This is a genomic window from Ensifer sp. Root423 (assembly GCF_001426275.1).
Taxonomy (GTDB): domain Bacteria; phylum Pseudomonadota; class Alphaproteobacteria; order Rhizobiales; family Rhizobiaceae; genus Ensifer; species Ensifer adhaerens.
The window spans coordinates 1-55,067 of the sequence record NZ_LMEG01000013.1 but is presented as its reverse complement, the minus strand read 5'-3'; the positions used below and the strand labels follow the sequence as shown (position 1 = coordinate 55,067).

The following is a 55,067-nucleotide window of genomic DNA, read 5'->3' as shown; positions in this document are numbered from 1 at the left end:
GCCTTTCCGAAATGCCCGGCTTCGTTTCCTTCCATCTGCTGCGCGGCGACAGCGTGCCGGAGGAGGGCTACACGCTCTTCGTCTCGAACTCGGTCTGGAAGGACAAGGATTCGTTTTCAGCCTGGACCAAGTCGGAGAATTTTCGCGCGGCCCACAAGAACGCCGGCGAGAACAGGGCGATGTATCTCGGTCCGCCGAAGTTCGAGGGTTTTTCGGCCGTTGAAGGCGCCTGATCCGCGCGCCGGCGCGGACATATGATCCTGATTTTGCGTGTTATTCGCCTCCCGGATGGACCTCTCCGGGAGGCGGATTGTTTTGGGGTCAGGCCGTCTTCTTCGGCAGGAAGGCGCCGAGCGAAACGGCGAGCCACCCCGCCATAATCGTCGTGCCGCCGAGCGGAGCGGACATCGGGAAGAGACCGTGGCCTGCAACATGGCGCATGGCGAGATCGGCCGAAAACAGCGCCGTGCCAGCCGCGATCAGGAGCGCGGCAACGGCCGCCGTTCGAAAGTGCGGCCAGGCGGCGTAGAGCGCCACCAACGCCGGGGCGTGGGCGAGGCACATCGCCGAAATGCCGGCAAGCAGCCTCGGGTCGTCGCCATGCGAAGCGGCGGCCGCGCTGACGACGCCGGTCAGGCCCATCAAACCGGCAACAAATAGCGTCGTGGCGCGAAATCCGCTGTGCGACATGGTCATTCCTTGTTCTGCATGTGAAGGGCGAGGCGGGTGATCGGGTCGAGGATGATCTGCCGGAGCTTCGGATGGTCGATCGTTTCCTCAAGCGCGCGGGTAAAGCAAAGCAGCCACTCGTCCCGTTCCTCAGGCCCGATCTCGGCGACGAAATGGCGACGGCGCAGCATCGGATGGCCGCGCTTTTCGACATAGATGGGCGGCCCGCCGAGCCAGCCGGTCAGGTACTCGTAAAACTTCTCTTCGCTTCCGGAAAGATCGGGCGGATGCACGGCACGGCAGCGCGCCGCTTCTGGCAACGTGTCCATCAGCTCATAGAAACGGCGCGTCAGGGCGCGGACCGTCGGGTCACCGCCGATGGCTTCGTAGAGGGTCGTGGTTTCCGGTTCCGCCATGCTCTGCGTCCTTCGTTCGTTCGGTCCTAGCGCGCCGCGACCGGGCGGACAACGGTTTTCAGAACGCGGAATTTGCGGCGTTTCATCGCGGTCAAACAACACTTCTCTTGACAAACCGTCCAGACGGTATCTTTATGGGTGCATGACCGAAGCTCATCGTCGCAAGAAACAGCCGGAACAGGTGCGCCAGCAATTGCTGGAGGTTGCCGCACGCCTTTCGCACGAGCAGGGCGTGGCTGGCATCACGCTCGATGCCGTGTCGCAGGCAGCCGGGGTCAGCAAGGGCGGGCTGCTGCACCATTTCCCGAACAAGCTCGCGCTGCTCGACGGGCTGTTCGACGACCTGGTGACACGGTTCGATCGCGAGATCGAGGCGGCGATGGCGCGCGATCCGGTGGCGAAGGGGCGCTTCACCCGCGCCTATATCGATGTCTGCTTCGCGCTCGATCCGGCAACAGACGTGCCGGGCTGGCGCATGCTGACCATCGCGCTGATTGCCGAGCCGCATCTGAAGAGCCGTTGGCGCGACTGGGTCGGCCGGCGATCGGCGGAGTTTGCGGAGACGGACGGTTCGACCGGCTGCGTGCTTGCGCGTTTCGCCTGCGACGGCGTCTGGCTCGCGGATCTGATGCAGAGCCACGACCTCGATGCGGAGGCGCGGGTCGGTCTGGTTGAAAATCTCAAGGCGCTTTCGGCGCAATAGATAACTTCATCGTTTTATCGAAACACTGGAGTGATCTAAGTCTTTGAAATCACGCAGTTCCGGACGGAAAACCGCTTTGCACTTTTCCTGGAACTGCTCTGGTCCGGAATGGAGTCCCCGATGAACCCCGCCATGCTCTATACCGTCCTGGTTGCAGCCATCGTCTTCGAAGTGCTCGGCACCTCGGCGATGCAGGCCGCACAGCATTTCACCCGGCTGGGGCCGACGGTGATGATGGTGGTCTGCTATGCGATCGCCTTCTTCTTCCTGTCCTACACGCTGCGCTTCATCCCCGTCGGCATCGCCTATGCGGTGTGGAGCGGGCTCGGCATCGTGCTCATTTCGCTCGTCGGTTACTTCGCCTTCGGGCAGAAGCTCGATCTGGCGGCGATCCTCGGACTGGGGCTGATCATAGCAGGCGTGGTGGTCCTCAATCTCTTTTCCAAGTCGACCTTCCACTGAAGCGGTCGGCAGCGCCTGTCCTCAAGCGCCCTGCGGTGGCGCGGTCGATTCCCTGAGGATCAGTTCCACCGGCCAGAGTTCGTGAACCTCTTCGGTCGGCCGGCCTGAGAGAAGCTGCAGCACGAGGTCGGCCGAGCGCGCGCCCGCCGCCCGCATCGAAGAGCGTGTCGCCGAGAGCGACGGAACCATGTTGTCGGCCGTGAGGTAAGGGAAAACGTCGTCATGGGCGATGACCGAGACCTCGCGGCCGATCTCCAGGCCCATGGACCGTGCTGCCCGGTAGATGCCGAGCGCTGTCATCATCGAGCCGGCAACGAAGGCGGTCGGGCGAGGCGTCTGCTCCAGGAACGAGCGCGCGAAGCGAAAGCCGAGTTCGTCGGTAAAGTTGCCATGGGCGACGAGGCGCGGATCGAAGGCGATGCCGCGCGCCTGCAGCGCGTCGCGGTACCCCTTGTCGCGGTGAAGCGAGAAAGTGCGGCCCTGCCGGCCGTTGATCATGGCGATGCGGCGATGGCCGAGATCGATGAGATGCGAGGTCGCGCGGCGGATCGCGCCTTCGTTGTCGATGTCGAGCCAGGCGTGCGGCACGTCGATATCGGAGCGCCCGTGCACGAGGAAGGGCATGCCGAGCTTGTGGAGGAGGGCGATGCGCTCGTCGTTCGGTTCGGGCGAGTGTACGATCACGGCGTCGACGCGGCCGCTGACGGCGAGCCGGCTATAGAGCTGGATTTCGCCCGTGGGGTTCTTGTCGTCCATTGGGCTGACGAGAATGTCGATATCCTCGGTGCCGAGCCGTTCGGCCAGGCCACCCATGAACTCGGAAAAATGGAACTCGCCGGAGCGGCCCATGACCACGCCGATCGCGCCGGCCCGACCGGTGGCGAGCCGCACCGCATTGATGTTCGGACGATAGCCAAGGCGGGTTGCCTCTTCGGCCACGCGCTTGCGCGTCTTTTCGCTGACTTCGGGATAACCGCTCAGCGCCCGGCTGACCGTCGTCGGCGAAAGCCCCAGTTGTTGTGCGAACTCCCTCAGCTTCATTCGAAATGCGTTTCCTCAAGCCTAGCCCGGTCCCAGAAATATACACCTTCGCTGCCCGTAACAATCGGTTTGTCGGGGACGCTAGGTTCTACAGGCCGGGTATGTATTTTACCAAACCGTTTTAAATTAATACAGTTCCCCTTTGATTTTATGGGGTTCTGTGAGGGGCGGTCGATTTTTTTCTCCCATTGCTATTTTGTTGAAAAATAACGATTATTTGTAATAATCCACGCCAAATGGACTTTTCTAAGTGTGTGGATTGACAGTTTTTCCGTCTTCTGCCAACTTTTTCTTATCCAAACCGCTTTCGAATTTGCCGAGGAGCTTTCGTGCGGTGGGAGGGGGAACAGGAGGAGTCGACCCAATGACAACCACGCTCAATGTGCTGAGTTTTTGTGCCGCAATCGTTGCAGCCGGGACGGCTGGCGCCGCCGAGCTTTCGCTCGCCGCCAACACGACCGGGAAGAACGTCCATTTCATTCGCGAACAGCTGGACATTTTCGAGAAGCAGACCGGGCACAAGGTGAGCCTGGTCACCATGCCGCCATCGAGCAGCGAGCAGTTCAGCCAGTACCGGCTGTGGCTTGCCGCCGGAAACAAGGATGTCGACGTCTACCAGACCGATGTCGTCTGGGCGCCGCAACTGGCCGACCAGTTCGTCGATCTGACGGAGGCGGCAAAGGACGTTGTTGGCCAGCACTTCCCGTCGATCATCGCTTCGCAGACGGTGAACGGTCGCCTCGTGGCCTTGCCGGTTTTCACCGATGCACCGGCACTGTTCTATCGCAAGGACCTGCTCGAAAAATACGGCAAGACGCCGCCGAAGACCTGGGACGAGCTGGCTGCGACCGCCAAGGAAATCCAGGAGAAGGAGCGGGCCGCCGGCCAAGCCGATCTCTGGGGCTATGTCTTCCAGGGCAATGCCTATGAGGGCCTGACCTGCAACGCACTCGAATGGGTCAAGTCGTCGGGCGGTGGCCAGATCGTCGAGCCCGACGGCACGATCTCGATCAACAACGAGAAGGCGGCCGCCGCAATCGACCGGATCAAGGGATGGGTCGGCACGATCTCGCCGCAGGGCGTGCTTGCCTATCAGGAGGAGGAATCGCGCGGGGTCTGGCAGACCGGCAATTCCGTCTTCATGCGCAACTGGCCCTATGCCTATGCGCTCGGCAATGGCGATGACAGCGCTGTGAAGGGCAAGTTTGCCGTCGCGCCGCTGCCGACGGCCACCGATGGTGACCAGCCGTCTTCGACGCTCGGCGGCTGGAACGTCGCCGTCTCCAAATATTCCGACGACCAGGAGGCGGCGATTGCGCTCGCCAAGTTCCTGTCGTCCGCCGAGGTGCAGAAGCGCCGGGCGATCGAGCTTTCGAACCTGCCGACGGTTGCCGCACTCTACGACGATGCGGAGGTCGCCAAGGCCCAGCCGTTCATGCCGGCCTGGAAACCGATCTTCGAAAGCGCGGTGCCGCGCCCGTCGGCCGTCACCAAGGTCAAATACAACGAGGTTTCCGCCAAGTTCTGGAACGCGGTGCACAACTCGCTTTCCGGCAACGGCACGGCAGCGGAAAATCTTGAACTGCTCGAAGTCGAACTCACCGAGATGAAGGGCGACAACTGGTGATCCTCCCGGGGGCGAGGGGAGTGCTTGTCAAGCCTCCCTTCGCTCCACCGAGCCACCGCCTTTTCTCTCCGATCAACCGCTCGGCCGTGCGCCGAATGGCAAGGGTGAGTACAGACATGACCGACATTTCCGTCGCAGACCCGCCTTCCGCCCTTGGGCAGCAGGCCCGGATCCGCTCCGATCTCAACGCCGAGCGCATCCGCTCCGCCTGGATCTTTCTCGCACCGACGCTTCTGGTGCTGGCACTCGTCGCCGGCTGGCCGCTCATTCGCACAGTCTATTTCAGCTTCACCAATGCGTCGCTGACCAACCTCGAAGGCGCCGAGTTCGTCGGCTTCAAGAACTACCTTTCCTGGATCACGCTGAAGAGCGGGCGCACCGTCTATAACGGCCTGCTTGCCGATCCGGCCTGGTGGAACGCCGTCTGGAACACGCTGAAGTTCTCGGCCGTTTCCGTCACCATCGAGACGGTGCTCGGCCTGATCGTCGCGCTGGTCCTGAATGCGAATTTCCCGGGCCGCGGGCTGGTGCGCGCCGCAATCCTGATTCCCTGGGCGATCCCGACGATCGTGTCCGCCAAGATGTGGGCCTGGATGCTCAACGATCAGTTCGGCATCCTGAACGATCTTCTGCTCGGCCTCGGCCTCATCAGCCAGAAGGTCGCCTGGACCGCCAATCCGGAGACCGCGATGGTCGCCGTTTTGATCGTCGACGTCTGGAAGACGACGCCGTTCATGGCGCTCCTGATGCTGGCCGGCCTGCAGATGGTACCGTCGGATATCTATGAGGCGGCCAAGATCGATGGCGTGCATCCGCTCAAGGTCTTCTGGCGGTTGACGTTGCCCTTGATCCGGCCGGCGCTGATGGTGGCGGTGATCTTCCGCATGCTCGATGCGCTGCGCATCTTCGATCTCATCTATGTGCTGACGCCCAACAACGCGAAGACCAAGACGATGTCGGTGCTCGCGCGCGAAAACCTGTTTGACTTCGACAAGTTCGCCTATGGCGCCGCGGCCTCGACGATGCTGTTCCTGATCATCGCGGCGATCACCGTCGCCTACATGTGGTTCGGCCGCGTCAATCTCGAAGGAGAGCGCTGATGGTTGCCACCCTTGCCAAGCGCACGGCGTTCTACGCCCTCGTTGCCGCCATCATCATCATGGCCGTCTTCCCGTTCTACTATGCGGTGCTGACGAGCTTTAAATCCGGGACGGCGCTGTTCCGGGTCGACTACTGGCCGACCGAGATCTCCTTCGACAACTACGCGGGCATCGTCACCAGCAGCGGCTTCCTGCGCAATCTCGCCAATTCGCTGCTGGTCGCAACGATCGTCGTTGCCGTGTCGTTGCTCCTGGCCGTCACCGCTGCCTATGCGTTGGCGCGAGTGCGGTTCCGCGGTCGCGGGCTCCTGCTTCTGACGATCCTGTCGGTGTCGATGTTTCCGCAGATCGCGGTGCTTGCCGGCCTCTTTGAACTCATCCGCTCGGTCGGCATCTTCAACACGCCCCTGGCGCTGATCTTTTCCTACATGATCTTCACCTTGCCGTTCACGGTCTGGGTGCTCACCACCTTCATGCGCGATCTGCCGGTGGAGATCGAGGAAGCGGCGATCGTCGATGGCGCCACACCCTGGGTGATCATCACCCGCGTGTTCATGCCGCTGATGTGGCCGGCGCTGGTGACGACGGGGCTGCTCGCGTTCATCGCCGCCTGGAACGAGTTCCTGTTCGCGCTGACCTTCACCTCATCGGACAGCCAGCGCACGGTGCCGGTCGCGATCGCGCTGCTCTCGGGAAACAGCCAGTACGAAATTCCGTGGGGCAACATCATGGCCGCATCGATCATCGTCACCGTGCCACTGGTTGTTCTCGTGCTGATCTTTCAGCGGCGGATCATCTCCGGGCTCACCGCCGGCGGCGTCAAAGGATAAGGGGAGAAAATATGGCAGAGCTCCAATTGCGCAACATCCGCAAGTCCTTCGGCGCCTTCGAGGTGATCAAGGGCGTCAGCATGGATATCCGGGCCGGCGAATTCATGGTCTTTGTCGGGCCCTCCGGCTGCGGCAAGTCCACGCTGCTGCGGCTGATCGCCGGGCTCGAAGACATCTCATCGGGCACGCTGTCCTTCGACGGCCAGGTGGTCAACCAGTTGACGCCGTCGAAGCGCGGCATCGCGATGGTGTTCCAGTCCTATGCGCTTTACCCGCATATGACGGTATTCGAGAACATGTCCTTCGGCATGCAGCTTGCCGGCAAGGACAAGGAGCAGTGCAAGAAGCGCGTCGAGGCGGCAGCCGAGATGCTGCAGCTGACGCCCTATCTGCAGCGGCTGCCGCGGCAGCTCTCCGGCGGCCAGCGCCAGCGCGTGGCGATCGGCCGGGCTATCGTGCGCGATCCCAAGGTCTTTCTCTTCGACGAGCCGCTCTCCAATCTCGATGCGGCGCTGCGCGTTGCGACCCGCATCGAGATCGCCAAGCTGCATCGCAGCATGCACAAGACGACGATGATCTATGTCACCCACGACCAGGTCGAGGCGATGACACTGGCCGATCGCATTTGCGTGCTACGGGATGGCCGGGTCGAACAGATCGGCACGCCGCTCGAACTCTATGAAAGCCCGAACTCCGTCTTCGTCGCCGGCTTTATCGGTTCGCCGAAGATGAACTTTCTGTCCGGCGCACTGGCTGCGCCCTACGATGCCCATACGATCGGCATCCGAGCGGAGCATCTGGAGATCAAGGCGAGTGGGGGTCAATGGTCGGGAACGGTGGTGCATTCCGAAATGCTGGGGTCCGACAGCTACATTTATCTCGAAATCGGCGCTGGCGAACCGGTCATCGTCCGGGAAGGTGGCACCTCGCATCACCGGCCGGGTGAGACAATTCACATCTCGCCGCTCGGCGGCAGCATCCACCGCTTCGATGCATCGGGGCAGGCTCTCGGCCGCGCACCCATGAAAGGGGCTGCCTGACCAGACCCCGATCAAACTGAAGACACCCAGAGCTTCGGGGTCGCCAATTCCTGGCGGCCCCATCTATCGTAAGACGACAGGCCCGTAACGGGCGAACACGCAAGGAGAATGGCCGTGCCTATCAGAACAGTTGTTTGGGGCGAGAATATTCACGAGCAGACCAACGAAATCGTCCGCAGCATCTATCCAAACGGGATGCACAATACGATCGCGGCGGCGCTGAATACGGAAGCTGCGATCGAGGCGACGACGGCGACGCTGCAGGAGCCGGAACATGGCCTGAGCGTCGAGCGCCTTGCCAACACCGATGTGCTTCTCTGGTGGGGCCACAAGGACCACGGCGCCGTCAGCGACGAGATCGTCGAGCGCGTTGCCAAGCGCGTCTGGGAGGGCATGGGCCTGATCGTGCTGCACTCCGGCCACTTCTCCAAGATCTTCAAGCGGCTGATGGGCACGCCCTGCGCGCTAAAATGGCGCGAAGCAGGCGAGCGTGAGCGCGTCTGGGCGATCAATCCGCGTCACCCGATCGCCGAAGGCATCGAGGAGAACTTCGTGCTCGAGAACGAGGAAATGTACGGTGAGCAGTTCTCGGTGCCGGAGCCGCTCGAAACCGTCTTCATCTCGTGGTTTGCCGGCGGCGAAGTGTTCCGCTCGGGGCTGACCTGGCGCCGCGGTGCCGGCAACATCTTCTATTTCCGTCCCGGCCACGAAACCTACCCGACCTATCACGACGGCAATGTCCAGAAGGTGCTGCGCAATTCGGTGAAGTGGGCCTACAACGCCGACAACCGCTACACGGCGATCCACGACGCACCAAACGTACCGGTCGAAAAGGCGCTGGAGCCGATCGTCGAGCGCGGCCCCAGGCTGCACCAGGCCGGCGAAGCAGGATACAGGTGAGCATCATGCGTCTTCTCATTGTAGGAACCGGCGGCATGGCAAACAGCCATGCCCAGGCCTTTACCAAGATCGAAGGCGTCGAGATGGTCGGCGCTGTCGATGTCGATCCCGCCCGGGCCAAGGCTTTTGCCGACAAGCACGGCATTGCCGCGACCTTCACCTCGCTCGACGAGGCGATCGCCTGGGGCAAGTTCGATGCGGCGACGAACGTGACGCCCGACAAGGCGCATCACCCGACGACGCTGGCGCTCATTGCCGCCGGCAAGCATGTGCTGTGCGAAAAGCCGCTCGCCGAGAATTATGCCAAGGCGGCAGAGATGGCGGAAGCGGCCGAGCGTTCCGGCCTTGTGACCATGGTCAACCTCACCTACCGCAACGTCGCGCCGCTGCAGAAGGCACGCGCAATGGTGCTTGCCGGCGAGGTCGGCAAGCTGCGCCACCTCGAAGCGTCCTATCTGCAGAGCTGGCTCGTTTCCAAGGCCTGGGGCGACTGGGCGACGGAATCGCAATGGCTGTGGCGGCTCTCGACGAAGCACGGCTCGAACGGCGTGCTCGGCGATGTCGGCATCCACATTCTCGACTTTGCCGGCTATGGCGCGGGCACGGACGCCGCCCGGGTCTTCGCGCGGCTGAAGACCTTCGACAAGGCGCCTGATAACCGCATCGGCGAGTATGATCTCGACGCCAATGACAGCTTCGTCATGACGGCCGAGTTCGGCAACGGCGCCATGGGCGTCGTCCATGCCAGCCGCTGGGCGACCGGGCATCTGAACGAGCTCCGGCTGAGGCTACACGGCGACAAGGGTGCCCTCGAAGTGGTGCACACGCCCGATGGATCGACGCTGCGCGCCTGCCTCGGGGCGGACGTCGAAACCGCGACCTGGCGCGATGTCGATGCGGGCACCGTCGCGACGAACTACGAGCGCTTCGTGGCCGCCGTCCGTAAGGGCAAGACGGAGGAGCCCGGGTTCCGCCATGCGGCGAACCTGCAGAAAGTGCTCGACCTCGCGATGGTGACGGAAGCCGAGCGGCGCGAGCTGCCCGTCTAACGAGAGTGACGGTCGGGGGTGTTGCTTTTCGCGGCTCCCCCGCTTTCCGGCGGTGTCCAAGGGGTCACTGCCGAGCCGACGGTGTTTTCCATCGATTGGCCGAGACGCCGCAGCTGCCCGTCGTAGTTCCTGCGGGTGTTGGGATCGAAGATCATGATCGGCGTCGAAACCGCCAGGCTCGCGGCATTGCCGACCGTCTGCGTGGCGCCGAGCGTGACGGCGCCGATGCGTTCGCCGAGACCGACATCGGAATCGGTCACGGTCTGGCCGGCGATCAGCCGGTTGCCAAGCAGGCGCACGACTTCGGGGCTTTCGGCGAACTTCCCGTGGTTGAGCTTGTCGCCGCCCTTCAGCGCTGTCAGATCGATGACGCTGATGCCGGCCTGTTCCAGTTGCGTGCGATAGGGCTCGGCGGTCGGGTCGATCTGGCCGAGGCGGTCGACATTGCCGGAGATACGCCTCGACAAGGTCAGCGCCCGGTCGTCGCGCGATACGAACAGCGTGAACTTCGGGCGCTTCGTACCCATGGCGCGGATCTGCTGGCCGAAGACGTCGACGTCGAGGTCGGGCGACGCCAGGATGACGTCGGTGATCTTGGGCGCGATGCGTCCGTCGCGGATCGCCATCTGGCGCAGTGCCTCGACCGTCACCCACGACCCCATGGAATGGGCCATGACGGTGATTTCGCCGACAGCAGGATTGCTTGAGGCACGCCGCAGCAGTTCCTCCAGCGCGTCGCGCGAATAGTTGGTGCTTTCCTTGTCGTAATTGTAGTCGAATATGCTGGCGCGCGAGGGCCAGGTGAAGATGACGGGCGCGACATCGGTGCCGCTGTCGTGCACGATCTGGGCGAAACGATAAACGGCGTCTTCGTAGCGGTTGTTGAAGCCGTGAACGAAGATCAGTACGCGCCGGGTTTTCGGCAGATGACCTTTCACCCAGTTCTGCACGTCGTTGCCCTGATTGAGCGGCGTGACGCTGACGGTGGAGAAATCCCGCTCCGGATTGGCGGGAAGCTTCGTCGGCCATTGCACCTGGCCGACCTTGCGGTTCTTTTCCGGCGGAATGGAGACGGCAATTTCCGTCAGCGAAAGCTCGGCTGAGCGTTCGCCGCTAAAAAGCACGCCCGGCTCGGTGGAGGGGGCACGGGTGGTTGCGACCAGCAGATCGACCTTGGAGGCGCCACCCGTCGTGCCCGAAGGGACGAGCACGCCCACGGGGCGTCCGGCGCAGGCCGCAAGGGTGGCCGCCAGGAGAAGCGTCGCAGCGATGCGGCCCCAGGGCCTCTCCGAGCCCGCAAGAGAAAACGAACGCACCACCAACCTCCCTGTGCCGCATCATGCAGCATGTCGGCCCGATCCGTGGGCCCAAGCCATTCTCCTTGCATGAGAAACGCTGGGTTTTCATCCCTTGGCTGGGGTTCGAAGCCCTGCGGCACCGTGTTTGCCAGCGGCTATGCGGCAATCATGCAACATTTCGCTACAGGCAGGCCTGGGTAAAACCCCCTGATATTCATTGAAAAGGCTTTGGGCTTTCACTAGCATCGCTTCGACTTTCCCCTGGACGCGACCCGAACGGCCCGTCCGATCTCCCTGAAATGATAAGGAAATTCAGGAATGCAGGCGGTTTTCGATGGCCATAACGACGTGCTTCTGCGTCTGTGGCAGAACGCCCGGAAGGGCCAGGACCCGGTACGCGAATTCGTCGACGGCATCGACCAGGGCCATATCGATGCGCCGCGCGCCAAGGCGGGCGGTCTCGTTGGTGGCCTCTCGGCAATCTACGTGCCCTCGGGAGATCTCGTCCTGCAGCCGCCGAACGAGAACGGTCACTACGAAACGCCGCTTTCGGCACCGCTCGAGCACCTGCCGTCGCTGGCGATCGCCATGGAGCTCGCCGATATCGCCGTCCGCCTCGACCGGGCAGGGGCGTGGAAGCTCTGCCGGTCGACCGCCGAAATCCGTAGGGCGGTCGAGGCCGGCGTCTTCGCCTCGGTCCTCCACATGGAAGGCTGCGAAGCGATCGGCGCCGATCTTTCCGCGCTCGAAACGTTCTATGCCGCTGGCCTGCGTTCGCTCGGGCCGGTCTGGAGCCGCCACAACGTCTTCGGTCATGGCGTACCGTTCTCCTATCCGATGTCTCCGGACACCGCACCCGGACTGACGGACGCCGGCTTCGAGCTCGTGCGGACCTGCAACCGTCTGGGCATTCTGATCGATCTTGCACACATCACCGAGAAGGGCTTCTGGGACGTGGCGAAGACCACCGACCAGCCGCTGGTCGCCAGCCATTCGAATGCGCATGCGCTGACCCCGGTCGCGCGCAACCTGACCGACAAGCAGCTCGACGCCGTCCGCGAAAGCAAGGGCCTCGTGGGGCTCAATTACGCGACGACGATGCTGCGCGCCGACGGCCAGGAAAATGCCGCAACGCCGCTTTCCGACATGGTGCGCCATGTCGACTATCTCATCGAGCGCATGGGCATCGACTGCGTCGCACTCGGGTCGGATTTCGACGGGGCAACGATCCCCGAGGAGATTGCTGATGCGGCCGGTAGTCAGGCGCTCGTTGCGGCGCTCAGAAGCGCCGGATATGGTGATGCCGAACTGGCAAAGATATGCCGGGAGAACTGGTGGAGAGTTCTGGGACAGGCTTGGCACGAGGCCGCCTGAACCCATGAAGAAGGGGCCCAAAAGGGCGCAAACGAGGGAACTGCAAACATGATGCACAAGCTCAATGGACGTCTTCGTCTTCTGACGGCTTCTGCGGCGCTGGCCATGGTGATGGCTGCAACCGCACCGGCCTTTGCGGAAACGCCGAAGGACACGCTGGTCGAAGCCTTTGCGATCGACGACGTGATTACCATGGATCCGGGCGAAGCTTTCGAGCTGACCGCGGCCGAAATCACCGGCAACACCTACAGCATGCTGGTGCGCCTCGACATCAACGACACGACCAAGGTCGTCGGCGACCTCGCCGACAGCTGGACCGTGTCCGACGACGGCCTGACCTATACGTTCAAGCTGAAGCCCGGCCTGAAGTTCGCTTCCGGCAATCCGGTGACCGCTGAAGACGTCGCCTGGTCCTTCGAGCGTGCCGTGAAGCTCGACAAGAGCCCGGCCTTCATCCTCACCCAGTTCGGCCTTACGGGCGACAACGTGACGGAAAAGGCCAAGGCAACGGACGCGCAGACCTTTGTCTTCACCGTCGATCAGGCCTATGCGCCGAGCTTCGTCTTGAACTGCCTGACGGCAACCGTGGGCGCCGTGCTCGACAAGAAGCTCGTGCTCGAAAACGTCAAGCCGGTCACGCCGACGGACGAGTACAAGTATGACAACGACTTCGGCAATGAATGGCTGAAGACCGGCTATGCCGGCTCGGGCCCATTCAAGCTGCGCGAATGGCGCGCCAACGAAGTCATCGTTCTCGAGCGCAACGAAAACTACTATGGCGAACAGGCAAAGCTTGCTCGCGTCATCTATCGCCACATGAAGGAAAGCTCGGGCCAGCGCCTGGCGCTTGAAGCGGGCGATATCGACGTGGCACGCAACCTCGAGCCGGGCGATTTCGACGCCGTTTCGAAGAATGCCGACCTCGCCACCACGAACGCGCCGAAGGGCACGGTCTACTACATCAGCCTCAACCAGAAGAATGCGAACCTCGCAAAGCCCGAAGTGCGCGAAGCGTTCAAGTATCTGGTCGACTACGATGCCATCGGCTCGACCCTCATCAAGGGCATCGGCGAGATCCACCAGAGCTTCCTGCCGAAGGGCGTTCTGGGTGCACTCGACGAGAACCCCTACAAGCTCGACGTTGCCAAGGCGAAGGAACTGCTGACCAAGGCCGGCCTTGCCGACGGCTTCACCGTCACCATGGACGTTCGCAACGGCCAGCCGGTCACCGGCATTGCCGAGTCCTTCCAGCAGACGCTGGGCCAGGCCGGCGTGAAGCTCGAAATCATCCCCGGCGACGGCAAGCAGACGCTGACGAAGTATCGTGCCCGTAACCACGACATGTATATCGGTCAGTGGGGCATGGACTATTTCGACCCGAACTCGAACGCCGAAACCTTCACCAGCAACCCTGACAACTCCGACGAAGGCAAGAACAAGACCCTTGCCTGGCGCAATGCCTGGGACGTTCCGGAGCTGACGAAGAAGACCAAGGACGCTCTGCTCGAGCGCGACAGCGCCAAGCGTGCGGAGACCTACAAGGAACTGCAGAAGACGGTGCTGGGCGAAAGCCCGTTCGTCATCATCTTCCAGCAGACCGAAGTCGCCGGCTACCGCGGCAACGTCAAGGGCCTGAAGCTCGGTCCGAGCTTCGACACCAACTTCGTCGCCGGCATCACCAAAGAATAAGCCGTCTCGAAGGAATAAACCGAAAGGATCGTTCCCTTGAGCATGAGCGCAACAGGGACAGTGGGCGGGCGCAAACGCGCCCGTCCCGGTAAGATCGTGGCAGCGGTGCTGCGCTTTCTTGTCGTTGTCGTCACCACCTATCTCGGCCTTCTGGCCGTCACCTTTTTCATCGGCCGGGTAATCCCGATCGACCCGGTTCTGGCCGTTCTCGGCGACCGGGCGCCGACGCATGTCGTCGAAAGGACGCGCGAGGCGATGGGGCTCAATCTGCCCCTCTACCAACAATTCTTCATCTATGTCCGCCAGGCGCTGACCGGTGACTTCGGCGTTTCGGTGCTGACGACCAATCCGGTGATGACCGACATCCGCCGCGTCTTCCCGGCGACCATGGAGCTCGCGACGCTCGGCACGCTCATCGGCGCCCTGTTCGGCGTTCCGCTCGGCGTACTTGCGGCCGTCAAGCGCGGCAGCATTGCCGACCAGATCGTGCGCGTCATCGGCCTTGTCGGCTATTCCGTGCCGATCTTCTGGCTGGCGCTCCTGTCGCTGCTGGTGTTCTACGCGCGGCTGAAGTGGGTCGCCTATCCCGGCCGTATCGATATCGTGTTCGAGTACACGTTCACGCCGATCACAGGCTTCTACCTGTTCGACGCGCTCTGGCAGCGGCAGTGGGACGTGCTCTGGGATGTGTTCCGCCACATCATTCTGCCGGCCTCGCTGCTCGGCTACTTCTCGCTCGCCTATATCAGCCGCATGACGCGCAGCTTCATGCTCAACGAGCTGCAGCAGGAGTACATCGTCGCGGCGCGCGCCAAGGGCCTGTCCGAGACCCGGATCATCTGGGGCCACGCGCTCCGGAACGCGGCCGTGCCGCTCGTCACGGTGATTGCGCTCTCCTATGCCGGCCTGCTCGAGGGCTCGGTCTTGACGGAAACCGTCTTCGCCTGGCCAGGTCTCGGTCTCTACATCACCAACTCGCTGCAGAATGCCGACATGAACGCCGTGCTTGGTGGCACCATCATCATCGGTTCGGTCTTCATCGGCATCAATCTCCTGTCCGATCTTCTCTACCGGACGCTCGACCCGAGGACGCGCCAGCGATGAGTACCGTTACCGAAACCCGTGCGATGACGCGTCGCGAATGGCTGCTGTCCGATCGCCCGCAGTCGCGCACCCAGGCCCGGCTTGGCCGTGCCTATATGACGTGGCAGCGTTTTGCCGCCAACAAGCTCGCCGTTCTCGGCCTGCTCATCCTGCTGGCGTTGGTCTTCGTTGCCGCCTTCGCCGATTTCCTGGCGCCGCATTCGCCCTATATCGGGGATCTTGCCAACGCCCGTCTGCTGCCGCCGGGAACCCCCGGCTACCTGCTCGGCACCGACGATCTCGGCCGCGATATTCTCTCGCGGCTGATCCATGGTTCGCGGCTGACGCTTGCCGTCGTGCTTCTCGTTGCGATCATCGCAGCACCTGTCGGGCTCATCGTCGGCGCTGTCGCCGGCTATGCTGGCGGCTGGGTCGACGCAGTGCTGATGCGTATCACCGATATCTTCCTCGCCTTCCCGAAACTGGTTCTGGCGCTCGCCTTCGTGGCAGCGCTCGGACCGGGCATCGAGAACGCCGTCATCGCGATCGCCATCACCTCCTGGCCGCCCTATGCGCGTATCGCCCGCGCCGAGACGCTGACGGTGCGCAACTCCGACTACATCGCCGCCGTGCAGCTCATGGGCGCATCGCCGATCCGTATCGTCTTCCGCCATGTGATGCCGATGTGCATGTCGTCGTTGATCGTGCGTGTCACGCTCGACATGGCCGGCATCATCCTGACGGCCGCGGGCCTCGGCTTCCTCGGCCTCGGCGCACAGCCGCCGCTGCCGGAATGGGGCGCCATGATCGCTTCCGGTCGCCGTTTCATCCTCGACCAGTGGTGGGTGGCAACGATGCCCGGCATCGCGATCCTGATCGTCAGCCTCGGTTTCAACCTGCTCGGCGACGGTCTGCGCGACGCGCTCGATCCGCGGGAGAGCGGCCAATGAGTGCGCTTCTGACCGTTGAAGACCTCAAGGTCTCGTTCCCGACCCGCACCGGCCTCGTCGAGGCCGTGCGCGGCGTCTCCTTCACGCTCGGCCGCGAGCGCCTCGGCATCGTCGGCGAAAGCGGCTCCGGCAAGTCGCAGACCGGCCGGGCGATCATGGGGCTGACGCCTGGTCATGCGCAGGTGACGGCAAAGCAGTTGAACTTTGACGGCATCGACCTGCTCTCCGCATCGCCGAAGGTCCGCCGGGATCTCAGGGGTAAGCGGATCGCGATGATCCTGCAGGACCCCAAGTACTCGTTGAACCCGGTGATGAGCATCGGCCGGCAGATCGTCGAGACGCTACGGCAGCACGAAAATGTCAGCCGCGGCGAGGCCCGGGAGAGGGCACTCGACATGCTGGCCGCGGTGCAGATCCGTGATCCGAAGCGCGTTTACGATCTCTACCCGCACGAGGTTTCGGGCGGCATGGGCCAGCGCGCGATGATCGCGATGATGCTGGTTGCCGGGCCGGAACTCTTGATCGCCGACGAGCCGACCTCGGCGCTCGACGTGACGGTACAGCTCGAAGTGCTTGGCATCCTCGACAAGCTCGTCGCCGATCGAGGCATGGGTCTGGTCTTCGTGTCGCACGATCTGCGGCTCGTGTCGTCCTTCTGTGACCGCGTGATCGTCATGTATGCCGGCCGGATCGTCGAGGAACTGGCGGCGTCCGAGCTTGCCAATGCCAAGCATCCCTATACCCAAGGTTTGCTGAACTGCATGCCGGCGATCGGATCCGATCGTCATCCTCTGCCGGTTCTCGACCGCAAGCCGGAGTGGGCCCAATGACCTCAGCCGTTTCCGTTTCGAACCTTTCCGTCACCTATGACGAGTTCAAGGCGCTGAACGACGTCAGCGTCGAGATTGCGCCGGGCGAATCCTTCGGGCTCGTCGGCGAGTCCGGATCGGGCAAGTCGACCTTGCTTCGGGCGATCGCCGGTCTCGCGCCCGTCACCGGCGGCACCATTCGCGTGCATGATCGTGTTCTGCAGGGGGCAAAGCGCGACAAGGCCTTCTACCGCGCCGTGCAGATGGTGTTTCAAGATCCCTATGGCTCGCTGCACCCGCGCCAGACGATCGACCGGCAATTGCTGGAGCCGCTGGCGATCCACGGCGTGGCCGACGGCGAGCGGCGCATCCTGAAGGCGCTTGACGAGGTCGGTCTCGGGTCGGGTTTCCGCTTCCGTTATCCGCACCAGCTGTCGGGCGGTCAGCGCCAGCGCGTTGCGATCGCCCGGGCGCTGATCCTTGAACCCTCGATCCTGCTGCTCGACGAGCCGACTTCGGCGCTCGACGCCTCGGTCCAGGCGGAAGTCTTGAATCTCCTGGAACAGGTCCGGCGCGACCATAAGCTGACCTTCATCATGGTCAGCCACGATCTCGGTGTCGTCACCCATATGTGTGATCGGTTGGCGGTGATGCAGGGTGGACGCGTCGTCGAGCGCTTGTCCTCGGCGGACCTCGTCGCCGGGCGTATCGGTGAAGATTACACGCGCAGCCTTATGGTCGCGAGCAAGGGCTTTCAGCGCAAGGACGCTGCCGTGACTGCGTGAAGGTACCGATACAAGCGGGGCCATCGTCCCGCTTGTATCGCTTCGTTTCGAGCCATCCGGTCCAGGCCCGGCCGCTTAGGCGCTTTGCCGCCAGACCGAGGTCGAGTCGGTGATCACCTTCTGGATGCGGCGTTGCTCGCGCCATTCCCGGCCCATATCCTTGATGACCGGCTGCGCCTCGGGCGAGAAGATATAGTTGCGGCGACTGGCGACATAGGCCTCCATCGCCGGGTTGACGCCCGAATAGAACTGCTTTTCCGGATCACGCGAGAGGTCCATCAGGCCGGCGCATTGCCGCGCGAAGTCGCCGCGAAGGATCGACGGCGACGTCGTGAATTTCGGGAAAGTGCGAAACAGCGGGATCTTGATCCCGAACAGATACGCGTATTCGTTGCGCCGATGGAAATGGCCCTTGCGGCGGATATTCCAGTTCTGGTCCGCCGTGTGGAACGAGACCTGGCTGATCGCCGGGTCCGCGAAGGGCGCCAGCAGTTCTTCGCCCATGTCCCTCAGCGAGATCCAGTCGTCCTCCAGGTGGAAGACGTAGTCGGCGCTGGTGGCCGACCAGAGTTTCGCGACGGCCGCACAAAAGCCCGGGCTCTCGGGCTGGAACACGGTTCCGTCGGGAAAATGGTTGCGGAATATCTCGACGCAGGCACGATGATCCTCCTCCGATCCGAAAACCGGATCGAGATTGAGGTAGGCGCCGCGCAGGTCGAGCCTGGAAAAGATTTTGTCCCGGAAGCTCGCCAGCGTCTGGGCAAGCAGGTCCGGGCGCCGGGTGGCGACAAGGCATAGGTCAATCGTGGACATAGCACCTCCTTGGGTGCATTTTTTTCAACCGTCAATACCCACGCCAACCCTGACGTTCACTTAGATCGTGCCGAATTTACGGCAAAGTCACCGAATTTACGGCAAAGCGACCTAAGGCGATCAATAAAGTCGATTTTGGGCGGCTCAACGCGGTCTGGTTGAGGACTGTCCACACTTCCTGGCGTCTAGGATTAGAAGACGCTCAGCTTCGGAATGGCGACGACGAAGCGGCCGCCCCAGTCGCGGATCGCCTCGTTGTCGGCGACGATCTCGGTCTTCAGGTTCCAGGGCAGGATGACGAGATAATCGGGCTTTGCATCCTCGATGACCGTCGGCGCGTGCACCGGAATATGGGTACCGGGCAGGAGCTTGCCCTGCTTCAGGTCATTGCGGTCCACGGCAAAGGCGATTTCGCTGGGCGACAGCCCGCAGACATTGAGGAACGTGTTGCCTTTCGCAGCGGCGCCATAGGCGGCTACGGTTTTTCCCTCCGCCTTGGCGTTCGCCAGGAAGTTCTGAAAATCCTTGCAGACGGCGGCGATGCGGTCGTCGAATGCCGTGTAGGTCTCCATCCGCATCAGCCCGGCAAGCGCCTCAGTCGCTCGCAACCGCTCGAGTTCCAGCGTGGTCTCGCGCACGCCGGACCTCAGCTGCGCATAGACGCGCAGCGAACCGCCATGGGTCGGCAGTTCCTCGACGTCGAAGACCTTGAGGCCTGAGCTTTCGAAGATGCGTTCGACGGCCGCCAGCGACAGATAGGAATAGTGCTCGTGGTAGATCGTGTCGAATTGCACGCCTTCCATCAGACGCAGCAAATGTGGGAACTCGAACGTCGCAACGCCATCGGGCTTCAGCAGGATGGCGAAGCCGCCGACGAAGTCGGCGATATCGGGCACATGGGCGAGCACGTTGTTGGCCGCCGTGAGATCGGCGCGAATGCCGCGCTTGACGAGTTCGGTTGCCGTCTCCCGTCCGAAGAAGGCGACCTCGGTCGGGACCTGCCGCTCCTCGGCCAGTCGCGCGGCATTGGCGGCCGGTTCGATGCCGAGCGCCGGGATGCCCTTGGCAACGAAATACTGCAGCAGATAGCCGTCGTTCGAGGCGATCTCGACGACCTGCGAATTGTCATCGAGCGCGAAGCGTTCGGTCATGCTCTCGGCGTAGCGGCGTGCGTGTTCGAGCCAGCTTGTGGAGAAGGAAGAGAGGTAGGCGTAGCCGTCGGTGAAGATTTCATCGGCCGGCACGTTTTCCGTCGTCTGCACCAGCAGGCACTCGGAGCAGACCATCGCCTTCAGCGGAAACGATCGCTCGCGGGCGATGGCTTCCTTCGTCGGTTCGAGAAAGGAATTGGACCAGGGCGTGGAGCCCAGGTCGGCAACGACGGTCTTGAGCGGTGTCGAGCAGAAACGGCAGTTGTGGGACATCGAAGTCGTTAGCCTCTCATGAATGCGTCGATTTGGCTGAGTGTCAGATCACGGGCGTCAGCGCCGCGGCGCCAGCCGTCATACCAGTGGGCGGTCCAGGCGATCGCCTCGTCCTGCGATAGACGGGTTGCCCATGACAACGTCCGTCCGGCAAGCGCCGGATCGAGGCCGAGCGACTTCATTTCGTGCGGCTGGTCCTCGGATGACGCGTCACGCCATTGCGTGGGCAAGCCCATCGCGGTCTGGATGGCGGCGGCAACGTCCCGAACTGGGATCTGTCGCTCGTCCGGAGCCGGGCCGAAATTCAGCGCCGCCACATCGGTCTGGCCGCCATGAAGCGCCTCGGCATAGACGAAGTATCCGTTGAGGCAGTCGAGCACGTGCTGCCAGGGACGTGTCGCCATCGGGCTCCGGATGTCCAGCGTCTCGCCCGTAAGGGCAGCGCGAACGATATCCGGAACCAGCCGGTCCGCGGAAAAATCGCCGCCGCCGAGCACGTTGCCGCCACGGGCGGTTGCCACCCTTATGCCGCGCTCACGCAGATAGGAATCCCGCCAGGTCGAAACGACCAGCTCGCAGGCGGCCTTCGAACCGGAATAAGGATCATGGCCGCCAAGCACGGCGTCTTCCGGAAAATGCCGGCCGCTTTCGTCGTTGCGGTAGACCTTGTCGGTGGTGACGACAAGGACGGTCTTGAGGGCAGGGGCTGCGCGAGTTGCCTCCAGCAGGCGCGCCGTGCCCATGACGTTGACGTCGAAGGTTTCGACCGGCGTCCGGTAGCTTTCGCGAACCAGAGGCTGGGCCGCCATGTGAAGGACGATCTGCGGGTCGCAAGCGCGGACGGCGGATGCGAGCGTGTCGCCGTCGCGGATGTCGGCGAAATGTTCGTTGGTGGCCGATTCCGATCCGAGCAGTGCGTGCAGCGAGCGGGTGGCCGCCGGTGACAGGCCGTATCCGGTCACCTCAGCGCCCATTTGTGTCAGCCACAGGCGGGCCCAGCTTCCCTTGAAGCCGGAGTGACCAGTCAGCATCACCCGTTTTCCGGCCCAGAAGGACGGGTCCGCAAGCCTGCTCATGCCCAGACTTTCCAGGGGGCCGCTCCGCTCTGCCAGAGGTCTTCGAGCTGGTTCTTGTCGCGCAACGTATCCATCGGGCGCCAGAAACCGGCGTGTTCGAAGGCCATCAACTGGCCGTCTGCGGCGAGACCTTCCAGAGGCTCCGCTTCGAACGGCGTCTGATCGCCTTCGATGCGATCGAGCACCGAACGGTTGAGGACGAAGAAGCCACCATTGATGTGACCGTTGTCGCCTGCCGGCTTTTCGATGAAGCTTCTGACCCGCCCGTCGCTGACAGCAAGCGCGCCATATCGGCCGGGCGGGACCACGCTGGTGACCGTCGCCTGGCGGCCGTGATGGCGGTGGAAGTCGGTCAGCGCCTTGATATCGATGTCGGCAACGCCGTCGCCATAGGTGAGGCAGAACGTATCGCCGAGATGGTCGGCCACGCGTTTCAGGCGCCCGCCGGTCATGGAGTCCGTTCCGGTATCGACGAGCGTCACGCGCCAGGGCTCGGCCTTGTTCGAATGGAACAGGGTTTCACCCGTCGCCATGCAATAGGTGACGTCGGAGGAATGCAGCACGTAGTTGGCGAAGTATTCCTTGATCATGTAGCCGCGATAGCCGAGGCAGATCACGAAATCCGAGAAGCCGTAGTGGCTGTAGATCTTCATGATGTGCCAGAGAATCGGCCGCCCGCCGATTTCGATCATCGGTTTTGGCCGGAGATGGCTCTCCTCCGAGATCCGCGTGCCGTAGCCACCGGCGAGAATGACGATTTTCATGCGACCGCCCCGTATTTGCGCCGGCCACTCGGCATGGCGCATTGCAAAGTCCTAATATCCTGGCGACCTTGCGCGGAGGTGGTCTGCGCGCGCCTGCTCTCAGGCGGCGAGGCAGCCCCGCAGGACCTCGACCACGCGGCCGATCTCGTCGGATGTCATGTCGTGATAGCTCGGCAGGTTGATCGCGCGGCCGGGCAGGTCATAGGCCACGGTGTTCGCTGGCACCTCGTCGAAGGGCGGCAACGAACTCAGCGGCCAGAAAAAGACACGGGCGTCGATGTTCTCGGCCGCAAAGGCGTTCTGCAGAGCCTCCCGGGTGACGCCGGTTTCCGGCGCAAAGACGACGGTTGGCATCCAGAAGCCGTTCTTCGTTCCCTCCGGCTCTGGGTTCATGGCAATGGCGTTCACGCCTGCAAGCTGCTCGCGATAGGCGTAGAAGATTTCTCGCTTGCGATCGACCAGCTCGCCGACGCGCTCGATCTGCGCGAGGCCGACGGCGGCCTGCAGGTTCGACATCTTGTATTTGAAACCGATCTCGTCCGGCCAGAACTGCTTTTTTTGCCCGCGGGCGCGGCCGTGATTGGAGAGCGTCAACACCTTTTCATGGAGCTTCGCATCGCTGGTGACGAACATGCCGCCTTCGCCGGTCGTGACCGTCTTGGTGCCGTGGAAGGAAAAGGCGCCGAAGGCGCCGAGCGACCCGGCCTTGCGTCCATGCCACTCGGACCCGAGCGCTTCGGCCGCATCCTCGACAACAGGAATGCCGTGCCGGGCGCCGATCTCAAGCAGCCGGTCCATGTCGCAGAGATTGCCGTAGATGTGAACCGCAAGGATCGCCTTGGTTCTTGGCGTGATTGCCGCTTCGACCTTTTCCGGATCGATGCACCAGCTATCAGCAAGCACGTCGACGAAGACCGGTTTTGCGCCGAGGTGAACGATCGGCGCGGCAGACGCCGTCCAGTTGGTGTCCGCAAGGATCACTTCGTCGCCGGGGCCGACGCCGAGTGCGGCAAGCCCCATGTGCAGCGCGCCGGTGCAACTCGATGTCGAGATCGCGTGCGTCGTGCCGAGATGCGCGGCGAAGGCCGCCTCGAAGCGGTTGATGTAGTCGTAGCAGCGCTCGCCCCAGCCATTGGCCGCCGCATCGGTCGCATAGGTCACTTCACGGTCGGTGATCGAAGGTTTGGTGTAGAGGATGCGGGGTTTCATGGGGAGCGCTTGGTGAGAACCGGGAGTTCGAAAGAGGCGTGGATGCCGGGCGGGATTTTGTCGAGTTTTCGTCCCGCTCCGGCTTCTTGCTGTGTGCTCTTGTCAGAGCCAGACGTGGTCGAGCCCAGGCCGCTGCAGCCAGGGTTGCGCGGCAATCGCAGCGCGGGCCTTCAGCGGGTTGAGACCGATGAACAGTGCTTCGGCTTCCGCTGGCAGGTCCTCAGGCGAAAGCACCGGGATGCCGAAATGGGTGGCGCCCTTCATGTTCTCGTTGCGGTCGAGGAATGCCACGACATCGACGGCCTGGCCGATCCGGCAGTAGATCCAGCTTCCGTAGAAACCGGCGCCGTAGATCGCGACCTTGCGCTTGGCGTAGCGATCTGCCCCGCCCGCGAGCGTTTCCGACGCCCGATCCCAGAAGGCGCAGATGTCGCGGGCTTCCTTGGCCGCATCGGCGGCGGATTTCGACGTGTGGGCGGCCTCGACGGTCGCTTCCGCGCGCTTTGCAACGACGAAGAAGGCGCCAGGGAACGAGGTCGAGTCAATCACCTGCAGTTCGAACCCGACGCTTGCCAGGGCATGGGCGAGCGAGGCTTCGCTGAAATGGTTGACGTGATCGGCGACGGCCATGTCGCCCGGGTTGCCGGCGACATCGGGCATGGAAAACAGGAAGCTGCCGCCCGGCCGCAGGAGGTTGCGCACGTCGCGCATGAAGCCGACGGGATCGGCCACGTGCTCGATGACGAAGTGGCTCATGACGGCGTCGAACTTGTTCTGCCAGCCTTCGGGCGCGGCGTAGGTGGCCTGGGCCGCTTCCGGCACCCAGCCCTGCCAGGCGGCCGCATAATCGGCACTGACGTCGAAGACGTGCGGACGCAAGTCGCTGCGGTTCGCAACCATCTTGCGCAGTGTCACTGCCTTTGCTGCACCATAGTCGAGGATTGAGGCGCCCTCGGGCAGATCGAGCAACCGCAGCGCCAGTGCGGCCTGGTGATCGGTGCGATAGGTGATCGTGCCATCGGTTGCGACCGCGAAGATCTGATCATGATTTTCGCTGGTCAGCGAGATCCGGTAGCCGGTGTCGTAGAAGGCTTGGATATCGGGAATATCGTCGCTTTGCGCATGTCCACAAGCGCCGCAGACGAAGACGCGTGTCGGTACGTCGAGCAGCGTCATGATCGAGGTCAGCGCCGGCGCGGGCACGTCGTAGGTCGGTGCGCCAATGTGGCCGCCGCACACACGGCAGTTCGTCATGCCAATTCTCCCTGCGGTGCAACCAGCTCCGGCAGAACCTCGGCGAACTTTACGCCTGCGGCGAACGAGCCCTTCCAGCCGATGCGGATGCCGAGCGGCTCGGCGTAGTTGAAATAGCGGAACTGGATGCTCCACCGCGGCGTCTGCGAAACGTTGTGACCCGACTGATGCAAGGTCAGGAAGTCCATCAGGATCAGATCGCCGGGCCTGCTCAAGGGAGCGACCTGTTTGTAGCGGGCAAGCCGCTCTTCACCCTTGTGAAGATGCAACGCATAGGCGCCGGTCTTGCCAGCGCCGGCGTCGTCTTCATAGACCGGAACGAGACCTTCGGCCTGCGACCCCTCGGCAATCTGGACCGGGCCCATGTCTTCGGTGACCGGCAAAAGCGGCGTCCAGAAAACGATGCCGTCGACACTGCGCAGTTGCGAGGGGAATTCTTGATGCCACTGCGCGCGGAACTTTTCTTCGCCGGGATTGTCGATGCGCATGCCGTAGCCGCCAGCTGCGATGCCCGGGATGCTGCCGGGCCGAAGTGCCTTAAAGACCTCGTCGTTGGCAGCCGAGCTGACGAGCCGCATAAAGGCAGGGATCTGCTTTATCGCATCATAGACTTCACCGCCCCAAGAGCGGTTGACCGCAATGAGCTTGCGATAGGCGATCGTCATCGCCTCGTGCGCCGTGTCGGTCGGGGCGTCGACGCCGTACTTGTTGCAGATCAGTTCGAGGGTCTGGCGGATGCCTTCGTGGATCGGGGCAATCTCTGACTGAATGTCGTAGAAGCCGGGTACGACGTGATAACCCTTGGTCTCGAATTCCTGGCGCGCGCTTTCGGAAATGATGGTGCCGTTCTTCATGATACGCTTGCTTCCTCCTTCAGGAATTCCCGCCACGAAATGGTTTTTGGTAACAAATGCTTGCGCGCATCGGGCCCAGTGCGCGCAATGAGGTCCAGGACGGAAACATAAGGCGTGAAGGTTTCGCGGGGCTGGGGCCACGGCGTGCAGCTGTAATTCATGTATTCGACGTAAACACCGGCAGCTTCGAAGGCCTGATGATCGAGATAGTTGGCAGCGCCGTGTCCGGTCAGATAGCGCGTTCCATTCGCCTCAAGCACCAGGTCGAGCACGCGCTGCCAGGACGTTCCATTCGAAGCCATGTCGCGGGAGCGCCGGATGGTGCGTTCGAAGCCGATGCCGAGATAGCGGGCCGGGACCTCGGTGCTCGCAATCAGAAGATCACACAGGCTGTCGTTGGCGTAGACCTCGTCTAAGATTGCCAGCGCGTCATCGATGTAGGGCGCGCCATCAAGCGACTGGCGCAGCAACGAGCGATGGCTGGCGCGCCAGTTGTCGGCGGTCGCCGAAAGGTCCTGGATCTTCTGGAAGCTTCCTTTTCCCGCAAGCGGTATCGTCATCCAGCAACGATCGTTGCCTTTCAGGAGTTGGATGCGATTGGTGAAGCTGCCTTTCGAGAATTGGGCATCGTCGAGGTAGATGTAGCCGTCGGCAAGCGCCAGTTGTTCGAAAAAGCCCGGCCAGGGAAAAAGCATCGGCTGGGAGATGACGACGGCGGTCATACGTGGGGCTCGTCCGGCGCGAAGATGGTGTCGAGGTCTCCATCCGTGTCGTGGCAAGGACTCTCGAACAGCGCGCTTGGGATATCTCCGGTTCCTAGTTGCGCACGCACTTCAGATAGCCTCCGGGGGAGCTCGAAAGCACAAGCTTGCCGTTGAGAACCGGGTCCGTTTCGAAGCGATCCGTTTCCTTGAGGTAGGCGTTGAGCGCGGCGTAGGGCTCATCGCCCGGATGCCAGATTTTCGAGCGCTTCGTAGGTGTCTGAGACGCGTCGCCATAGCCAAGCAGCGTGTCGGCGACCACGAGATATTGCCCTTCGGTCACCAGAGATCCGTAGTTCCGCAATTCGTCCAGCACGTGATCACGGCTGTGGTCGCTGTCGAGTACCACCATGACCGAAGCACCCTCTGGGATTTCGGCCGCGACCCTCGCCAGCGTTTCGGCCGTCGTCGACGGCCCCTCGATCAGCGTGATGCGCGAGGACATCGGGTGGTTTTCGATCGAGTCACGATTGTGGGCGCGGATATCGATATCGACGCCGATGACTTTGCCTTTGCCGATCAGTTGCAGCATTGCGGCCATGAAGATCATCGAGCCGCCGCGGGCAACGCCCGTCTCGATGATGATGTCTGGCTTGGTGTTCCAGATGACCTCCTGGGTCGCCATGACATCGGCCGGCATCTGGATGATCGGCACGCCCATGAACGACCAGAGATAGGAGTAGTCGTACTTGTCGAGCGCTACCACAGTGTCGTGTGCCTGCTGGAAAGCGCCCTGATCCTTGCCGAGCGCAAGGGCCATTTCGGTCTTGTGGGCTTCGAATGCGAGACGATCGTCTTCCACTGCCATTGCTGTCTGATGCCCTTCTTCGGATACAACCTATGGATACGCTCTCGACCGCGAATCGCGATCCCTGGCGCTTTCGCCGATTCGCAACGCTTTCCTGTGAACGCTTTCATGTCGGCAATTGCAAATACGGTCAAGGCCGGTTTCTTAAGGGCGAAAAGACGGGTAGTCCTTGGTCTCTGGCGGAAGGAACCATGTCGCGATTCGATCGAATTTCTACACCCATAGCGGGTCTCATCGTCGTCGAGCGGCAACGCAGGGGCGATGATCGCGGTTTCTTCTCGCGCTTCTTTTGTCGCGAGGCGCTGGCCGATTTCGGCGGCGATGGAAAGATCGCGCAGATCAACCATACCCTGACGCAGGCAGCAGGCACGATCCGCGGCCTGCACTTCCAGCAGGCGCCGCACGACGAGGCGAAATTCGTCTCCTGCCTTTCCGGCGCTGTCTTCGATGTGGCGGTCGACCTGCGGCCGGATTCTGCGACCTATCTGCAATGGCACGGGGAGGTGCTGAGTGCGGACAATGGTCGCTCGATGATGATCCCTGGCGGTTTTGCCCACGGGTTCCAGACGCTGACCGAGGATTGCGAGCTGATTTATCTGCACGACAAGCCCTATGCGCCCGAGGCCGAAGGCGGGCTTAACCCGCTCGATCCGGGGCTCGCGATCGCCTGGCCGTTGCCGGTCTCGCAAATGTCGCCGCGCGACCAGGCGCTCCCTTTGCTGCCGAACAGGATCGTCGCCGCCCGTCGTTGACTTCGTGAGGGATGGGAGGACAATAACCTCTCCGCGCCACCACGAGAGAGAAGGGGTGTCGACGATGACGATCGCCAGAAAACTTCAGGACTATATCGACGGTTCGGGTGTCGCCTATGACACCGTCGACCACCACCGCACCGCGACCACCAGCCAGACGGCGCGGGCGGCGCATGTGCCGGGCAGCCGGCTTGCCAAATCCGTGGTCGTTCACCACGAAATGGGCTACGTGCTCGCCGTCGTGCCGAGCACGCACCGGGTCGAACTCTCGACCCTGCAGGACGTAATGGACCGCCGCCTCGGCCTCGCTTCGGAAGAGGAGGTCTGCAATCTCTTTGCCGATTGCGACATCGGCGCCGTGCCGCCGGTTGGTTCGGCCTATGACGTGCCGGTGCTGCTAGACGAAAGCCTCGGCGATGTCAGCGACGTCTATTTCGAAGGCGGCGATCACCGGACGCTGGTGCACATGAGCGGCGCGAATTTCCGCAACCTGATGCGGGGCGCGCAGATCGCCCGCTTCAGCCATCCGGCGTGACTGGCCGTTCAGAACGATCTTGTTTGCGCTGGCGTGACGCCTGCCGCCTGTTCCTTGGCGCCATCCGCTTGAAGCGGGAAGGAGCGGCCAACCGCTGGTCGATATTTGCTGTGCTTGAATCTGCCAGTCGGGCTTGTCAAAGCGCACGCTAGGCGGCACCATCGCGCTCGACGGATACCTTTATCTAACTGGGTTGGGGGATCGATGGTGCGCATACGCTCTGCGAATATGTCCAAGTCTCTGGCAGTACTGCTGGTTGCGACCAGCGTTCAGTCCTTCGGTACCTCGGCACGTGCCGAAGGCGTCCTGTTCGATCAATTTCCGTTTGCCGTTGCCTGCGAATACAAGGGCACCCAGCACGCCTTCTATCTGTCCAAGGTGACTGCGGATGGAACCGCAACCTATCAGGCTTCTGACAACTTCGCCGGTACGATCACGCTGGACGGCGCGGCCAAGGCGGTTGGCTCTGATGCCGGCGGGAGTTGCCTTGGAAAGACGCTCGCGGAGCTCAGGGCGTCAGGTCAGGCACGCGATATCAAGTAGTTCGCCGCATATTGCCGGTAAACGCAGCTGACGCTCGCCCGGCGCTTACGCCGCGGCCGGCGCCGCGCAGCATTGCAACGGCGAGGCGGGCGAAGGCACGTCCGCGGTGGGCTGGCGATGTCTGCCGCCTGTTCGTTTGCGACGAACGCCGAGAAGATCCAATCTATTGTCCGGCCGTCGCGAAAGAATCGATGCGTGAGAATTTTCTGTTGTAGCAGTTCAAAAATCTGATTTACTGCAGCCTCGCTAATTGGCTTTCGGGGGATATTGCCGATGGTGTGGACCCGCAGGGAGACTATGCTTGGTGGTTTGGCGCTGCTTGGCGCCAATGCGCTTCAGAGCCCGGCACTGGCAAAGGCGACAGCCTATTTTTCCGGCCCGGCCGTGGACAACGGCGTGACATACCGGAGCACCAATTTCGCCAACATTGACAGGAAATGGCAGCGCCAGGTCGTCAAGTATTTCAGTAGCGAGCCGATCGGCACCGTCGTCGTCGATACCAGGCACCACTTTCTCTACCTGATCATGGAGAACAAGACGGCCATCCGCTACGGCGTCGGCGTCGGGAAAGAGGGTTTCAAATGGTACGGCCGGGCGACGATCGACCGGAAATCGCTGTGGCCGCGCTGGACGCCGCCACCGGAGATGCGTGAGCGCCACCCCGAACTGCCTGAGTTCGTCGAGGGCGGTTCGCCGAAAAATCCGCTCGGCCCGCGCGCCATGTACCTGCTGCGCGACGGCGTCGATACCGGCTACCGCTTCCATGGCACGCTGGAGCCGGGCAGCATCGGCAAGGATGCCTCCAGCGGTTGCATCCGCATGTTCAACGAGGATGCGATCGACCTTTACCAGCGTTGCCCCATCGGCACGGCGGTGCAGGTGCTGCCGCATATCGCCGAAAAGGCCCCCGAGGTCAGCCAAGCAACCCCGGTCGCAACTCCGGTCGAATGAGGAATATCACCCGATGCCCGCTATGACCGGATTGACGAGGCTGCTTTCCGCGGCCGCCATTCTCTTGACGCTTGCTTCCTGCAACACCACCGAGATGGCCGCAGTCGAAGAGCCCGCAGCCGTGCCGATGACCGGAAAAACCGACGACCCGGCACCCGGCTTCGAAACCGTATCGGTCGGTACCGAAGAGGACTTTATCCTCAATGTCGGCCGCCGGACCTACTTCACCCAGGATTCCTCCGCACTCGACAGCGTCGCCAAGGCGACACTCGACAAGCAGGCGATCTGGCTCAACAGCAACCCGCGCTGGCTGGTCAAGCTACAGGGCTTCTCCGACGACAGCGGCTCCGCTTCCAAGATGGAAACGCTGTCGCAGAAACGCGCCGATGCGGTAATGGCCTATCTGGTGTCCAAGGGTGTGGACCCCAATCGCTTGTGGGCCAAAGGCTACGGCAACGACCGCGAGGTGCGCGACTGCACCGAGCGCTCCTGCAAGGTCCAGAACCGCCGCGTCGTCTCCAATCTCAGGACGGAACGCGACGCGACTTGAGCGGGCGGCGGCTTCCAACGACCGTGGGCGGTCGCTTCCGCCAACGCGGAATGGACTCCATGTGTTGGCCATCAGCGCGTCGTTCAGCACAGAAGACCAGGGCGCATAGCCACCAACGGGCGGGCGTGGCTATGCGCAGCCCGGTACTTTTCTCGTTGGCCCATGGGTCGACGAATATGTTGCCCTGTGTTTCGCGGAACGACAGAGCACGGCGGCCGCCGCATCAATCGGTTGAAGCGCAAGTGCCATAGTCTTCTCAAAGCAGGGGGTGATCTGATACTTCCGTCTGCCTGCCTCTGCGTCATGCGTCCTTTCATGGCATCCACACGGATGGAAAGTGTGGCAGTTCGAAAACCTACAGTGCTTTCAGCGTCTCACCAGACGTGCGACGCGGTAGCTGCGCCATGTCGGGGCATTCCTCGGGGCGGTAAAATATTTACGGAGCGCAAGACATGAAACTCGCCGTCCTTGTATCTTCTGGTGGGGCAGCGTTTGAACAGGTGGCTCGCATTGTTCGACACGACGGCGTCGATTTCACGGTGATCACTGATAGAGGGTGTGGGGCGGAGGTGGTTGCCGGCCGCGTCAACGCGAAGCACATCCGCATCGAAGAGCGAGACAGGAAGCTGTTTTCCACCAAGGTGGCCGCAGCCCTTCAAGACCTGCGCGTCAACAATATACTGCTGTTCTTTGACCGTCTGGTTTCGAGCGAACTGTTTGATAGCGTCGATACGTTCAACATCCATCCGGCAGCCTTGCCGGCGTTCAAGGGGCTGAGAGGCGTGGAGGACGCCTATGAAGCGAAGGCTCGCCTGCTCGGCTGTTCGCTTCATCGCGTCGACCAGAGCGTGGACGGTGGGGAACTGGTGTCGCAGATCGCTTGCGGTGCCGATCCTCAGTGGCCGCTTTCGCGCTGGCAAAAGCGGGCATATCTCATGAAGGTCTATTGTGGATTGGTCTGGGTTAACCAAGCGATCCATATCGAAGCGCCCGACACGCCGGTGAACGCGTCACACGGCCTTCCCGAGGGGTGGATGGCTTCCTTCAGGGAATTGCAGGCACTCGAGGCCGAAACGGTAGTCTAGGAAAATCGGAAGGGCGCGGACATGTACGGATTGCCTGCCATCAACCAGCGCTTCTCGCATCTTGAAGACGGCACGTTATCAATCAAAAATTTCAAGACGTAAAATGGCGCACCCGACAGGATTCGAACCTGTGACCTTTGGAATCGGAATCCAACACTCTATCCAGCTGAGCTACGGGTGCATCCGTTGGCGGCAGGGCCGCCGAAGCAGGCTGTGAGCGGTTCTTAGCCTAGCTTGCGCGTCGCTTCAATGGTCATTGCAAGAGATTGTGGTAGAAACCGCCATCCTGTGCTTGCGTTGTGGTCGCGGCGCATCGCTTCGGGCAATGGCGCCGGGCGACGGCCAACCCATCTGACGGGATCACCCACCCGATGTAGCTAGAATTGGTCAGGCGAACGTCCTTGCGACGAAAGGCGGCGCGTTATAAATTCTGCATTAAAGATAATTCTAAATTAAAGTGCCAGTGCTCAAGTAGGCAAGCGTTCCAGTAACCAAGTGCTCCAGTACCCAGTGCTCGCGTAATTGTTTCAGGCGAGGGGGCAAGTTTTGGTCAACCGATATCTCACGACCGGCGAACCGGCGTTGGAGAGGCTGCGCTCCGATCCCGCGTTGATGTTTCTTGTTGCTCTCGCGGCCGTGCTTTTCGTGCTGAACACCTGGAACGGTATCGGCATCCTACCGGATTCGACGCGTTACATGCAGATCGTCAGCACGCCCTATGACGCGCCGCTTTACGCGTGGATGCTGGGTGCCGGGGGATCCCTTGGGTTTGCGCTTGAGCATGTCGCGCTCGGCATCGCCTTTCTGCTTTATCTACTCAATACCTGGCTCGTCTTTTCGCTGTTCAGGACGGCGCTACCGGATCAACCGTTCTTCGTGACCGTCGGAACGCTTTTGATCATCGTCAATCCGACATTCCTCTGGACGAGCACGATAGCGATGTCGGAGGCGCTGTTCCTTGCGCTGACATTTCTCGCCATCCGTTTCTTCATTCGCTATATGCGCGGTGAAGGGCGGGGGCCCTTGCTTGCCTCGTCTGCCTGCGTCGGGCTTGCCATGCTCGCTCGCTTCGTGGCGCCTCCGGTCGGGGCGGCCTTTGCCACAATCGCGCTCTTCTACAATTCGGCGCGATCCCTTCGCCAAAGGCTCCTCGACGTCGTCCTCCTGTTCGCTGGTAGCGCCGGTATCTTTCTCGCCTGGGTGATCGTCAGCAAGCTGCTTGTCGGCCGGTCGGTTGGCCGCGCGCTCTGGTTCTATGGCAATGCCGATGCCGATCGCTGGCTAGGCGGGCTGTCGCTTCTGGCGAGCTTTCTCCTGCCGAGCCAGGTGCCGCAGGTGATCCGCATCCCGGTGCTGCTTCTCGCGCTTGTCGCGGCGACGGTTGTTCTGGTGCAGACGCTGAAGCGAAACTGGCCCGAACGCCAGCCGGACGACCACGATCTGATGACCCTCATCTTCGGCCTGTTTGGATATTTCTATCTGCTGTTCGTCGTGCTCGCCGTGCATGTGGAGGCGAACCTGCAGCTTAATTCGCGCTACTCGCTTCCCTTCTATGTCGCCATCATCTTCGTTCTGGTAATTGCGGCGGCGGACTATTGCGGTCGCGTCGATGCAGCACCTGTCGTCCGGCGTTCGCTTGCGCTGATCCTGCTCTGCCTTCTCGCCATCCACGGACTGCGCAGCACCGCCCAGACGGCGGAGGCCTTCCGTGACGGGGTGGGGTTTCAGAGCACGGCCTGGAAGTCGTCGCCGATCGTGCGCGCAGTCAGGGCGTTGCCGGCAGATGCGGTCATCTTCACCAATGCGTGCGACCCGCTCAATTTCCTGACGCGCCGCTCGACGGACTGGATCCCCTCCCACAGCGAAAGGCGAACCGGCCTTGAGAGTGACGCGGGTTCGCTCGACGTACAGCTAGAGCGGTTTCGCGAGGATATGGCGCAGAAGAATGCCTATGTCGTCTTCGTCGATGCGATCGACTGGCGGTTCTACCTGGTAACGGAGAAAGAGCTCGTCAAACTCGCCAAGCTGAAGCTCGTGCGCTCCGAGAGGGACGGTCGCATCTACCAGACGGCAAGTACCGGCGCGCCGTAGGCGTCCCGACTCAGGCGCGTGGTCTCTAGACAAGGAGAGGGACATGCCAGCAAACCCGGAAGAGACGACGCCTATCGAGGCGTTGGGGCCCCAACCGCGGGGGAGGGCAAGCGACTACCTGTCGCTGGCCCGGTTCGACCATGTCACCAAGCACGTCTTCATCCTGCCTGGGCTGATCCTTGCCTGTGCCCTCAGCGAGCCTGATCCGGCCGCTCTCGTCATCAATATTCCCGTGGGGCTTCTGAGCGCCGTCTCGATCGCATCGGCCAATTACGTCATAAACGAGTGGCTCGACCGGGAACGCGACGCGGCCCATCCGACCAAATCGCAGCGTCGCGCCGTCGTCGTTGAGATGCAGCCGCGCATCGTCTACGGCGAGTATCTGCTGCTTGCCGTCATCGGACTGCTGCTTGCGTCGGTCGTCGGCAAGCTGTTCTTCGCCACGTCGCTGCTCTTCCTGCTGTCCGGCATCCTCTACAACGTCGAGCCCATCCGGGCGAAGGACAAGCCCTATCTCGATGTGCTGACGGAATGCCTCAACAATCCGATCCGCTTCCTGCTCGGCTGGGCCATCGTCGATCAGGTGACCTTGCCGCCGGTCAGCGTGCTTGCGGCCTACTGGATGGCCGGCGCCTTCCTGATGGCGGCCAAGCGGCTCGGGGAGTATCGCGACATCGCCGCGAATGCGGGGGTCGCCGTCCTGAAGAAATATAGGCGGTCATTCGAATACTACACCGAGGAGAGCCTCACCGTTTCCTGCTTCGTCTACGCGATGATGACGGCGTTTCTGCTTGGCGTTTTCCTGGTGAAATACCGGGTGGAATACATCCTCGTCTTTCCGTTCATCAGCGGCCTCTTCGCCGTCTATCTCTGGCTTGCCACGCGCCCCGGATCGGTGGTGCAACGGCCGGAAAGGCTGTTTCACTCCCGGCGGCTGGACGTCATGCTGACCTTGACCATCGTCGTCTTCCTGTTCGCGAGCTTCGTCAACGTGCCGGTGCTGGACTTCCTGGCCGCTTCGTTCCTCGTGCCGATATCGTCGCTGCAATGACCGGTTCGACGCTGCCGAACGGGGCCTTGCCAAATGGACCGGTGGATTGGGATCGGGTGCGTCTCGTGGTGTTCGATCTCGACGGCACGCTCTACGACCAGCGGCGGCTGCGGGCGCGGATGCTGCTGCGGCTTGTTGCTGACGCGGCGCGCAGGTGCAGCCTTGGCACCATCCGCGTCCTGCGCGCCTTTCGCGACTGCCGCGAGGAACTGGGCGATGCGTTGGCGACCGATGTGGCAGCCCGGCAATACGAACTGACTGCGGAGCGGTGCGGGCAGTCGCCGGAGAGCGTCCGGAAGACGGTCGAGGAATGGATCGAACGGCGTCCGCTCGATCTCCTTCCGGCTTGCCGGTGCCGCGGCGTCGAGCGGGTGTTTGCCGGCCTTGCGGTTCAGGGAAAGACGATTGCGGTTTTGTCCGACTATCCGGCGTCGGAGAAACTGAAGGCGCTTGGCCTTGGCGCCAGCATCGTCGTCTCCGCCATGGATCCCGAAGTCGGCGCTTTGAAGCCGCATCCGGCCGGTCTTGCCCATGTGCTCAATCGTGCGCAGGTGCCGGCGGAGCAGGCGATCATGATTGGCGACCGGGTGGAGCGCGACTGGGCGGTGGCGCAGAGCCACGGCATGCGCGCCCTGATTCGCAGCGCAAGCCCAATTGCCGGCGTCGATACGTTCCGCGGCTATGACGACGAAATCTTTTGGCCAGTGACGGAGCCGCAGCCGATGGGCGCGCCGGCTCCGGCGCCCCGCTCGCTTACGATATCATCTTGAGCAGCCAGAGCGCGCCCTGCTTGAGCGGCGCGCGGTGCGGGCTCTTTGCGGTGACGGCGGACGCGAGCTTCGCGCTTTGGCGATACCAGTCGTAGCTCTCCTGCAGCATGGCTTCGTTGGAGTATTTCGGCCGCCAGCCCATGGCAAGCAGGGGCTCGACGTCGAAGTAGCATTCCTTGTGGTAGGTGAGGTAGTGCCAGGGCACCAGCGGCGAGACCCTCAGCCAATGCAGCGCCCGCAGCGTGTTGATGGTAGCGGAGGTCGGAAGGCTCCGGACTTTCGATGTGCTGCCGGCATAGCGGATCAGGGCCTCCAGGTCATGGCGCAGCGTGCCGAAGCTGTCGGTGCCGACATTGTAGGTGCCGCTCCGACCGGCCTTGAGCGCCAGCATGTAGAAATCCATGAGATCATGGGCGTGGACGAACTGGAACTTGATGTTGCCGGATCCGATGACATAGACGGCGCGGTTTTCGCTGATCCATTCAAAGAGGATCTGGAAGATGCCGAGCCGGCCGCCGCCAAGGGTGGCGCGGGGCCGGATGGTGATCAGGGTCATATCGGCGGCCGTGCAGATGGCCTCGGCCACTTCTTCGCCGGCGCGCTTCGATTTTCCATAGGGCTCCACCGGGCGAAGCGGGGTTGTCGCCGTGATCGGGCCGGAAGGCGGAATGCCGTAGGCGGCGGTCGAACTGACATGGATCAGCGACCGGACGCCCGCTCTTGCGGCTTCCTCGCAGACGATACGGGTCCCCTCGACGTTGACGTTCCAGTAGTCGCGCCCCGCATCGGTCTGCGCCACCAGCGCCGCATTGTGGTGGACGACGTCGACGTCGCGCATGGCGGCGCGCACGCCGTCGCGGTCGAGCACGGAGCAATTGACGAACTCGATATCCGCCGGGCGGGAGCGATCCTCCCAGAGGTCGAGCACCCGCACCTCGTCGCCGTGTTCGCGCAACCGTCGAGCTGCGAGGTTGCCGATGAAGCCCGATCCGCCGGTGATGAGATGTCGCATATGTCCCTCCAGCCCCTGTCTGCGGAAGTTTTCTGATCAGATCGCCCGATCCTCGAGCGCGCGTGTGATGTTGCGATGCGCGACGGCCATCACTGTCCCTTGTGGATTGACGACCGTCGGCCCGCACAGAAGCGAAGCGTCGGCGATGTAGAGATTGCTGGCGCCATGCACGCGCCCGAACGAACTCGCAGCGCATTTCTCGGCGTCCTCGCCCATCGGGCAGGAGGAGAAGAGGTGAAGCGCAGTGGCGTTTGCCTGCTTGGGAGGAAGCGTTTCGGGAAGCTTGGCGATATCGGCCAGCGATTTCAGCACCGGATAGCCCGGAATGCTCGGATAGACTGCAAGGGCACCGGCGGCAAAGAGCACTTCGGCGAGGCGTGCAAGGCCGACGGCCAGTTCCTTCAGGTCCGACGGTTGAAGGCCGACGCGCACCAGGGGATCGCGAAAGCCGGGCAGGGATCTCACCTTGCCGGATCCGCCGGTGCTCTGCACGTAGTAGATCGCCATGCGCCGCCAGTCCCGATCGACCGCATCGATCATCTCCGGGTGCGCCGCCATGGCCAGCGCCAGCGCCGGCCGTTTGCTCATCGAGCAGCCCATGCTGAAGCGCGGGTCGAATTCCTTGATCTGGTGGACCGGTTCGAGTTCGCCAGGGGTATTGAGTTCGTCGGGAAAGACTGCCACCACCTTCAGCATCGGATGGAAGCGCAAGCTGTCGCCGACATGGCGCGTGATGCCTGAGCGGCGTAGCAGCCACGGGGTCTGCACCGCGCCGCCGGCAACGAAGACGGTTTTGGCCTTCAGTTCGATCTGGCGCGTGCCCGCCGGTCCCTTGCTGCGCGCATGCACCGTCCACTGCCCGTTCGCATGGGTAAGCTTGGTCGCGCAGGTATCGGCAAGCAGCATACCGCCGGCGTCGAGGAAGCGCGGCACGAAGGTTGCCGACATCGATTGCTTGCGGCCCGGAGATCCGCCGGCCCCGGCGGCGGCGTAGGCAAAGAGGCGCGGCACTTCGAGGGAAGACCATCCGAGCCGCTGCGCACCCTCATCGAGCCGTGTCGACAGCTGCGGCGCAGGGCCAGGCAGGTATTCGACCCGGGCTACTGCCTCGCAGGCGTCGAAATGCGGGGTCAGTTCTTCGAGCGTCAGGGCATCGACCCGATAGTCGCGGCGCCAGCGGTCGAGCACCGCTTGCGGCGTGCGGTGGTAGAGGCCGCGGTTGATCTCGCTGCCGCCGCCGACGCAGCAGCCCTCGACATAGGCGATCTTCGTCGCGCCGAAGCCGATGTTGATGCCGGCGTTGCGGTACTTCTGAAGGATTTCCTCGCGGGAGAAATGCGGCGCAGACTCGAGCGCCAGATGCGGACCTTCCTCGATCATCAGCACGGACTTGCCCGCCTCCGCGCAACGGGTGGCGGTCACCGCACCGCCCGGGCCGGAGCCGATGACGATGATGTCGGGGGCAAGCCTCTCAGGGGCTAGCAGGTGCTCCGGTTGCAGGTTCATGCTGGTAATCCTGGCCGTAAAGGTCTGAGTAAATACAGAATAATGCCAATGACATATGGAACTCGACGAAGCGCCGCCGGAACTCGAGGCGGGATTGCCGCCATTTGTCGAGTTCGGCCAGTCGGTCGTCGAGCGAAAGCTGATGAAAGAACTTGCCTCTGCGCAGCAGCGGCCAGGCATTGAAAAGAAGCACGAGACTATGGAAGGGCGGGCGCAGATAGTCGGGCATCTGACGATGAACTTTCAGCAGAAACTCTGCCGCACGTACGCCCAGGGCGCCCCGGCTGTCATCTGTAGCGCCGCGTTCATGGGCAATCGCCTCGCCGAGCGCCAGGATGGCCTGTTGAAAGTGCTGCGACATGGCCGAGCCCCGTTATCAAGCCGGCCCCTCGAAAGGAGCCTGGCGCTGCTTTGATGAATACGGTTGTCTGCTCTTTACTGCCTGTATTTCTAGCTGCTCTTATAAGCAAAAGCTACTAAAACGTTGTTTTCGACCAGGCGGCGACCATCTATGCGCCAGCCGCTGGATGTCGCTCGATGCGAAAGGCACCGGATGAGACGCCTTCTGGATATGAGCTTTGTTCGCTATTTCGCCTGCGGCTGCATCGCGGCGAGCCTGCAGGTGGCTACGCTCGCCGTCCTGGTCGAGACGGCGCGGCTCGAACCGGTCTATGCGTCCACCATCGCTTTCTACTTTGCCGTCGTCGTCAACTATTTCCTGCAGCGGCGTTTCACCTTCCGATCCGACGAACCGCACCTGAAGGCGTTGCCGAAGTTCTTGGCGGTGTCGACCTTCGGCGCCGGAATAAACGCGGTCGCCTTCACGCTGCTATCGGCCGTCATGCACTATGTCATTGCCCAGGCGCTGGCGCTGCTCCTGGTCTTTTCGGTGAACTATGCGCTGAGCCGGACGCTGATCTTTCGCGCCGGCAGCGCGGGGGAAGGGCGCGGCACAGAGCCGGCCCGTGCTGCGGGGCGAGCCCCATCGGGCAAATAGAAACGCCGCGCCCGGGGGGCGCGGCGTCATTGAGAGGGTGGTCTTGTGCGACGCTGGGCTTACGCCACCTGCATGGCGCCTGGGCCGGGGATCGCCTTTGGCGGCACCTTGCCCATGATGATCATGCCGAGCACCTCGTCCTTGGTGACGTCCTCGGTGCGGGCCTGGCCGACGACCTGGCCATTCTTCATGACCGACACGCGGTCGGCGAGGTCGAAGACGTCGTGGATGTCGTGGCTGATCAGGAAGATGCCGATGCCTTCGCGCTTCAGCTGCTTGATGAGATCGCCGACCTGGGCGGTTTCCTGCGGCCCAAGGGCTGCCGTCGGCTCGTCCATGATCAGGATGCGGGCGTCGAAGAGGATCGCGCGCGCGATCGCCACCGATTGCCGCTGGCCGCCCGAAAGCGCCTTCACCGGCTCCTTGAAGCGCTGGAAGTTGGGGTTGAGGCGCCCCATGACTTCGCGGGCCTTGGCCTCCATCGCCACGTCGTCGAGCGTGCCCCAGGGGGTGCGCAGCTCACGGCCGAGATAGAGGTTGGCGGCGGCGTCGACATTGTCGGCGACGGCGAGCGTCTGGTAGATCGTCTCGATGCCGTATTTCTTGGCGTCGCGCGGGTTGTTGATGTCGGCGGCCTCGCCATTGATCAGGATCTCGCCGGCATCGCGCTTGTAGGCGCCCGAGAGGATCTTGATCAGCGTCGACTTGCCGGCACCGTTGTGGCCGAGCAGTGCCACGACCTCTCCGGGGTAGAGGTCGACGGAGGCGTTGTCTACGGCGTGAATGCCGCCGAAGGAGATGGAAATGTTCTTCATTTCCACAAGCGGAGTGCGTTGGTCTTTCATGGATCGTACTCCTTACTTGGCGCGGGCGCGGTAGACGGTGTCGAGCCAGACGGCGACGACGAGGACTACGCCGACGACGATGCGCTGGAACGGACTGTCGATCCCCAAGAGCACCATGCCCGACTGTAGGGATTGCATGACGAGCGCGCCGATCATGGCGCCGGCGATCGTGCCGACGCCGCCGGCAAGCGAGGTGCCGCCGATGACTGCTGCAGCAATCGTGTAGAGCTCGTCGAGTTCGCCTTGCGCGTTGGTTGCCGCATTGAGGCGGGCGGTCGAGATCGCCGCGGCGATGGCGCAGAGGATGCCCATCAGCGTGAAGATCTTGACGGTAACCCAGCGGGTCTTGATGCCGGCGAGTTCGGCCGCTTCCGGGTTGCCGCCGAGCGCAAAGACGTAGCGGCCGAAACGCAGGCGGGTGGCAATGAAGGTCATGACGATGCCGACGGCGATCGCCATCAGCACCGGAATGGCAATGCCGTGCGAGATCAGCAGACCGCCGTCCGGCCAGGCGATGCCGTTGGCGTCGGCATATTTGCGGGCGATGTTGGTCGGCCAGTAGTAGCTGTTGGCAACGGCGATCGCGCCGAGAACCAGGATACAGCCGAGGATCGCCAGGAAGTACTCCGCCCAGATCGGACGGAGCGGGAAGCGGAAGCGCTTGCGCTGCTTGCGCGAATTGAGGATGGCGGCGACGATGGCGATGCAGGCAAGGATGCCGACGATCCAGCTTGCCGTTGCGCCGATCGAGCCTTCAGTGCCGCCGCCCATCAGGCGGAAGGTGGCGTTCATCGGCGCGACCGTCTGGCCGCTGGTGACGAACCAGGTGGCGCCGCGCCAGACGAGCAGGCCGCCCAGCGTGACGATGAAGGCGGGCACGTTGAGGAAGGCGACGATCGAGCCCTGCAGCGCGCCGATGGCGGCACCGACGGCGATGCCGCTCAGAAGGGTGATGATCCAGATGGCCGGGTGTTCGAGGCCGAGATATTGCGGCAGGAACTTCGCCTGCATGACCCCCATGACCATGCCGCAGAAGCCGAGCACGGAGCCGACGGAGAGGTCGATGTTGCGGGTGACGATGATCAGCACCATGCCGGTCGCCATCACGGCGACGGAGGAGGTCTGAACCGTCAGGTTCCACAGGTTGCGCGGCGTCAGGAACAGCCCGCCGGTCATGATCTGGAAGCCGACCCAGATGATGATGAGCGCGCCGACCATGCCGAGCAGCCGGGTGTCGATCTCGGTGGCGCGGAAGAAACGTTTTACCGGGTTCTCGTCCGCTGTACGGGCGCGATTTGTCTGTGCGCCCTTTGTGTTGCCTTGTGTGATGTCGGCCATGGACGTGCCTTCCCCCCACTTATGTTGTTGATGTCATCGCGTCAGTGGCACCAAGAGCCCCAAGTGGACGCGACAAGTCCGGTACGACGGCAGAAACCGAGCCTTCGTGCTGATTGTGCGGTCGCGGTAGCGGTATTGTCCGCCGCGTCCGCACCTTGCGCAAGCGCCGCAACGGGTTGCGTTGCGGCGCTTGTCTTTTGTCAGCGCTCAGTTCTGCTGGTGCGGCTTATTTGCAGGCCGCGACGTCGCCCTTGACGCCCTGGCAGGCTTCAGCCTTGGAGATCCAGCCCGCGTCGATGACGACGTTCAGGTTGTCCTTGGTGATCGGCAGGGGAGCCAGGAAGACCGACTGCATGGCCACGCCCTTCGGGCCGCCGTTGAAGGTGGTGACGCCAGAGACTTCTTCCATCTTCTTGCCGCCGGCAAGTTCGACGGCGACTTCTGCGGCGCGCTTGCCGAGTTCACGGCTGTCTTTCCAGACCGAGACGGTCTGCGTGCCGAGAGCAACACGGTTCAGGGCCGCCTTGTCGGCGTCCTGCCCGGAGACCGGAACGGAGCCGGCCAGGCCCTGGGCGTCGAGGGCTGCGACCGCACCGCCCGCGGTGCCGTCGTTGGAAGCGACGACCGCATCGACCTTGTTGTCGTTGGCGGTCAGGAACTGCTCCATGTTCTTCTGGGCGTTTTCAGGCTTCCAGCCGTCGGTATAGGCTTCGCCGACATTCTTGATCTTGCCGGCGTCGACGGCTTCCTTCAGCACTTCCATCTGTCCGGAGAAGAGGAAGTCGGCGTTCGGGTCGGAGGACGAGCCCTTGATGAAGACATAGTTGCCTTCCGGCTTGACCTTGAACACTTCGCGGGCCTGCATGCGGCCCACTTCCTTGTTGTCGAAGGTGATGTAGAAGGCGGCCGGGTTTTCGATCAGGCGGTCATAGCCGACGACCGGAATGCCTTCGGCAGCGGCCTTTTCGATCGCCGGGCCGATGGCGTCGCTGTCCTGGGCAAGTACGATCAGTGCGTTGGCGCCCTGAGCGATCAGCGACTCGATGTCGGTCAGCTGCTTGGCGGCGGACGACTGGGCGTCAGCGGAGATGTACTTGTCGCCCGAGGCTTCGAGGGCTGCCTTGATGGCGGCTTCGTCGGTTTTCCAGCGCTCTTCCTGGAAGTTGGACCAGGATACGCCGACGACCAGGTCCTTCGCCTGGGCAACGGAATGCAGGGAAACGATGACGGCAACCCCTGCCATCAGCTTCAAAACGGTTTTCATTTCATCCTCCCGAGTGAGGGCCGGCCAAGCGTGCGAACCTCCCGCACCATCCTCCGCCAGCCTTAAGACGCTGTCGTAGATCGTGCCGCTACATTGTGCGGAATTATTTTCTCGACAGTCGAGAAAATGAATGTCATGGATTTTTGAGGCTGTCAACACGGTGCGAAAGCTTGGTTGCGGCATCAACAAGGTGCTCCGCGAGCGGTCGCGTCCGATGTTTCTCGACCGCCCTGAAAATCGGTGCCACAAGGCTGTCGACAAGGCGTTCTGCTCCTTGTCTTGCCGTTCAACAGATGCTTTGGGAGGGGCATGTGTTCGAAGGATCCGCCACTGACAGGGACGTCTCATGCTGACCAAGTCCAGCACTGAGCTCGTGCGTCAGCAAAACAGCGCGCTGGTCCTTGCGGCGCTCAGGCGCGCCGGCAATCTCTCCCATACGGAAATCTCTGCCGAGACCGGGCTTGCCTCCGCGACCGTTTCGGCGATCACGGCGGAACTGGAAAAAGCTGGTGCGCTCGCCAAGGCAGAGCAGCAGGTCCAGGGCGGGCGCGGGCGGCCGCGGGTGCTGTTCACGCCACGCCGCGATCACGGTCATCTGATCGTCGTTCGGATCTCGTCCGACATCGTGCAATATTCGCTGGTCGACTACGGCGGCACGTTGCTCGACCGCTTCGACGAAACCCGAAATCACGACGAGCGCGGTACGGCCCCTTTCGCCCGGGCATTCGTCGATGCGCTCGAGCGCCTGTTGCAGCGGTCGAGACTGGAGCGGAACCAGGTACTGGCCGTCTCTATCAGCAGCAAGGGCCTGGTCGACGGCGCGTCCGCGCGGCTCTTGTGGTCGCCGGTGTTCGGGCGGGAGGAGCTGGATTTCGCCGCGCTGCTCGCGCCGGACTGGCGGGCGAAGGTCATGCTCAGCAACGAAACCCTTCTGGTCGCGCAGGCCCTCGCCGCCCAGGCAGAGCGTAAGCCGGAGAGCGGCTTTAGGGCGCTTGCGGCGATCTCGCTCGGCCACAGCATCGGCCTTGGTGTTGCCCGCAAGAGCCAGAGCGGCGATATGGATGTCAGCGCGCCGAATTTCGGCCACATGCTGCACGCGCCGTCCGCGGGCCTTTGCCGCTGCGGCGCCTATGGCTGCATCGAGGCGGCGGCCGGGTTCTACGGCATCCTGCGCGCGGCGTTCGAAGTGCCGGCAGACACGATCCCCGCCAAGTTCGTTCCGGTGACGGAGCTCGACAAGATTGCCGCCAGCGCACGACAGGGCCACCGCATGGCCGGCTATGCCTTTCGCCAGGCCGGCATCGCGCTCGGCAACGGCATCTCGCGCATGTTGAGCCTCTACGAGCGCATGCCGGTCCATGTCACCGGACCCGGCATCCGATACTTCGATCTGATGCTGCCCGGGATCGAGGAGGGGCTTGCCCAATCGATGCAGATCCGTCTTCAGGGGCCGCCGGAAATCACGGTCGTTGCCGACGAACAGCGCCTGGTTTTCGAGGGGCACCTGGCGCGGGCGCTGGGTGTGATCGATGGCGACATCGCCAGCGTCGGCGGATCGGCGATGCACGGTTGAGGCGAATTTTCGGGCAACCATTTTTGGGGTTGTACCGAAGGCGAACAATTCCAGTGATACAATTTACAGTTATTTAGCGACTCCTTGTCAAGGTGACCCTGACGCGGGAGACGATTATGTTTTCAGTGATTGCATGCATACGCGACGATCATGACTGGCGCCTCATCCTGGTTGCCTCGATCGTCTGCCTGGCAGGCAGCGTCGCGACGATGCTGCTCCTGTTGCGCGCGCAACGAAGCGAAGGCAGCCAACGCGGTTTGTGGATCGCGGCCAGCGGTTTTGCCTGCGGTATCGGCGTCTGGTCCACCCATTTCATCGCCATGCTCGCCTATGACGGCGGCGTTCCCGTTGCCTATGGCGCCTGGGGCACGCTCCTGTCGGTGGCCGTGGCGATCGCAGCGTCCTGGATGGCCTTTGCGATCGGTCTTGGCGGGCGCTCGCATCTCTCGATGACCTGCGGTGGCCTGCTGCTCGGCGCCGGCATTGCGGCGATGCACTTTACCGGCATGCGGGCAATCGAGATCCAGGGACATATTGCCTACGATCCCCAATTCACCGTCTCCGCCGTACTCGCCGGGACGGTGCTGGCCGGTGCCGCGCTCTACGCCTTTCAGCTCTTGCGCGGCGTGCGGCGCCTGGTCGTCGCGTCGCTCCTGCTGGTCGTCGGCATCTGCGCGCTGCACTTCACCTCGATGAGCGGCATCACGCTGGTGCCCGAGGCCAATGTCGCCGTTGCCGATACCATGCATCCCGCCTGGCTTGCAGGCGGCGTCATTGCCGCTTCGACCACATTGATCGTGCTCGCCTTCGGCGCGCTCTTCCTCGACCGGCATCTGACAGATCTGCGCGGACTCGCCAATGCATCGCTCGAAGGCATGGCGATCGTCTTCGATGGCGTAATCGTGGACGCCAACGAGCGCTTCGCGGGCCTGACAGGTCGCAAGCTTTCGGAGCTTTCCGGACGGCACCCGGCAGACATCTTCGTCTTCGGCGAGGAGGGGTTGGACGCCCACAGACACGGCGACGGTCCGGGCGAAATCGACCTCTTGAACGCAGAAGGGCGCACCATTCCCGTGGAGTTCATGTGCCGGACGATCGAGTATCGCGGCCGGGAATGCGACGTGATCTTCGTGCGTGACCTGCGGGCGCGTAAGGAAGCCGAGCGCACGATCGAACATCTCGCCCATCATGACGCGCTGACGGACTTGCCGAACCGCGCCTTCTTCGACCGCAGGCTGGGCCAGACGCTGGCGGCGGCTGCTGCGAGAAACGAAGAACTGGCGATCCTCTGCCTCGACCTCGACCGCTTCAAGGCGGTCAACGATATCTTCGGCCATGGCGAGGGCGATCGCATCCTGATGAAGGTCGCCGACATCCTGCGCGCAGCCGTCGGCGAGCAGGATACGATCGCCCGGCTCGGCGGCGACGAGTTTGCGATCATCCAGGTGGGCGGCAGGGAGCCGGAGGCGGCGCGGCAGTTGACGGACCGGATCCTGGCGCTGTTTGCTGCCGAGATGGACACCAATCGTGACCCGACCGCCGTCGGCGTCAGCATCGGGGCTGCGATCTTTCCGGCAGACGGGCAGACGGCGGATCAGTTGCGCAACAATGCCGACACGGCGCTCTACCGCGCCAAGCAGAGCGGCAAGGGCATCGCCTGCTTCTTCGACCGGGAGATGGACGAGGCGGTACGCACCCGCCGCCAGATCGAAAACGACCTGCGCCATGCGGTGCTCCGCCGACAATTCTTCCTCGAATACCAGCCACTGGTCGAAGTCCAGAGCGACCGGATCATCGGCTACGAAGCGCTGCTGCGCTGGGAGCATCCGCAGCGCGGGTTGATCGGCCCGGATGTCTTTATCCCGATTGCCGAGGAGAGCGGCTCGATCATCCAGATCGGCGAATGGGTGCTGGAGCGGGCCTGCACGGAAGCGGCGAAGTGGAACGAGCCCCTGCCGATTTCCGTCAACATTTCGCCGGTCCAGTTCCTTTTGCCCAACCTCTTCGACCAGGTTGCGAACATCCTGCGCCGCACCGGCCTTAATCCCTGGCGGCTCGAACTTGAGATCACCGAGGCGGCGCTGATGCACAATCGCGAGGACGTGCTGGCAGTGTTGGTGCGGCTACGGGTCCTTGGTGTGCGGATTGTCATGGACGATTTCGGCACCGGCCATTCGTCGCTGAGCAACCTTCAGACGTTCCCCTTCGACAAGCTGAAGATCGACTGCAGCTTCACCGCGGCGCTGGAAAAGGACCCTTCGGCGCAGGCGATCGTCCGGGCGATCATCGCGCTTGGCCACAGCCTTAGGCTCGCGGTCGTGACCGAGGGCGTCGAAACCGAACGGCAAAGACAAATCCTCGCGGAGGAGGGATGCCTGCAGATACAGGGCTTTCTCTCCGGTCGGCCGGGTGCGGCGCCCAGCACCGGCCAGGAAACCGCGCGCCGGGAGAAGGTGCCAGCGCGCGCCGACGGTTGAAACGGCCGCGGCCGGGCAGTGCGGATACGAAAAAGGCCGGGCACATGGCGCCCGGCCTTTCTCCTTGATCGGTCGTCGGTTGAAGGCTCAGGCGACGCTGATCTGGCGCTTTTCGACGACGGACTTTACAGCCGCATCGGCAAGCGCGAGAGCCGCGAGACCATCCTTGCCGGACGGCGTGATTTCCGCACCCTTTTCGATCGCGGCGATGAAGCTCTCGATCTCGTTGGCATAGGCTTCGGTATAGCGGGTCATGAAGAAATCATGCAGCGGCGGGCGGGTGTAGCCGTCGCCATTGGCGATCTCGATCGAGACCGGGCGCTGGTTCTCGGCGGAAGCCACGCCCTTCGAGCCGTGGACTTCGATGCGCTGGTCGTAGCCGTAGGTGGCGCGTCGGGAGTTGGAGATGATCGCCTGCTTGCCGGACGCCGTCTGCAGGATGACCGAAACGCTGTCGTAGTCGCCGGCTTCGCCGATCGCCTTGTCGACGAGAACGGCAGCGGTTGCCGTCACCGAGACCGGCTCTTCGCCGAGTAGGAAGCGGGCCATGTCGAAGTCGTGGATGGTCATGTCGCGGAAGATGCCGCCCGAACGCTTGATATAGTCGACCGGCGGGGCGCCCGGATCGCGCGAGGTGATCGTCACCATTTCGACATCGCCGATCTTGCCGGCGTCGATCGCCTTCTTCACGGCCATGAAATGCGGGTCGAAGCGGCGGTTGAAGCCGACCATCAGCTTGGCCTTGGTCTCGCTCACGACCTTGAGGCAGGCCTTCACGCGCTCGGCGTCGAGATCGACGGGCTTCTCGCAGAAGATCGCCTTGCCGGCGCGGGCGAAGCGTTCGATCAGGTCGGCATGGGTATCAGTCGGCGTGCAGATGACGACGGCGTCGATGTCCTTCGCCGCTTCGATCGCTTCTATGGTGCGGACCTCGCAGCCATACTGCTTGGCGATGGCATCGGCGGCGGCGGGGAAGGCATCGGCGACGGCAACAAGCACAGCGTCGGGATTGCCGCTGACGGCTTTCGCATGAACCTTGCCGATGCGGCCGGCGCCCAGAAGACCAAATCTGACTGTCATCTCTGTTTCTCTCGAATTCCGGTTCGCGACCGGGAAGGGGCGTGATGATCGGCGCTCATCGCGCAAAGGCGCCGCGGAACGCTGCTTCCGCGAATGGTTTGGAGAATTGCCACGAATGACCGCGCGTTGGAACGCTGCGCTCAGCACCTCTCCCTTGATACCTCCGTTTCTACTCGGCCACTTCCTATTTAGAATGAAGTCGCCGATGTAGATTATTTCGGAATTTTTATTCCATTTTTATTGCGCCCGTCAAGGGAGTCGGAGGCCATGGCCTTGCCGTCCGCGACGAATTTCCCCTAAATGGGACGCACGCGACAAGGCCACCAGAGGACAGAATGCTCAAATTCATCGATCCGGACCATCCCTTCTACCGCCCACTGTGGATCCGTCTGCTGATCGTGGGCTTCTGCGGCGTCTGGACAGTGGTCGAATTCCTGGGCGAGCAAACGATGTGGGGGATGATTTTCCTCGCGGTCACCGCCTATGCCTCGGCGGCTCTCTTGGTTTTCTACAAGCCGAGCGAGAAGGGCGTTGAGAAAGCTGGGGACGAGGGGCAAGGCAAGGGCGACGGGAGCGACGCTGGCTGAGGTTCACGGCGCCGGGGTGATGGCGCGCATCTGCTTTGCGGCTTCGTCGATCAGCATGTTGGCGAGTTTCATGCGCACGGTGGCATTGGCGCGAAACGCGGCCGGCAGACGGTCCGGATGGTTCAGGGCCGCGAAGGCCCGGCGCTTTGCCGCAAGCGTCATTTGTGTTTCGTGGTCGACAAGGGCCAGTTCCTCGGCCACGTCGGCAAGGGTCGTACGGCTGAGATAGTCCGGCATGACCGGTGGAGGTGGCGGCTCCACGAAGGACGCATCGAGATAGGCCCGCTCGACGGCGCCGAAGGCAGCCGAGCGGGCGCTTTCGGCAGCAAAGGCGTTGTCGAATGCCGGGGCGTAAGGCGTGGCGACGCGCGTCGCTTCAGCCGGTGCCGGTTCGATATCCTCTTCCGATTTCAGCCGCTCGAGCACCGACTGAAAGACTGACATTCCAAACATGACGTCTCCGATCGCGGCGCACCATGGCAGGCGGAGATTATCCCGGGCTGATCAGACTGATCATGCCAGGGCTGATCAGGCGCGGCCCTGCTTGAGGATCAGGTCGTAGAGCAGCTTGGCGCTCGGCGGCAGCGCGCGTCCCTCGGCAGTGATCAGCCCATAGGGTTTGATTCGGATCGGGATTTCGGTCTTCAGGATGCGGATTTCGCCGGCCGGCGTACCGTTGCCGGCAATCAGGTTGGCGACGTCGAGTGCCACAGGTGCAATTGCGTTGGTGTTGCGCACCATCGACAGCGTCAGGATGATCGAGGAGGTGTTGATCACGGTCGCCGGCAGTCTCACCCCGGCCGCCACGAAGCTGTCTTCGACCGCGCGTCTCAGAAGGGTGCCGGGCGGCTGGAATACCCAGTCATAGGAGGGCAAGTCCTCGGCGACGACCATGGGCTTGTCGAGCAGCGGATGGCCGTCGCGCACGATCAGGCAAACCTCCTCGTAGCCGATCTCCACCATGTTGAAGAGCCGCGGCGGCTGGTCGTCGGGGATGCGGCCGATGATGAAATCGTGGCGGGCGGCGAGCAGTTCCCTTGCCAGCACGTTGCTGTTTTCGATCTGGACGTTGATCTCGATGCCGGGATAGGCGGTCATCACCTGACGGATGGCGGGCACGGCGAGATTGAGCGCCGGGCCGGTGACCGAGCCGAGCGAAACCGAGCCGCCGCTGCCGGTCTTCAACTCGTTGATCTCGCGCGATGCCTCCCGGAGTTCCAGAAAGATGCTGCGCGCGCGTCGCGCCAGCGCTTCGCCATAGGGCGTCAACAGGACACCGCGGGCAACGCGTTCGCAGACCGGCGCCTTCAGCATGGTCTCGATTTCCGAGAGCATGCGCGAGGCCGCCGGTTGCGAGATGCCGAGGGCGTCAGCGGCTGCGCTGATGCGGCGGTGATCGTCGATCGCGAGAATCAGCCGGAGGTGGCTGATCTTCAGGCCCGAGCGGAAAAGCGTCGAATCGAAGAGTTCGCCGGCGGTGCTCGGTTTCTGATCGCGCATTTCAACCTCTGCGTTTTTTTCTTTGGTTTTCAGGGATTTTCAAAAATCACACTGTTTGCGCTCGATATATCACTTTTGGTATGTATTCAAAGCAAAATTGTATTTGACAGTTATATGGTTTCATTCCAGTTTTTGCTTATGTGCCAGCGCATGTAGGAGCATGCGAGGCGGGGAGGCCTCTCCTTCACCTTGATCCGCTGCCGGAGACGAAGATCTCGGGCGGCGGATTGCTGCGCATAGACGGAAAGGCTCTCGCCTGCCGGCTTCAACTTTTTTGGGAGAGAACTGATGAAATTGATGACTTCGCTTCTCGCAGCCGCCGCGATTTCGATCGCGTCCTTCGCTGCACCGGCATTTGCGCAGGACAAGGGCACGGTCGGCATTTCCATGCCGACGAAGACGTCGACCCGCTGGATTTCCGACGGCGAGACCATGGAGAAGCTGTTCAAGGAAGCTGGTTACACGCCGGACCTGCAGTTTGCTGACGACGACATCCCGAACCAGCTCGCCCAGATCGAGAACATGGTGACCAAGGGCGCCAAGGTTCTCGTCATCGGCGCCATCGACGGCACCACGCTCTCCGACATCCTGCAGAAGGCCCACGACGCCGGCGTCAAGGTCATCGCCTATGACCGCCTGATCCGCGACTCGGGCAATGTCGACTACTACGCCACCTTCGACAACTTCCAGGTCGGCGTGCAGCAGGCCACGTCGCTGGTCCAGGGCCTCAAGCTCGACGGCGCAACCGAGCCGAAGAACATCGAGCTGTTCGGTGGTTCGCCGGACGATAACAACGCCTTCTTCTTCTACGACGGCGCGATGTCGGTCCTGCAGCCGCTGATCGACAGCAAGAAGATCGTCGTCAAGTCCGGCCAGAAGGGCATGGACCAGGTCGGCACGCTGCGTTGGGACGGTGCCGTGGCCCAGGCCCGCATGGAAAACCTGCTGTCGTCGAACTACACCGACGCCAAGGTCGATGGCGTTCTGTCGCCCTATGACGGCCTGTCGATCGGCATCATTTCGGCGCTGAAGGGCGTCGGCTACGGTTCGGGCGACATGGCAATGCCTGCCGTCACCGGCCAGGACGCCGAACTGCCGTCGGTCAAGTCGATCCTTGCCGGCGAACAGTATTCGTCGATCTTCAAGGACACGCGCGAACTCGCCAAGGTCACCGTCGGCATGGTCAACGCGATCATGGAAGGCAAGGAGCCGGAAGTGAACGACACCAAGACCTATGACAACGGCGTCAAGGTGGTTCCGTCCTACCTGCTGAAGCCGGTTGCCGTCGACAAGTCCAACATCAAGGACGTGCTCGTCAGCTCGGGCTACTACACCGAAGACCAGATCAACAACTGATCTTTTTGAGCGTGAGGGCCCGTGCATGCGCGCGGGCCCTTTTATCCAGATGACGGAGCCGGTACTCTCTTGAAGACTGCCGCTGGAATGACTGAACATGGACAATATCATTCTTGAAATGCGGGGCATCACCAAGACGTTCCCGGGCGTCAAGGCGCTGGACAATGTCAGCTTCAAGGTCCGCGAAGGCGAGATCCACGCACTCGTCGGCGAAAACGGCGCCGGCAAGTCGACGCTGATGAAGGTGCTGAGCGGCGTCTATCCCGCCGGCACCTATGATGGCGAAATCCACTATGGCGGCGAAGCCCGCCGCTTCTCGACGATTTCCGACAGCGAAGACCTCGGCATCATCATCATCCACCAGGAACTGGCGCTGGTGCCGCTGCTGTCGATCGCCGAGAACATCTTCCTCGGCAACGAGATCGCCAGCAACGGTGTGATTCACTGGCCGCAGACCTTTGCCCGTACGCAGGAACTGCTGAAGAAGGTTGGCTTGAGCGAATCCCCGGCGACGTTGATCACCGACATCGGTGTCGGCAAGCAGCAACTGGTCGAGATCGCCAAGGCGCTTTCGAAGAAGGTGCGGCTGTTGATCCTTGACGAGCCGACCGCCTCGCTCAACGAAACCGATTCCGATGCGCTTTTGAAGCTGCTGATGGAGTTTCGCACCCAGGGCATGACCTCGATCATCATTTCGCACAAGCTGAACGAGATCCGCAAGGTCGCCGACCAGATCACCATCCTGCGCGACGGCGGCACGGTCGAAACGCTCGACTGTCACAGCGAAGACATTGGCGAAGACCGGATCATCAAGGGCATGGTCGGCCGCGCCATGGAAGACCGTTATCCGCCGCGCGAACCGAAGATCGGCGAGACGCTGCTCGAAGTGAAGAACTGGAACGTCTTCCACCAGCAGCACCGCGACCGGCAGTTCCTGCACGACGTCAATTTCACCGTGCGCGCCGGCGAGGTCGTCGGCATCGCCGGGTTGATGGGGGCAGGGCGCACCGAAACGGCGATGAGCCTCTTCGGCAAGTCCTGGGGCCACAAGATCACCGGCGACGTGACGATGCGCGGCAAGCCCGTCGACGTCAGCACCATTCCGCGTGCGATCGATGCGGGGCTCGCCTATGTCACCGAGGACCGCAAGCAGCTCGGGCTCGTGCTGATCAACAACATCAAGGAGAACACAACGCTCTCCAATCTGAAGGCGGTGGCCGCGAACGGCGTCATCGACGATCGCAAGGAAGCGAAGGTCGCCTCCGACTATCGCTCGAAGCTGCGCATCCGTTCGCACTCGATCTATCAGGAAACGGTCAACCTTTCGGGCGGCAACCAGCAGAAGGTCGTCTTGTCCAAATGGCTGTTCACCAATCCGGAAGTTCTCATTCTCGACGAGCCGACACGCGGTATCGATATCGGCGCGAAGTATGAGATCTACACCATCATCAACCAGCTTGCCGCCGAGGGTAAGGGCATCCTGATGATCTCATCGGAAATGCCGGAGCTGCTTGGAACCTGCGATCGCATCTACGTCATGAACGAGGGCCGCATCGTCGCGGAGCTTTCGAAGGCGGAAGCGAGCCAGGAATCCATCATGCGTGCCATCATGCGTTCAGGGGAGAAACACTAATGGTCGCCGATACGAGCACCCAAAACAACAAGCCCTCGATCGGGGACTATCTCAAGAACAACATCCGCGAATACGGCCTGCTCGTCGCGCTCGTGGTGATCATGCTGTTCTTCCAGTTCGTCACCAACGGCGTGCTGTTCAAGCCGGTCAACATCACCAACCTGGTGCTGCAGAACTCCTTCATCGTCATCATGGCGCTCGGCATGCTGCTGATCATCGTTGCCGGGCATATCGACCTGTCGGTCGGCTCGATCGTCGCCTTCATCGGCGCGATCTCAGCGATCATGCTGGTCAAATGGGGCTTGCCCGCCATTATCGTCATTCCCGCCTGTCTGATCGTTGGCGGCGTCATGGGGGCGGCCCAGGGCTATTGGGTTGCCTACCAGAAGATCCCATCCTTCATCGTGACGCTGGCCGGCATGCTGGTGTTCCGCGGGCTCACCTATGTGGTGCTCGGCGGCCGCCCGATCGGTCCGTTCCCGAAGGAATTCCAGCTGCTGTCGACCGGCTTCGTTCCGGATTTCCTCTATTTCCTCAATCCGGCGCCCGAGACCATTCAGAACATGGTGGCGCTCGTCGCCGTCATCGCGCTCGTCGGCTACGCGATCTACGCGGGCATTCGTGACCGCAAGATCAACGAGCAGCACGGCACGGAGAACGAGCCGTTCATTTTCTTCGCCGTGCAGATGGCTGTCATCGCTGCCGTGGCGCTGTTCATCGGCTTCCAGCTTGCGACCTATCGCGGCCTGCCGAACGTGCTGATCGCCATGGCCGTGCTGATTGCGCTCTATACCTTCGTCACCACGCGCTCGACGATCGGTCGCCGCATCTATGCCATGGGCGGCAACGTCAAGGCGACCAAGCTTTCGGGCATCAACACCGAGCGGCTGACCTTCTACACCTTCGTCAACATGGGCGTGCTTGCGGCACTCGCCGGCATGATCATCACCGCTCGCCTCAATTCGGCAACGCCGAAGGCCGGCGTCGGTTTCGAGCTCGACGTCATTGCGGCCTGCTTTATCGGCGGTGCCTCGGCGTCGGGCGGTGTAGGCAAGATCATCGGGGCCGTCATCGGCGCCTTCATCATGGGCGTGATGAACAACGGCATGTCGATCATGGGCATCGGCATCGATTACCAGCAGTTGATCAAGGGCCTCGTGCTGCTCGCTGCCGTGTTCTTCGATGTCTACAACAAGAACAAGGGTTGAGCGGAAAGCCATAAGACCCGACGCGAACCAGTAACATTCACCGGCAGCCACAGCTGCCAGGATCGGCGGATTGGTCCGCCGGAATTGGGTGGCGAAAGCCACCCACGGGGACGCTTTTGCCTTGAAGAGGCGAACACAGCGACCCAAGACGATAGGAAGGATAGCATCGTGCTGATTTCGCAGATCAGGAACGAAGACGGGTCGATCACGGTGGCGGTACGGCTGCCGGGTGAGGCGGCGCATGCGGTGAACGGCGCGACAAGCGTCTATGCGCTGGCGGTGGAAGCGGCCAATGCCGGATGGAGCCTGAAGCAGACGATCGAGGCCAAGGGGCTCGGCGCCGCCGTCGACCTCGAAAAGGCCTATGCGGAGGGGCGCTTCCTGCCGCCGATCACTCATCCGGATCCGGCACACCTGCACCTGACCGGCACGGGTCTCACCCATCTCGGCTCCGCCGCAACCCGCGACGCCATGCACAAGAAGACGAGCGAGGCGGCCGAGGAAACCCTGACCGACTCGATGAAGATGTTCCGCATGGGGCTCGAAGGCGGCAAGCCGAAGGCCGGCGAAACAGGCGTGCAGCCGGAATGGTTCTACAAGGGCAACGGCACCTCCGCCGTGGCGCCGGGTGATGCGCTCGTTTCGCCCGCCTTTGCCGAGGATGGTGGCGAAGAGCCGGAAATGGCCGGCATCTACGTGATCTCCGACGAGGGCGTGCCGTTCCGCATCGGTTTTGCCGTTGCCAACGAATTCTCCGACCACAAGACCGAGAGGGTCAACTATCTCTGGCTCGCGCATTCGAAGCTGCGCCAGGCGAGCTTCGGTCCGGAGATCCGCATCGGTGTCGCACCGGAGGACATTCGCGGCATGTCGCGTATCCTGCGTGGTGGCAAGGTGCTGTGGGAAAAGCCGTTCCTGTCGGGCGAAGCCAACATGTCGCACAGCTTTGCCAATCTCGAGCATCACCATTTCAAGTATGGCTTGTTCCGCCAGCCGGGCGACATCCACGTGCACATGTTCGGCACGGCGACGCTGTCCTTCGGTGATGGCATCCGCACCGAGGAAGGTGACGTGTTTGAGATCGAGGCCGATGGTTTTGGCCTTCCGCTCCGCAACGCTCTCGCGATCGCAGCTGACGAAGAGGTCGCGATCCGCCAGCTCTGACACATCTCCTAAGCGCGACCGTTCGCGAGGGACGGTCATGCGCATCTATGAAGGAGGCCTGAGGCCATGACTTTGCACCAGAACCTGATAGCCGGCGAATGGGTCGGCGGTGACGGGGTTGCCAACATCAACCCGTCCGATACCAACGACGTGGTCGGCGAATACGCCCGCGCGTCAGCCGAGGATGCGCGTTTGGCGATCGCGGCTGCGAAGGCGGCGTTTCCGGCCTGGTCGCGCTCCGGTATTCTCGAGCGCCACGCGATCCTGAGGAAGACCGCCGACGAGATCCTTGCGCGCAAGGACGAACTCGGAAAGCTCTTGTCGCGTGAGGAAGGCAAGACCTTGGCCGAAGGCATCGGCGAGACGGTGCGCGCCGGCCAGATCTTCGACTTCTTCGCCGGCGAGTGCCTG

The 55,067-nt window shown here is 62.6% G+C and carries 55 protein-coding genes and 1 tRNA gene (1 of these 56 running past the window's edge); 33 read left to right on the top strand and 23 right to left on the bottom strand.

Annotated elements, in window-relative coordinates; translation table 11 throughout:
• A protein-coding gene (locus ASD01_RS14590) for an antibiotic biosynthesis monooxygenase family protein (protein WP_034794014.1) crosses the window boundary here: on the top strand, positions 1 to 233 show its 3' portion. The gene continues 82 nt to the left of window position 1, outside the view; only the last 233 of its 315 coding nucleotides appear in the window; its start codon lies beyond the left edge, outside the window; the stop codon is at positions 231 to 233.
• Positions 234 to 321: 88 nt separating this feature from the next.
• Here ASD01_RS14590 and ASD01_RS14585 read toward each other — a convergent pair whose 3' ends face one another.
• On the bottom strand, positions 322 to 690 hold the full coding sequence (locus tag ASD01_RS14585; protein WP_034794246.1) for a DUF423 domain-containing protein: 369 nt from the start codon (positions 688 to 690) through the stop codon (positions 322 to 324).
• Between the two features lie 2 nt (positions 691 to 692).
• On the bottom strand, positions 693 to 1,085 hold the full coding sequence (locus ASD01_RS14580; protein WP_034794012.1) for a globin domain-containing protein: 393 nt from the start codon (positions 1,083 to 1,085) through the stop codon (positions 693 to 695).
• 142 nt (positions 1,086 to 1,227) lie between these two features.
• Between ASD01_RS14580 and ASD01_RS14575 the strand changes: the two genes are divergently transcribed.
• Together ASD01_RS14575 and ASD01_RS14570 are read left to right on the top strand one after the other, a co-directional pair.
• Positions 1,228 to 1,788 carry a TetR/AcrR family transcriptional regulator gene (locus ASD01_RS14575; protein WP_034794011.1) on the top strand — a complete coding sequence of 187 codons (561 nt, stop codon included), beginning with the start codon at positions 1,228 to 1,230 and terminating at the stop codon, positions 1,786 to 1,788.
• A gap of 120 nt (positions 1,789 to 1,908) precedes the next feature.
• The gene (locus tag ASD01_RS14570; protein WP_034794243.1) at positions 1,909 to 2,250 is read left to right on the top strand and encodes a DMT family transporter; all 342 of its coding nucleotides are present in this window, start codon (positions 1,909 to 1,911) and stop codon (positions 2,248 to 2,250) included.
• Positions 2,251 to 2,271: 21 nt separating this feature from the next.
• On the opposite strand, the gene ASD01_RS14565 is transcribed toward ASD01_RS14570, so the two are convergent.
• Positions 2,272 to 3,291, bottom strand: coding sequence for a substrate-binding domain-containing protein (locus ASD01_RS14565; protein WP_034794009.1), 1,020 nt, complete (start codon positions 3,289 to 3,291; stop codon positions 2,272 to 2,274).
• Positions 3,292 to 3,655: 364 nt separating this feature from the next.
• On the opposite strand from ASD01_RS14565, the gene ASD01_RS14560 reads away from it, so the two are divergent.
• The 6 genes from ASD01_RS14560 (at position 3,656) to ASD01_RS14535 (ending at position 9,837) form a co-directional block, all read left to right on the top strand.
• Positions 3,656 to 4,918: an ABC transporter substrate-binding protein gene (locus tag ASD01_RS14560; protein WP_051659303.1), complete on the top strand. Its 1,263-nt coding sequence runs from the start codon at positions 3,656 to 3,658 to the stop codon at positions 4,916 to 4,918.
• Between the two features lie 116 nt (positions 4,919 to 5,034).
• Positions 5,035 to 6,018: a carbohydrate ABC transporter permease gene (locus tag ASD01_RS14555; protein WP_034794007.1), complete on the top strand. Its 984-nt coding sequence runs from the start codon at positions 5,035 to 5,037 to the stop codon at positions 6,016 to 6,018.
• Positions 6,018 to 6,848, top strand: a complete 831-nt coding sequence (locus tag ASD01_RS14550; RefSeq protein ID WP_034794005.1) for a carbohydrate ABC transporter permease — start codon at positions 6,018 to 6,020, stop codon at positions 6,846 to 6,848. Before ASD01_RS14555 ends, ASD01_RS14550 begins: the two co-directional genes overlap by 1 nt.
• An 11-nt stretch (positions 6,849 to 6,859) precedes the next feature.
• On the top strand, positions 6,860 to 7,888 hold the full coding sequence (locus ASD01_RS14545) for an ABC transporter ATP-binding protein (protein ID WP_060644105.1): 1,029 nt from the start codon (positions 6,860 to 6,862) through the stop codon (positions 7,886 to 7,888).
• A gap of 108 nt (positions 7,889 to 7,996) precedes the next feature.
• Positions 7,997 to 8,788, top strand: a complete 792-nt coding sequence (locus ASD01_RS14540; RefSeq protein ID WP_210333263.1) for a ThuA domain-containing protein — start codon at positions 7,997 to 7,999, stop codon at positions 8,786 to 8,788.
• 5 nt (positions 8,789 to 8,793) lie between these two features.
• On the top strand, positions 8,794 to 9,837 hold the full coding sequence (locus tag ASD01_RS14535; protein WP_034794226.1) for a Gfo/Idh/MocA family protein: 1,044 nt from the start codon (positions 8,794 to 8,796) through the stop codon (positions 9,835 to 9,837).
• Here ASD01_RS14535 and ASD01_RS14530 read toward each other — a convergent pair.
• On the bottom strand, positions 9,834 to 11,108 hold the full coding sequence (locus ASD01_RS14530; RefSeq protein WP_234798763.1) for an alpha/beta hydrolase: 1,275 nt from the start codon (positions 11,106 to 11,108) through the stop codon (positions 9,834 to 9,836). The genes ASD01_RS14535 and ASD01_RS14530 overlap by 4 nt on opposite strands.
• A gap of 345 nt (positions 11,109 to 11,453) precedes the next feature.
• On the opposite strand from ASD01_RS14530, the gene ASD01_RS14525 reads away from it, so the two are divergent.
• The 6 genes from ASD01_RS14525 to ASD01_RS14500 are packed head-to-tail and all read left to right on the top strand — an operon-like array spanning position 11,454 to position 17,825.
• Positions 11,454 to 12,509 carry a dipeptidase gene (locus ASD01_RS14525; RefSeq protein ID WP_034794001.1) on the top strand — a complete coding sequence of 352 codons (1,056 nt, stop codon included), beginning with the start codon at positions 11,454 to 11,456 and terminating at the stop codon, positions 12,507 to 12,509.
• A gap of 48 nt (positions 12,510 to 12,557) precedes the next feature.
• Positions 12,558 to 14,198, top strand: coding sequence for an ABC transporter substrate-binding protein (locus tag ASD01_RS14520; protein WP_034793990.1), 1,641 nt, complete (start codon positions 12,558 to 12,560; stop codon positions 14,196 to 14,198).
• A gap of 42 nt (positions 14,199 to 14,240) precedes the next feature.
• Complete coding sequence (locus ASD01_RS14515; RefSeq protein WP_034793987.1) at positions 14,241 to 15,302, top strand: ABC transporter permease; 1,062 nt, start codon at positions 14,241 to 14,243, stop codon at positions 15,300 to 15,302.
• Entirely contained in the window at positions 15,299 to 16,231 is a 933-nt protein-coding gene (locus ASD01_RS14510; RefSeq protein WP_034793984.1) for an ABC transporter permease, read from the top strand. Before ASD01_RS14515 ends, ASD01_RS14510 begins: the two co-directional genes overlap by 4 nt.
• A complete protein-coding gene (locus ASD01_RS14505) occupies positions 16,228 to 17,061 on the top strand; it encodes an ABC transporter ATP-binding protein (RefSeq protein WP_034793982.1) in 834 nt (277 codons plus the stop codon). Before ASD01_RS14510 ends, ASD01_RS14505 begins: the two co-directional genes overlap by 4 nt.
• Positions 17,058 to 17,825 (top strand): ABC transporter ATP-binding protein, encoded by a 768-nt coding sequence (locus ASD01_RS14500; RefSeq protein ID WP_034793978.1) that lies wholly within the window; start codon positions 17,058 to 17,060, stop codon positions 17,823 to 17,825. Before ASD01_RS14505 ends, ASD01_RS14500 begins: the two co-directional genes overlap by 4 nt.
• A 75-nt stretch (positions 17,826 to 17,900) precedes the next feature.
• Here the strand turns inward: ASD01_RS14500 and ASD01_RS14495 are convergent, their stop codons facing one another.
• The 9 genes from ASD01_RS14495 to ASD01_RS14455 form a co-directional block, all read right to left on the bottom strand.
• Positions 17,901 to 18,638, bottom strand: coding sequence for a hypothetical protein (locus ASD01_RS14495; protein ID WP_226020614.1), 738 nt, complete (start codon positions 18,636 to 18,638; stop codon positions 17,901 to 17,903).
• 191 nt (positions 18,639 to 18,829) lie between these two features.
• Positions 18,830 to 20,062 (bottom strand): class I SAM-dependent methyltransferase, encoded by a 1,233-nt coding sequence (locus tag ASD01_RS14490; RefSeq protein ID WP_034793975.1) that lies wholly within the window; start codon positions 20,060 to 20,062, stop codon positions 18,830 to 18,832.
• 8 nt (positions 20,063 to 20,070) lie between these two features.
• A complete protein-coding gene (rfbG, locus tag ASD01_RS14485) occupies positions 20,071 to 21,138 on the bottom strand; it encodes a CDP-glucose 4,6-dehydratase (protein ID WP_034793972.1) in 1,068 nt (355 codons plus the stop codon).
• Positions 21,135 to 21,902 (bottom strand): glucose-1-phosphate cytidylyltransferase, encoded by a 768-nt coding sequence (rfbF, locus tag ASD01_RS14480; RefSeq protein ID WP_034793969.1) that lies wholly within the window; start codon positions 21,900 to 21,902, stop codon positions 21,135 to 21,137. The genes rfbG and rfbF overlap by 4 nt, the downstream gene beginning before the upstream one ends.
• A gap of 99 nt (positions 21,903 to 22,001) precedes the next feature.
• Positions 22,002 to 23,111, bottom strand: a complete 1,110-nt coding sequence (locus ASD01_RS14475) for a DegT/DnrJ/EryC1/StrS family aminotransferase (RefSeq protein WP_034793966.1) — start codon at positions 23,109 to 23,111, stop codon at positions 22,002 to 22,004.
• Between the two features lie 102 nt (positions 23,112 to 23,213).
• Positions 23,214 to 24,365: a class I SAM-dependent methyltransferase gene (locus ASD01_RS14470; RefSeq protein ID WP_034793964.1), complete on the bottom strand. Its 1,152-nt coding sequence runs from the start codon at positions 24,363 to 24,365 to the stop codon at positions 23,214 to 23,216.
• The gene (locus tag ASD01_RS14465; protein WP_060528921.1) at positions 24,362 to 25,219 is read right to left on the bottom strand and encodes a phytanoyl-CoA dioxygenase family protein; all 858 of its coding nucleotides are present in this window, start codon (positions 25,217 to 25,219) and stop codon (positions 24,362 to 24,364) included. The genes ASD01_RS14470 and ASD01_RS14465 overlap by 4 nt, the downstream gene beginning before the upstream one ends.
• Positions 25,216 to 25,941, bottom strand: a complete 726-nt coding sequence (locus ASD01_RS14460) for a WbqC family protein (protein WP_034793960.1) — start codon at positions 25,939 to 25,941, stop codon at positions 25,216 to 25,218. The genes ASD01_RS14465 and ASD01_RS14460 overlap by 4 nt, the downstream gene beginning before the upstream one ends.
• A gap of 94 nt (positions 25,942 to 26,035) precedes the next feature.
• Positions 26,036 to 26,788 (bottom strand): cephalosporin hydroxylase family protein, encoded by a 753-nt coding sequence (locus ASD01_RS14455; protein WP_034793950.1) that lies wholly within the window; start codon positions 26,786 to 26,788, stop codon positions 26,036 to 26,038.
• A gap of 191 nt (positions 26,789 to 26,979) precedes the next feature.
• Between ASD01_RS14455 and ASD01_RS14450 the strand changes: the two genes are divergently transcribed.
• From ASD01_RS14450 to ASD01_RS14425, 6 genes are all read left to right on the top strand, one after another.
• Positions 26,980 to 27,540, top strand: a complete 561-nt coding sequence (locus ASD01_RS14450) for a dTDP-4-dehydrorhamnose 3,5-epimerase family protein (RefSeq protein WP_034794218.1) — start codon at positions 26,980 to 26,982, stop codon at positions 27,538 to 27,540.
• Positions 27,541 to 27,604: 64 nt separating this feature from the next.
• Positions 27,605 to 28,075: an aminoacyl-tRNA deacylase gene (locus tag ASD01_RS14445; protein ID WP_034794215.1), complete on the top strand. Its 471-nt coding sequence runs from the start codon at positions 27,605 to 27,607 to the stop codon at positions 28,073 to 28,075.
• A gap of 228 nt (positions 28,076 to 28,303) precedes the next feature.
• A complete protein-coding gene (locus tag ASD01_RS14440) occupies positions 28,304 to 28,618 on the top strand; it encodes a hypothetical protein (RefSeq protein ID WP_051659302.1) in 315 nt (104 codons plus the stop codon).
• 273 nt (positions 28,619 to 28,891) lie between these two features.
• Positions 28,892 to 29,569 carry a L,D-transpeptidase gene (locus tag ASD01_RS14435; protein ID WP_034793947.1) on the top strand — a complete coding sequence of 226 codons (678 nt, stop codon included), beginning with the start codon at positions 28,892 to 28,894 and terminating at the stop codon, positions 29,567 to 29,569.
• 13 nt (positions 29,570 to 29,582) lie between these two features.
• The gene (locus ASD01_RS14430) at positions 29,583 to 30,119 is read left to right on the top strand and encodes an OmpA family protein (protein ID WP_034793945.1); all 537 of its coding nucleotides are present in this window, start codon (positions 29,583 to 29,585) and stop codon (positions 30,117 to 30,119) included.
• A 452-nt stretch (positions 30,120 to 30,571) separates the two neighbouring features.
• Positions 30,572 to 31,204 (top strand): formyltransferase family protein, encoded by a 633-nt coding sequence (locus ASD01_RS14425; protein ID WP_082566324.1) that lies wholly within the window; start codon positions 30,572 to 30,574, stop codon positions 31,202 to 31,204.
• A gap of 104 nt (positions 31,205 to 31,308) precedes the next feature.
• Here ASD01_RS14425 and ASD01_RS14420 read toward each other — a convergent pair.
• Positions 31,309 to 31,385: transfer RNA gene (locus ASD01_RS14420), tRNA-Arg, on the bottom strand.
• 431 nt (positions 31,386 to 31,816) lie between these two features.
• Here ASD01_RS14420 and ASD01_RS14415 point away from each other — a divergent pair.
• Genes ASD01_RS14415 through ASD01_RS14405 form a run of 3 tightly spaced genes read left to right on the top strand, consistent with a single transcriptional unit; the run spans position 31,817 to position 35,116 of the window.
• On the top strand, positions 31,817 to 33,295 hold the full coding sequence (locus tag ASD01_RS14415; RefSeq protein WP_134886360.1) for an ArnT family glycosyltransferase: 1,479 nt from the start codon (positions 31,817 to 31,819) through the stop codon (positions 33,293 to 33,295).
• Positions 33,296 to 33,338: 43 nt separating this feature from the next.
• A complete protein-coding gene (locus ASD01_RS14410) occupies positions 33,339 to 34,346 on the top strand; it encodes a UbiA family prenyltransferase (RefSeq protein ID WP_051659300.1) in 1,008 nt (335 codons plus the stop codon).
• Positions 34,343 to 35,116, top strand: coding sequence for an HAD family hydrolase (locus tag ASD01_RS14405; protein ID WP_051659299.1), 774 nt, complete (start codon positions 34,343 to 34,345; stop codon positions 35,114 to 35,116). The genes ASD01_RS14410 and ASD01_RS14405 overlap by 4 nt, the downstream gene beginning before the upstream one ends.
• On the opposite strand, the gene ASD01_RS14400 is transcribed toward ASD01_RS14405, so the two are convergent.
• The 3 genes from ASD01_RS14400 to ASD01_RS35590 are packed head-to-tail and all read right to left on the bottom strand — an operon-like array spanning position 35,100 to position 37,995.
• Positions 35,100 to 36,128, bottom strand: coding sequence for an NAD-dependent epimerase/dehydratase family protein (locus ASD01_RS14400; RefSeq protein ID WP_034793933.1), 1,029 nt, complete (start codon positions 36,126 to 36,128; stop codon positions 35,100 to 35,102). The genes ASD01_RS14405 and ASD01_RS14400 overlap by 17 nt on opposite strands.
• A gap of 36 nt (positions 36,129 to 36,164) precedes the next feature.
• Positions 36,165 to 37,634, bottom strand: a complete 1,470-nt coding sequence (locus ASD01_RS14395) for a GMC family oxidoreductase N-terminal domain-containing protein (protein ID WP_060518857.1) — start codon at positions 37,632 to 37,634, stop codon at positions 36,165 to 36,167.
• Positions 37,600 to 37,995 (bottom strand): hypothetical protein, encoded by a 396-nt coding sequence (locus ASD01_RS35590; RefSeq protein ID WP_060605073.1) that lies wholly within the window; start codon positions 37,993 to 37,995, stop codon positions 37,600 to 37,602. The genes ASD01_RS14395 and ASD01_RS35590 overlap by 35 nt, the downstream gene beginning before the upstream one ends.
• Positions 37,996 to 38,187: 192 nt before the next feature.
• Here ASD01_RS35590 and ASD01_RS14385 point away from each other — a divergent pair, with 192 nt between their 5' ends.
• The gene (locus ASD01_RS14385; protein ID WP_051659298.1) at positions 38,188 to 38,631 is read left to right on the top strand and encodes a GtrA family protein; all 444 of its coding nucleotides are present in this window, start codon (positions 38,188 to 38,190) and stop codon (positions 38,629 to 38,631) included.
• Between the two features lie 59 nt (positions 38,632 to 38,690).
• On the opposite strand, the gene ASD01_RS14380 is transcribed toward ASD01_RS14385, so the two are convergent.
• From ASD01_RS14380 to xylF, 3 genes are all read right to left on the bottom strand, one after another.
• On the bottom strand, positions 38,691 to 39,476 hold the full coding sequence (locus tag ASD01_RS14380; protein ID WP_034793927.1) for an ATP-binding cassette domain-containing protein: 786 nt from the start codon (positions 39,474 to 39,476) through the stop codon (positions 38,691 to 38,693).
• 12 nt (positions 39,477 to 39,488) lie between these two features.
• Positions 39,489 to 40,814 carry a sugar ABC transporter permease gene (locus ASD01_RS14375; RefSeq protein ID WP_034793924.1) on the bottom strand — a complete coding sequence of 442 codons (1,326 nt, stop codon included), beginning with the start codon at positions 40,812 to 40,814 and terminating at the stop codon, positions 39,489 to 39,491.
• Between the two features lie 226 nt (positions 40,815 to 41,040).
• Positions 41,041 to 42,078, bottom strand: coding sequence for a D-xylose ABC transporter substrate-binding protein (gene xylF / locus ASD01_RS14370; RefSeq protein ID WP_034793921.1), 1,038 nt, complete (start codon positions 42,076 to 42,078; stop codon positions 41,041 to 41,043).
• Positions 42,079 to 42,424: 346 nt separating this feature from the next.
• Here xylF and ASD01_RS14365 point away from each other — a divergent pair, with 346 nt between their 5' ends.
• Both ASD01_RS14365 and ASD01_RS14360 read left to right on the top strand, forming a co-directional pair.
• Positions 42,425 to 43,651: an ROK family transcriptional regulator gene (locus ASD01_RS14365; protein ID WP_034793917.1), complete on the top strand. Its 1,227-nt coding sequence runs from the start codon at positions 42,425 to 42,427 to the stop codon at positions 43,649 to 43,651.
• 116 nt (positions 43,652 to 43,767) lie between these two features.
• On the top strand, positions 43,768 to 46,128 hold the full coding sequence (locus tag ASD01_RS14360) for a bifunctional diguanylate cyclase/phosphodiesterase (RefSeq protein ID WP_051659297.1): 2,361 nt from the start codon (positions 43,768 to 43,770) through the stop codon (positions 46,126 to 46,128).
• Between the two features lie 87 nt (positions 46,129 to 46,215).
• Here ASD01_RS14360 and iolG read toward each other — a convergent pair whose 3' ends face one another.
• Complete coding sequence (iolG, locus tag ASD01_RS14355) at positions 46,216 to 47,208, bottom strand: inositol 2-dehydrogenase (RefSeq protein WP_034793914.1); 993 nt, start codon at positions 47,206 to 47,208, stop codon at positions 46,216 to 46,218.
• Between the two features lie 335 nt (positions 47,209 to 47,543).
• Here iolG and ASD01_RS14350 point away from each other — a divergent pair, with 335 nt between their 5' ends.
• Complete coding sequence (locus ASD01_RS14350; RefSeq protein ID WP_034793912.1) at positions 47,544 to 47,795, top strand: hypothetical protein; 252 nt, start codon at positions 47,544 to 47,546, stop codon at positions 47,793 to 47,795.
• Between the two features lie 3 nt (positions 47,796 to 47,798).
• On the opposite strand, the gene ASD01_RS14345 is transcribed toward ASD01_RS14350, so the two are convergent.
• Entirely contained in the window at positions 47,799 to 48,248 is a 450-nt protein-coding gene (locus ASD01_RS14345; RefSeq protein ID WP_034793909.1) for a hypothetical protein, read from the bottom strand.
• Between the two features lie 75 nt (positions 48,249 to 48,323).
• A complete protein-coding gene (locus ASD01_RS14340; protein ID WP_034793895.1) occupies positions 48,324 to 49,295 on the bottom strand; it encodes a LysR family transcriptional regulator in 972 nt (323 codons plus the stop codon).
• Between the two features lie 288 nt (positions 49,296 to 49,583).
• Between ASD01_RS14340 and chvE the strand changes: the two genes are divergently transcribed.
• The 5 genes from chvE to ASD01_RS14315 all read left to right on the top strand — a co-directional run.
• Positions 49,584 to 50,651, top strand: a complete 1,068-nt coding sequence (gene chvE / locus ASD01_RS14335; RefSeq protein WP_034793892.1) for a multiple monosaccharide ABC transporter substrate-binding protein — start codon at positions 49,584 to 49,586, stop codon at positions 50,649 to 50,651.
• A 97-nt stretch (positions 50,652 to 50,748) separates the two neighbouring features.
• A complete protein-coding gene (mmsA, locus tag ASD01_RS14330; protein ID WP_034793889.1) occupies positions 50,749 to 52,284 on the top strand; it encodes a multiple monosaccharide ABC transporter ATP-binding protein in 1,536 nt (511 codons plus the stop codon).
• Positions 52,284 to 53,492: a multiple monosaccharide ABC transporter permease gene (mmsB, locus tag ASD01_RS14325; RefSeq protein ID WP_034793886.1), complete on the top strand. Its 1,209-nt coding sequence runs from the start codon at positions 52,284 to 52,286 to the stop codon at positions 53,490 to 53,492. The genes mmsA and mmsB overlap by 1 nt, the downstream gene beginning before the upstream one ends.
• Before the next feature lie 168 nt (positions 53,493 to 53,660).
• Positions 53,661 to 54,656 (top strand): AraD1 family protein, encoded by a 996-nt coding sequence (araD1, locus tag ASD01_RS14320; protein ID WP_034793883.1) that lies wholly within the window; start codon positions 53,661 to 53,663, stop codon positions 54,654 to 54,656.
• 66 nt (positions 54,657 to 54,722) lie between these two features.
• Positions 54,723 to 55,067, top strand: a 345-nt coding sequence (locus tag ASD01_RS14315) for an aldehyde dehydrogenase family protein (protein WP_156623652.1), incomplete at its 3' end; no start/stop codon positions are given.

What these genes read in the sequence shown, in the direction of transcription:
- ASD01_RS14495 (WP_226020614.1), bottom strand. Translation starts at nt 18,638, where the DNA reads ATGTCCACGATTGACCTATGCCTTGTCGCCACCCGGCGCCCGGACCTG.
- chvE (WP_034793892.1), top strand. Translation starts at nt 49,584, where the DNA reads ATGAAATTGATGACTTCGCTTCTCGCAGCCGCCGCGATTTCGATCGCG.
- rfbF (WP_034793969.1), bottom strand. Translation starts at nt 21,902, where the DNA reads ATGAAAATCGTCATTCTCGCCGGTGGCTACGGCACGCGGATCTCGGAG.
- ASD01_RS14575 (WP_034794011.1), top strand. Translation starts at nt 1,228, where the DNA reads ATGACCGAAGCTCATCGTCGCAAGAAACAGCCGGAACAGGTGCGCCAG.
- ASD01_RS14545 (WP_060644105.1), top strand. Translation starts at nt 6,860, where the DNA reads ATGGCAGAGCTCCAATTGCGCAACATCCGCAAGTCCTTCGGCGCCTTC.
- ASD01_RS14450 (WP_034794218.1), top strand. Translation starts at nt 26,980, where the DNA reads ATGTCGCGATTCGATCGAATTTCTACACCCATAGCGGGTCTCATCGTC.
- ASD01_RS14410 (WP_051659300.1), top strand. Translation starts at nt 33,339, where the DNA reads ATGCCAGCAAACCCGGAAGAGACGACGCCTATCGAGGCGTTGGGGCCC.
- ASD01_RS14455 (WP_034793950.1), bottom strand. Translation starts at nt 26,788, where the DNA reads ATGGCAGTGGAAGACGATCGTCTCGCATTCGAAGCCCACAAGACCGAA.
- ASD01_RS14535 (WP_034794226.1), top strand. Translation starts at nt 8,794, where the DNA reads ATGCGTCTTCTCATTGTAGGAACCGGCGGCATGGCAAACAGCCATGCC.
- ASD01_RS14565 (WP_034794009.1), bottom strand. Translation starts at nt 3,291, where the DNA reads ATGAAGCTGAGGGAGTTCGCACAACAACTGGGGCTTTCGCCGACGACG.
- ASD01_RS14560 (WP_051659303.1), top strand. Translation starts at nt 3,656, where the DNA reads ATGACAACCACGCTCAATGTGCTGAGTTTTTGTGCCGCAATCGTTGCA.
- xylF (WP_034793921.1), bottom strand. Translation starts at nt 42,078, where the DNA reads ATGAAAACCGTTTTGAAGCTGATGGCAGGGGTTGCCGTCATCGTTTCC.
- mmsA (WP_034793889.1), top strand. Translation starts at nt 50,749, where the DNA reads ATGGACAATATCATTCTTGAAATGCGGGGCATCACCAAGACGTTCCCG.
- ASD01_RS14500 (WP_034793978.1), top strand. Translation starts at nt 17,058, where the DNA reads ATGACCTCAGCCGTTTCCGTTTCGAACCTTTCCGTCACCTATGACGAG.
- ASD01_RS14360 (WP_051659297.1), top strand. Translation starts at nt 43,768, where the DNA reads ATGTTTTCAGTGATTGCATGCATACGCGACGATCATGACTGGCGCCTC.
- ASD01_RS14550 (WP_034794005.1), top strand. Translation starts at nt 6,018, where the DNA reads ATGGTTGCCACCCTTGCCAAGCGCACGGCGTTCTACGCCCTCGTTGCC.
- ASD01_RS14490 (WP_034793975.1), bottom strand. Translation starts at nt 20,062, where the DNA reads ATGTCCCACAACTGCCGTTTCTGCTCGACACCGCTCAAGACCGTCGTT.
- ASD01_RS14470 (WP_034793964.1), bottom strand. Translation starts at nt 24,365, where the DNA reads ATGACGAACTGCCGTGTGTGCGGCGGCCACATTGGCGCACCGACCTAC.
- ASD01_RS14425 (WP_082566324.1), top strand. Translation starts at nt 30,572, where the DNA reads ATGAAACTCGCCGTCCTTGTATCTTCTGGTGGGGCAGCGTTTGAACAG.
- ASD01_RS14540 (WP_210333263.1), top strand. Translation starts at nt 7,997, where the DNA reads ATGGCCGTGCCTATCAGAACAGTTGTTTGGGGCGAGAATATTCACGAG.
- ASD01_RS14585 (WP_034794246.1), bottom strand. Translation starts at nt 690, where the DNA reads ATGTCGCACAGCGGATTTCGCGCCACGACGCTATTTGTTGCCGGTTTG.
- ASD01_RS14380 (WP_034793927.1), bottom strand. Translation starts at nt 39,476, where the DNA reads ATGAAAGACCAACGCACTCCGCTTGTGGAAATGAAGAACATTTCCATC.
- ASD01_RS14465 (WP_060528921.1), bottom strand. Translation starts at nt 25,219, where the DNA reads ATGAAGAACGGCACCATCATTTCCGAAAGCGCGCGCCAGGAATTCGAG.
- ASD01_RS14415 (WP_134886360.1), top strand. Translation starts at nt 31,817, where the DNA reads ATGTTTCTTGTTGCTCTCGCGGCCGTGCTTTTCGTGCTGAACACCTGG.
- ASD01_RS14525 (WP_034794001.1), top strand. Translation starts at nt 11,454, where the DNA reads ATGCAGGCGGTTTTCGATGGCCATAACGACGTGCTTCTGCGTCTGTGG.
- ASD01_RS14515 (WP_034793987.1), top strand. Translation starts at nt 14,241, where the DNA reads ATGAGCGCAACAGGGACAGTGGGCGGGCGCAAACGCGCCCGTCCCGGT.
- ASD01_RS14385 (WP_051659298.1), top strand. Translation starts at nt 38,188, where the DNA reads ATGAGACGCCTTCTGGATATGAGCTTTGTTCGCTATTTCGCCTGCGGC.
- ASD01_RS14365 (WP_034793917.1), top strand. Translation starts at nt 42,425, where the DNA reads ATGCTGACCAAGTCCAGCACTGAGCTCGTGCGTCAGCAAAACAGCGCG.
- ASD01_RS14340 (WP_034793895.1), bottom strand. Translation starts at nt 49,295, where the DNA reads ATGCGCGATCAGAAACCGAGCACCGCCGGCGAACTCTTCGATTCGACG.
- mmsB (WP_034793886.1), top strand. Translation starts at nt 52,284, where the DNA reads ATGGTCGCCGATACGAGCACCCAAAACAACAAGCCCTCGATCGGGGAC.
- ASD01_RS14520 (WP_034793990.1), top strand. Translation starts at nt 12,558, where the DNA reads ATGATGCACAAGCTCAATGGACGTCTTCGTCTTCTGACGGCTTCTGCG.
- ASD01_RS14580 (WP_034794012.1), bottom strand. Translation starts at nt 1,085, where the DNA reads ATGGCGGAACCGGAAACCACGACCCTCTACGAAGCCATCGGCGGTGAC.
- ASD01_RS14440 (WP_051659302.1), top strand. Translation starts at nt 28,304, where the DNA reads ATGTCCAAGTCTCTGGCAGTACTGCTGGTTGCGACCAGCGTTCAGTCC.
- ASD01_RS14395 (WP_060518857.1), bottom strand. Translation starts at nt 37,634, where the DNA reads ATGAACCTGCAACCGGAGCACCTGCTAGCCCCTGAGAGGCTTGCCCCC.
- ASD01_RS14375 (WP_034793924.1), bottom strand. Translation starts at nt 40,814, where the DNA reads ATGGCCGACATCACACAAGGCAACACAAAGGGCGCACAGACAAATCGC.
- ASD01_RS14445 (WP_034794215.1), top strand. Translation starts at nt 27,605, where the DNA reads ATGACGATCGCCAGAAAACTTCAGGACTATATCGACGGTTCGGGTGTC.
- ASD01_RS14570 (WP_034794243.1), top strand. Translation starts at nt 1,909, where the DNA reads ATGAACCCCGCCATGCTCTATACCGTCCTGGTTGCAGCCATCGTCTTC.
- iolG (WP_034793914.1), bottom strand. Translation starts at nt 47,208, where the DNA reads ATGACAGTCAGATTTGGTCTTCTGGGCGCCGGCCGCATCGGCAAGGTT.
- ASD01_RS14460 (WP_034793960.1), bottom strand. Translation starts at nt 25,941, where the DNA reads ATGACCGCCGTCGTCATCTCCCAGCCGATGCTTTTTCCCTGGCCGGGC.
- ASD01_RS14430 (WP_034793945.1), top strand. Translation starts at nt 29,583, where the DNA reads ATGCCCGCTATGACCGGATTGACGAGGCTGCTTTCCGCGGCCGCCATT.
- ASD01_RS35590 (WP_060605073.1), bottom strand. Translation starts at nt 37,995, where the DNA reads ATGTCGCAGCACTTTCAACAGGCCATCCTGGCGCTCGGCGAGGCGATT.
- ASD01_RS14555 (WP_034794007.1), top strand. Translation starts at nt 5,035, where the DNA reads ATGACCGACATTTCCGTCGCAGACCCGCCTTCCGCCCTTGGGCAGCAG.
- ASD01_RS14505 (WP_034793982.1), top strand. Translation starts at nt 16,228, where the DNA reads ATGAGTGCGCTTCTGACCGTTGAAGACCTCAAGGTCTCGTTCCCGACC.
- ASD01_RS14510 (WP_034793984.1), top strand. Translation starts at nt 15,299, where the DNA reads ATGAGTACCGTTACCGAAACCCGTGCGATGACGCGTCGCGAATGGCTG.
- ASD01_RS14400 (WP_034793933.1), bottom strand. Translation starts at nt 36,128, where the DNA reads ATGCGACATCTCATCACCGGCGGATCGGGCTTCATCGGCAACCTCGCA.
- rfbG (WP_034793972.1), bottom strand. Translation starts at nt 21,138, where the DNA reads ATGAGCAGGCTTGCGGACCCGTCCTTCTGGGCCGGAAAACGGGTGATG.
- ASD01_RS14475 (WP_034793966.1), bottom strand. Translation starts at nt 23,111, where the DNA reads ATGAAACCCCGCATCCTCTACACCAAACCTTCGATCACCGACCGTGAA.
- ASD01_RS14405 (WP_051659299.1), top strand. Translation starts at nt 34,343, where the DNA reads ATGACCGGTTCGACGCTGCCGAACGGGGCCTTGCCAAATGGACCGGTG.
- ASD01_RS14435 (WP_034793947.1), top strand. Translation starts at nt 28,892, where the DNA reads ATGGTGTGGACCCGCAGGGAGACTATGCTTGGTGGTTTGGCGCTGCTT.
- ASD01_RS14350 (WP_034793912.1), top strand. Translation starts at nt 47,544, where the DNA reads ATGCTCAAATTCATCGATCCGGACCATCCCTTCTACCGCCCACTGTGG.
- ASD01_RS14345 (WP_034793909.1), bottom strand. Translation starts at nt 48,248, where the DNA reads ATGTTTGGAATGTCAGTCTTTCAGTCGGTGCTCGAGCGGCTGAAATCG.